This window comes from Microcystis wesenbergii NRERC-220 (assembly GCF_032027425.1).
GTDB classification, from domain to species: domain Bacteria; phylum Cyanobacteriota; class Cyanobacteriia; order Cyanobacteriales; family Microcystaceae; genus Microcystis; species Microcystis wesenbergii_A.
This window is the reverse complement of the sequence record NZ_JAVSJA010000001.1, coordinates 1-57,189: the sequence shown is the minus strand read 5'-3', so window position 1 is coordinate 57,189 and position 57,189 is coordinate 1. Positions and strand designations below refer to the sequence as shown.

Annotated in this window: 56 protein-coding genes and 2 pseudogenes (1 of these 58 only partly in view); 22 read left to right on the top strand and 36 right to left on the bottom strand. The window is 43.4% G+C overall.

The window, feature by feature from the left end:
- From cobI to cobJ, 3 genes are all read left to right on the top strand, one after another.
- A protein-coding gene (cobI, locus tag RAM70_RS00295; protein WP_045360348.1) for a precorrin-2 C(20)-methyltransferase crosses the window boundary here: on the top strand, positions 1-370 show its 3' portion. 335 nt of this gene lie to the left of the window's left edge; only the last 370 of its 705 coding nucleotides appear in the window; its start codon lies off the left edge, out of view; its stop codon occupies positions 368-370.
- Positions 371-634: 264 nt separating this feature from the next.
- On the top strand, positions 635-820 hold the full coding sequence (locus tag RAM70_RS00290; protein WP_242017300.1) for a hypothetical protein: 186 nt from the start codon (positions 635-637) through the stop codon (positions 818-820).
- Positions 817-2,262, top strand: a complete 1,446-nt coding sequence (gene cobJ / locus RAM70_RS00285; RefSeq protein ID WP_312671937.1) for a precorrin-3B C(17)-methyltransferase — start codon at positions 817-819, stop codon at positions 2,260-2,262. The genes RAM70_RS00290 and cobJ overlap by 4 nt, the downstream gene beginning before the upstream one ends.
- Positions 2,263-2,418: 156 nt before the next feature.
- On the opposite strand, the gene RAM70_RS00280 is transcribed toward cobJ, so the two are convergent.
- Positions 2,419-3,090 (bottom strand): hypothetical protein, encoded by a 672-nt coding sequence (locus RAM70_RS00280; RefSeq protein WP_045360356.1) that lies wholly within the window; start codon positions 3,088-3,090, stop codon positions 2,419-2,421.
- Positions 3,091-3,375: 285 nt separating this feature from the next.
- On the opposite strand from RAM70_RS00280, the gene RAM70_RS00275 reads away from it, so the two are divergent.
- A complete protein-coding gene (locus RAM70_RS00275) occupies positions 3,376-4,122 on the top strand; it encodes a cobalt-precorrin-6A reductase (protein WP_312671936.1) in 747 nt (248 codons plus the stop codon).
- 500 nt (positions 4,123-4,622) lie between these two features.
- On the opposite strand, the gene RAM70_RS00270 is transcribed toward RAM70_RS00275, so the two are convergent.
- A complete protein-coding gene (locus tag RAM70_RS00270; RefSeq protein ID WP_002741890.1) occupies positions 4,623-5,810 on the bottom strand; it encodes a TRC40/GET3/ArsA family transport-energizing ATPase in 1,188 nt (395 codons plus the stop codon).
- A gap of 75 nt (positions 5,811-5,885) precedes the next feature.
- A complete protein-coding gene (gene panD / locus RAM70_RS00265; protein WP_312671935.1) occupies positions 5,886-6,305 on the bottom strand; it encodes an aspartate 1-decarboxylase in 420 nt (139 codons plus the stop codon).
- A 37-nt stretch (positions 6,306-6,342) separates the two neighbouring features.
- Between panD and RAM70_RS00260 the strand changes: the two genes are divergently transcribed.
- Complete coding sequence (locus RAM70_RS00260) at positions 6,343-7,170, top strand: DUF3598 family protein (protein ID WP_045360436.1); 828 nt, start codon at positions 6,343-6,345, stop codon at positions 7,168-7,170.
- A gap of 631 nt (positions 7,171-7,801) precedes the next feature.
- Here the strand turns inward: RAM70_RS00260 and RAM70_RS00255 are convergent.
- Entirely contained in the window at positions 7,802-8,377 is a 576-nt protein-coding gene (locus RAM70_RS00255) for a Uma2 family endonuclease (protein WP_190380599.1), read from the bottom strand.
- Positions 8,378-9,039: 662 nt separating this feature from the next.
- On the bottom strand, positions 9,040-9,822 hold the full coding sequence (locus RAM70_RS00245; protein WP_312671934.1) for an aldolase/citrate lyase family protein: 783 nt from the start codon (positions 9,820-9,822) through the stop codon (positions 9,040-9,042).
- Positions 9,823-10,179: 357 nt separating this feature from the next.
- On the opposite strand from RAM70_RS00245, the gene aspS reads away from it, so the two are divergent.
- A complete protein-coding gene (aspS, locus tag RAM70_RS00240; RefSeq protein ID WP_312671933.1) occupies positions 10,180-11,967 on the top strand; it encodes an aspartate--tRNA ligase in 1,788 nt (595 codons plus the stop codon).
- Between the two features lie 69 nt (positions 11,968-12,036).
- Here aspS and RAM70_RS00235 read toward each other — a convergent pair whose 3' ends face one another.
- The 6 genes from RAM70_RS00235 to rpsO form a co-directional block, all read right to left on the bottom strand.
- On the bottom strand, positions 12,037-13,395 hold the full coding sequence (locus RAM70_RS00235) for an SUMF1/EgtB/PvdO family nonheme iron enzyme (protein ID WP_312671932.1): 1,359 nt from the start codon (positions 13,393-13,395) through the stop codon (positions 12,037-12,039).
- Positions 13,396-13,557: 162 nt separating this feature from the next.
- A complete protein-coding gene (locus tag RAM70_RS00230; RefSeq protein ID WP_312671931.1) occupies positions 13,558-14,214 on the bottom strand; it encodes a Uma2 family endonuclease in 657 nt (218 codons plus the stop codon).
- Between the two features lie 7 nt (positions 14,215-14,221).
- Positions 14,222-14,875 (bottom strand): Uma2 family endonuclease, encoded by a 654-nt coding sequence (locus RAM70_RS00225; RefSeq protein WP_045360365.1) that lies wholly within the window; start codon positions 14,873-14,875, stop codon positions 14,222-14,224.
- A gap of 64 nt (positions 14,876-14,939) precedes the next feature.
- Entirely contained in the window at positions 14,940-15,995 is a 1,056-nt protein-coding gene (gene aroF / locus RAM70_RS00220) for a 3-deoxy-7-phosphoheptulonate synthase (protein ID WP_190380594.1), read from the bottom strand.
- Between the two features lie 58 nt (positions 15,996-16,053).
- Positions 16,054-16,518, bottom strand: a complete 465-nt coding sequence (locus tag RAM70_RS00215) for a PAM68 family protein (RefSeq protein ID WP_288000155.1) — start codon at positions 16,516-16,518, stop codon at positions 16,054-16,056.
- 24 nt (positions 16,519-16,542) lie between these two features.
- Entirely contained in the window at positions 16,543-16,812 is a 270-nt protein-coding gene (rpsO, locus tag RAM70_RS00210; RefSeq protein ID WP_002738807.1) for a 30S ribosomal protein S15, read from the bottom strand.
- 285 nt (positions 16,813-17,097) lie between these two features.
- Here rpsO and RAM70_RS00205 point away from each other — a divergent pair, with 285 nt between their 5' ends.
- Positions 17,098-17,427: an NAD(P)H-quinone oxidoreductase subunit M gene (locus tag RAM70_RS00205; protein ID WP_002738864.1), complete on the top strand. Its 330-nt coding sequence runs from the start codon at positions 17,098-17,100 to the stop codon at positions 17,425-17,427.
- 198 nt (positions 17,428-17,625) lie between these two features.
- Entirely contained in the window at positions 17,626-18,153 is a 528-nt protein-coding gene (locus RAM70_RS00200) for a hypothetical protein (RefSeq protein WP_045360367.1), read from the top strand.
- Between the two features lie 41 nt (positions 18,154-18,194).
- On the opposite strand, the gene RAM70_RS00195 is transcribed toward RAM70_RS00200, so the two are convergent.
- Entirely contained in the window at positions 18,195-18,974 is a 780-nt protein-coding gene (locus RAM70_RS00195; RefSeq protein WP_045360368.1) for a pentapeptide repeat-containing protein, read from the bottom strand.
- A gap of 624 nt (positions 18,975-19,598) precedes the next feature.
- On the bottom strand, positions 19,599-20,489 hold the full coding sequence (locus tag RAM70_RS00190; protein ID WP_045360370.1) for a helix-turn-helix domain-containing protein: 891 nt from the start codon (positions 20,487-20,489) through the stop codon (positions 19,599-19,601).
- A 197-nt stretch (positions 20,490-20,686) separates the two neighbouring features.
- On the opposite strand from RAM70_RS00190, the gene carA reads away from it, so the two are divergent.
- From carA to RAM70_RS00165, 5 genes are all read left to right on the top strand, one after another.
- Positions 20,687-21,835 carry a glutamine-hydrolyzing carbamoyl-phosphate synthase small subunit gene (gene carA / locus RAM70_RS00185; protein ID WP_045360373.1) on the top strand — a complete coding sequence of 383 codons (1,149 nt, stop codon included), beginning with the start codon at positions 20,687-20,689 and terminating at the stop codon, positions 21,833-21,835.
- 74 nt (positions 21,836-21,909) lie between these two features.
- Entirely contained in the window at positions 21,910-22,260 is a 351-nt protein-coding gene (locus RAM70_RS00180; RefSeq protein WP_045360375.1) for an STAS domain-containing protein, read from the top strand.
- Between the two features lie 3 nt (positions 22,261-22,263).
- Positions 22,264-22,680, top strand: coding sequence for a Mini-ribonuclease 3 (locus RAM70_RS00175; protein ID WP_190381598.1), 417 nt, complete (start codon positions 22,264-22,266; stop codon positions 22,678-22,680).
- Positions 22,681-22,726: 46 nt separating this feature from the next.
- The gene (rlmB, locus tag RAM70_RS00170) at positions 22,727-23,593 is read left to right on the top strand and encodes a 23S rRNA (guanosine(2251)-2'-O)-methyltransferase RlmB (protein WP_045360377.1); all 867 of its coding nucleotides are present in this window, start codon (positions 22,727-22,729) and stop codon (positions 23,591-23,593) included.
- Between the two features lie 112 nt (positions 23,594-23,705).
- Positions 23,706-24,002, top strand: a complete 297-nt coding sequence (locus RAM70_RS00165; RefSeq protein ID WP_045360379.1) for a DUF1816 domain-containing protein — start codon at positions 23,706-23,708, stop codon at positions 24,000-24,002.
- Between the two features lie 63 nt (positions 24,003-24,065).
- On the opposite strand, the gene RAM70_RS00160 is transcribed toward RAM70_RS00165, so the two are convergent.
- From RAM70_RS00160 to RAM70_RS00150, 3 genes are read right to left on the bottom strand one after another with little or no spacing between them, the layout of a single operon-like run.
- Positions 24,066-24,248, bottom strand: a complete 183-nt coding sequence (locus RAM70_RS00160) for a hypothetical protein (protein ID WP_170915505.1) — start codon at positions 24,246-24,248, stop codon at positions 24,066-24,068.
- A gap of 40 nt (positions 24,249-24,288) precedes the next feature.
- A complete protein-coding gene (locus RAM70_RS00155; protein ID WP_312671930.1) occupies positions 24,289-25,722 on the bottom strand; it encodes a bifunctional orotidine-5'-phosphate decarboxylase/orotate phosphoribosyltransferase in 1,434 nt (477 codons plus the stop codon).
- Positions 25,723-25,734: 12 nt separating this feature from the next.
- Positions 25,735-26,739, bottom strand: coding sequence for a CHAD domain-containing protein (locus tag RAM70_RS00150; RefSeq protein WP_312671929.1), 1,005 nt, complete (start codon positions 26,737-26,739; stop codon positions 25,735-25,737).
- A gap of 118 nt (positions 26,740-26,857) precedes the next feature.
- Here RAM70_RS00150 and RAM70_RS00145 point away from each other — a divergent pair, with 118 nt between their 5' ends.
- Positions 26,858-28,387: a glycine betaine ABC transporter substrate-binding protein gene (locus RAM70_RS00145; RefSeq protein ID WP_312671928.1), complete on the top strand. Its 1,530-nt coding sequence runs from the start codon at positions 26,858-26,860 to the stop codon at positions 28,385-28,387.
- On the opposite strand, the gene cysS is transcribed toward RAM70_RS00145, so the two are convergent.
- On the bottom strand, positions 28,370-29,812 hold the full coding sequence (gene cysS / locus RAM70_RS00140) for a cysteine--tRNA ligase (RefSeq protein WP_312671927.1): 1,443 nt from the start codon (positions 29,810-29,812) through the stop codon (positions 28,370-28,372). The genes RAM70_RS00145 and cysS overlap by 18 nt on opposite strands.
- Positions 29,813-30,247: 435 nt before the next feature.
- Here cysS and RAM70_RS00135 point away from each other — a divergent pair, with 435 nt between their 5' ends.
- A complete protein-coding gene (locus RAM70_RS00135; RefSeq protein ID WP_190381505.1) occupies positions 30,248-30,523 on the top strand; it encodes a hypothetical protein in 276 nt (91 codons plus the stop codon).
- Between the two features lie 2 nt (positions 30,524-30,525).
- On the opposite strand, the gene RAM70_RS00130 is transcribed toward RAM70_RS00135, so the two are convergent.
- On the bottom strand, positions 30,526-31,719 hold the full coding sequence (locus RAM70_RS00130) for an NAD(P)/FAD-dependent oxidoreductase (RefSeq protein ID WP_045360389.1): 1,194 nt from the start codon (positions 31,717-31,719) through the stop codon (positions 30,526-30,528).
- Positions 31,720-31,840: 121 nt separating this feature from the next.
- Here RAM70_RS00130 and RAM70_RS00125 point away from each other — a divergent pair.
- The 3 genes and pseudogenes from RAM70_RS00125 to RAM70_RS00115 form a co-directional block, all read left to right on the top strand.
- A pseudogene (locus RAM70_RS00125) lies at positions 31,841-32,383 on the top strand (Uma2 family endonuclease); the annotation flags it as partial.
- 92 nt (positions 32,384-32,475) lie between these two features.
- On the top strand, positions 32,476-33,492 hold the full coding sequence (locus tag RAM70_RS00120) for an IS4 family transposase (RefSeq protein WP_312675755.1): 1,017 nt from the start codon (positions 32,476-32,478) through the stop codon (positions 33,490-33,492).
- A 66-nt stretch (positions 33,493-33,558) separates the two neighbouring features.
- Positions 33,559-33,666 (top strand): annotated as a pseudogene (locus RAM70_RS00115) (Uma2 family endonuclease); the annotation flags it as partial.
- Here the strand turns inward: RAM70_RS00115 and recN are convergent.
- The 10 genes from recN to RAM70_RS00065 form a co-directional block, all read right to left on the bottom strand.
- Complete coding sequence (gene recN / locus RAM70_RS00110) at positions 33,643-35,397, bottom strand: DNA repair protein RecN (RefSeq protein ID WP_045360393.1); 1,755 nt, start codon at positions 35,395-35,397, stop codon at positions 33,643-33,645. The pseudogene RAM70_RS00115 and the gene recN overlap by 24 nt on opposite strands.
- A gap of 57 nt (positions 35,398-35,454) precedes the next feature.
- Positions 35,455-36,135 (bottom strand): two-component system response regulator RppA, encoded by a 681-nt coding sequence (gene rppA / locus RAM70_RS00105; RefSeq protein ID WP_045360394.1) that lies wholly within the window; start codon positions 36,133-36,135, stop codon positions 35,455-35,457.
- Positions 36,136-36,720: 585 nt separating this feature from the next.
- Positions 36,721-37,779, bottom strand: coding sequence for a DUF2157 domain-containing protein (locus tag RAM70_RS00100; protein ID WP_312671926.1), 1,059 nt, complete (start codon positions 37,777-37,779; stop codon positions 36,721-36,723).
- A gap of 487 nt (positions 37,780-38,266) precedes the next feature.
- Positions 38,267-40,621, bottom strand: coding sequence for a GH116 family glycosyl hydrolase (locus RAM70_RS00095; protein WP_312671925.1), 2,355 nt, complete (start codon positions 40,619-40,621; stop codon positions 38,267-38,269).
- Between the two features lie 136 nt (positions 40,622-40,757).
- Positions 40,758-41,201 (bottom strand): DUF3531 family protein, encoded by a 444-nt coding sequence (locus RAM70_RS00090; protein ID WP_012264377.1) that lies wholly within the window; start codon positions 41,199-41,201, stop codon positions 40,758-40,760.
- Between the two features lie 250 nt (positions 41,202-41,451).
- Entirely contained in the window at positions 41,452-42,033 is a 582-nt protein-coding gene (locus RAM70_RS00085; RefSeq protein WP_045360401.1) for a CPBP family intramembrane glutamic endopeptidase, read from the bottom strand.
- On the bottom strand, positions 42,030-43,088 hold the full coding sequence (locus RAM70_RS00080) for a DUF3326 domain-containing protein (protein ID WP_045360402.1): 1,059 nt from the start codon (positions 43,086-43,088) through the stop codon (positions 42,030-42,032). Before RAM70_RS00080 ends, RAM70_RS00085 begins: the two co-directional genes overlap by 4 nt.
- Positions 43,085-43,261 carry a DUF8621 family protein gene (locus tag RAM70_RS00075; protein WP_002734354.1) on the bottom strand — a complete coding sequence of 59 codons (177 nt, stop codon included), beginning with the start codon at positions 43,259-43,261 and terminating at the stop codon, positions 43,085-43,087. The genes RAM70_RS00080 and RAM70_RS00075 overlap by 4 nt, the downstream gene beginning before the upstream one ends.
- 294 nt (positions 43,262-43,555) lie before the next feature.
- On the bottom strand, positions 43,556-44,422 hold the full coding sequence (locus RAM70_RS00070; protein ID WP_312671924.1) for an Rpn family recombination-promoting nuclease/putative transposase: 867 nt from the start codon (positions 44,420-44,422) through the stop codon (positions 43,556-43,558).
- Between the two features lie 325 nt (positions 44,423-44,747).
- Positions 44,748-46,229 (bottom strand): DNA methyltransferase, encoded by a 1,482-nt coding sequence (locus RAM70_RS00065; RefSeq protein ID WP_312671923.1) that lies wholly within the window; start codon positions 46,227-46,229, stop codon positions 44,748-44,750.
- A 216-nt stretch (positions 46,230-46,445) separates the two neighbouring features.
- On the opposite strand from RAM70_RS00065, the gene RAM70_RS00060 reads away from it, so the two are divergent.
- Positions 46,446-47,000, top strand: coding sequence for a Uma2 family endonuclease (locus RAM70_RS00060; protein WP_045360404.1), 555 nt, complete (start codon positions 46,446-46,448; stop codon positions 46,998-47,000).
- Between the two features lie 78 nt (positions 47,001-47,078).
- Here the strand turns inward: RAM70_RS00060 and RAM70_RS00055 are convergent, their stop codons facing one another.
- Entirely contained in the window at positions 47,079-47,909 is an 831-nt protein-coding gene (locus RAM70_RS00055; protein WP_312671922.1) for a DUF4351 domain-containing protein, read from the bottom strand.
- Between the two features lie 325 nt (positions 47,910-48,234).
- Positions 48,235-49,890, bottom strand: a complete 1,656-nt coding sequence (locus RAM70_RS00050) for a DNA methyltransferase (protein ID WP_045360406.1) — start codon at positions 49,888-49,890, stop codon at positions 48,235-48,237.
- A 744-nt stretch (positions 49,891-50,634) separates the two neighbouring features.
- Here RAM70_RS00050 and pyrC point away from each other — a divergent pair.
- Positions 50,635-51,669, top strand: a complete 1,035-nt coding sequence (gene pyrC, locus RAM70_RS00045) for a dihydroorotase (RefSeq protein ID WP_045360448.1) — start codon at positions 50,635-50,637, stop codon at positions 51,667-51,669.
- 62 nt (positions 51,670-51,731) lie between these two features.
- Here the strand turns inward: pyrC and RAM70_RS00040 are convergent, their stop codons facing one another.
- Positions 51,732-52,226 (bottom strand): phosphoribosyltransferase, encoded by a 495-nt coding sequence (locus RAM70_RS00040; protein WP_045360449.1) that lies wholly within the window; start codon positions 52,224-52,226, stop codon positions 51,732-51,734.
- 25 nt (positions 52,227-52,251) lie between these two features.
- Positions 52,252-52,482 carry a hypothetical protein gene (locus tag RAM70_RS00035; RefSeq protein ID WP_190357933.1) on the bottom strand — a complete coding sequence of 77 codons (231 nt, stop codon included), beginning with the start codon at positions 52,480-52,482 and terminating at the stop codon, positions 52,252-52,254.
- Between the two features lie 338 nt (positions 52,483-52,820).
- Between RAM70_RS00035 and RAM70_RS00030 the strand changes: the two genes are divergently transcribed.
- Complete coding sequence (locus RAM70_RS00030) at positions 52,821-53,162, top strand: translation initiation factor (protein ID WP_045360452.1); 342 nt, start codon at positions 52,821-52,823, stop codon at positions 53,160-53,162.
- A gap of 9 nt (positions 53,163-53,171) precedes the next feature.
- Positions 53,172-53,639, top strand: coding sequence for a TspO/MBR family protein (locus RAM70_RS00025; protein ID WP_045360454.1), 468 nt, complete (start codon positions 53,172-53,174; stop codon positions 53,637-53,639).
- A 226-nt stretch (positions 53,640-53,865) separates the two neighbouring features.
- Here RAM70_RS00025 and RAM70_RS00020 read toward each other — a convergent pair whose 3' ends face one another.
- The 4 genes from RAM70_RS00020 to cpcF all read right to left on the bottom strand — a co-directional run bounded on the left by RAM70_RS00020 (position 53,866) and on the right by cpcF (position 56,983).
- The gene (locus RAM70_RS00020; protein ID WP_045360456.1) at positions 53,866-54,345 is read right to left on the bottom strand and encodes a hypothetical protein; all 480 of its coding nucleotides are present in this window, start codon (positions 54,343-54,345) and stop codon (positions 53,866-53,868) included.
- Between the two features lie 139 nt (positions 54,346-54,484).
- Positions 54,485-55,378 carry an ABC transporter ATP-binding protein gene (locus RAM70_RS00015; RefSeq protein ID WP_045360458.1) on the bottom strand — a complete coding sequence of 298 codons (894 nt, stop codon included), beginning with the start codon at positions 55,376-55,378 and terminating at the stop codon, positions 54,485-54,487.
- A 145-nt stretch (positions 55,379-55,523) separates the two neighbouring features.
- A complete protein-coding gene (locus RAM70_RS00010; RefSeq protein ID WP_002761938.1) occupies positions 55,524-56,297 on the bottom strand; it encodes an ABC transporter permease in 774 nt (257 codons plus the stop codon).
- A 62-nt stretch (positions 56,298-56,359) separates the two neighbouring features.
- Positions 56,360-56,983 carry a C-phycocyanin alpha-cysteine-84 phycocyanobilin lyase subunit CpcF gene (gene cpcF / locus RAM70_RS00005; protein WP_312671921.1) on the bottom strand — a complete coding sequence of 208 codons (624 nt, stop codon included), beginning with the start codon at positions 56,981-56,983 and terminating at the stop codon, positions 56,360-56,362.
- Between the last annotated feature and the right edge of the window lie 206 nt (positions 56,984-57,189).

Here is a 57,189-nt window from a genome sequence, read left to right as displayed (position 1 = left end):
TAATCGCTTGTGCGATCGCTTTTCCATTGAAGTCGTGCCGGGTATTTCTTCAGTGATGGCAAGTGCAGCAATGCTGGGTGTACCTATCACTTATCGAAATGACGTATTTAGTATCATGCCCGCTACTTTAGAGGCGGAAATATTGCGGGATCGCCTAGCATTTATTGATGCAGCAGCCATTATTAAATTAGGCAGACATTTCGCTAAAGTTCGCGATATTCTCGATGAATTAGGATTATTAGAACGCGCCCTCTACATCGAACGAGCAACCTTACCCAATCAGCAAATTATTCCGATTACCGAAATCGAGCCAGAGGCTGTCACCTACTGGTCATTAATTCTGATTCCTAGTAAAACTAAACCCCAATAACTCTATAGAGACAATTAAAAATTAAATCAATCTATAATGAAATCAATGCTGTTTTGTTCCCAAAGACTGCCACCATGACTTCTTCTCTGGCTAAATCCCTAAATTCTCAGGCTTTGACATACTCCCACCGTCAAGCTACGTTACCCAACCAAGAAGGGGTGATTTGCTCTCTAGTAAGTACCTAAGCAAAATTAATTACACATATCTAACCCCCTCTTGCCTTTTGCCTCTTGCCTTTTGCCTATCTTCACTAGGAAATTAATTTTGCACGACTACTTATTTCCGGGTTTGTGGTTAGATATTTCAGCTGGCAGTGAGCTTGTCGAATCTGCCATGCTCAACGGCAATATGTCACGGGTGTTGGACATCTTAAAGGCTGGAATTAACTCAGCAGAACATCAAGAATTTATCCAAAAGTTAACCGCAGCGCAGTCGGGAGAAGCTAAATGAAACCTCCAGCTATTCTAATTTTAGGAGAAACCAGTATCCCCGTGGCTCGTCAAGTGCAAATAGCCCTACCGGAAGCAGTGGTTTATGGGTTAATAAATCGTACCCATTCGGCGGATTTTACCTATAGTAATTTTGGCGAAACGGTGCGAGAATTTTTCCAGACGGGAACGCCAATTATTGGCATTTGTGCGGCGGGTATTTTAATTCGCACTGTAGCACCTTTATTAACTAATAAATGGCAAGAACCGCCTGTATTAGCGATCGCAGAAGATGGCAGCGCTGTAGTGCCTTTGTTGGGGGGTTTACAAGGGGTTAACGATCTCGCTCGTCAAATTGCCTCGGTTTTGCAAATTTCCCCCGCAATTACCACCACTGGTGATATTAGATTTAAAACTACTTTATTATCGCCACCACCCGGTTATCAGTTAGTTAATCCCGATGATGCTAAGAAGTTTCTGTCCGATTTATTGGCAGGTGAAAAAGTAAAATTAATCGGTGAAGCGGACTGGTTAAAAAATAGTAATTTACCGATTTCATCAGCAGCAAAACTGAGCATTGAGATTATTGATAAAAATAACTTAAACTTAGCAAAACCTAGCAATACCTGTTTAGTTTATCTGTGGGAGGAAAGCCAGCAAATTAAGGAAAAATATGGTTTACTACCGGGGGATTTGGCCCAGGAAAGTCAAGGTAAATTAGCCATAGTTGGAACCGGTCCTGGGTCCCTAAATTGGATGTCGCCGGAGGTTCGAGAAGTATTGGAAAAAGCCACGGATTGGGTGGGTTATAAAACTTATTTGGATTTGGTAGAATACCTGAGAAAACCAGAAATTGTCCGCCATGAATCGGATAATCGGGTGGAACTCGATCGCGCGGAAATGGCTCTAGATTTAGCGGCTAAGGGGCGATCGGTTGTCTTAGTTTCTTCCGGAGATCCGGGCATTTATGCCATGGCCGCGGCCGTGTTTGAGGTATTAGAAAAAAAAGCCAAACCGGCATGGCAGCAGATCGCCATTCAGGTCTGTCCGGGGATTTCGGCCATGCAGGCGGCGGCCGCCAGGGTTGGCGCACCTTTAGGCCATGATTTTTGTGCGATTTCCCTATCGGATATTCTCAAGTCTTGGCAGGTGATTTCTCAGCGCATTGAGTTAGCAGCCCGGGCAGATTTAGCGATCGCATTTTATAATCCTGTGTCTCAAGAGCGCACTTGGCAATTGGAGAAGGCAAAAGAGATTTTATTACAATGGCGCTCGCCGCAAACTCCTGTGGTATTAGCGCGTAATTTAGGGCGAAAAGGGGAAACAGTGACGGTGAAATTCCTAGAGGATATGACTATTAACGATGCGGATATGCGGACTATAATTTTGATCGGATCGAGTAAAACTCGCCTGATTGAGCAGGGTAAAACAAAACAGTGGGTTTATACTCCACGTCACTATTAGGTGATAGGACAAAATTAATTTCTTGGTTGGGATAGGCAAGAGGCAGTGTAACCCATCGGGGAAGGGAGGGAGACGCTCACTTGTCTCATTAAGATCGGCGATCGTCTCTAACTTAAATTTTTACCCGTTTTAAAGTGGCGTTGATTTCGTCAAGCATTAGCGGCTCTCGCTTTCAGTCGGAAGATAGTTTGGTTGGCTCTCTGGCTGTTTTGTGCAGTTCTGCATAATTGCGCTTGCTATAACAAAGAGAACAAATCCATAAATACAAAAACTTATTAAATCGAACTTAGGCGGTATTTTTAACCCGCCCGTATCGGTTTCTAGCAATACCCGTTCTTTTCTTTGTTCCCAGAAATATCGCTCAATTTCTAACTTAAATAATTTGTGCAGTGCCAGATAAAGGTGCATACCACCCCAAAGCTCTTTTAAGCTTTTGTTTTCGGGGTCAAAATTTAAAACTTCCCCAACTCTATCAGTTTTAACTATTTTCCCTCGCTCAAGAGTGTTAAAGTCGAGTCCAAAATCAACATAATCCTGTTCTGACTTGCAATGTTCTATTCTCCAAGTCCAGACAAAAAGCTCAAATTGTAGGTTTTTATCCTTGCAAGTGATGGTTTTCTCGCTGCCATCTTCAAAATAAACCGTACATTTAACGTTTTGTCCGTTTCCCTGCGTTAATCCCCCAATGACACCGCCTATTGGCCCAGCTAACAGGGATCCCATTGTATATCCTACCGTTGTCCAACCAATGCTTTTTCTAAATTCCGCCCCTGCTATTTCTATTTTAACAGGAATTCTCGTATCTCGTCTATTTTGTAGGCTAAACATAGTCTAAAACTTAATTGTTAGCTTTATCATCGCTATTTTCGTTTTTTCCGTCTACGATCAAGATCACTGTTTCCGCTTAACTAATTTCTAAGCGCAAGTAGAGAGTTGATAGACTGTATTTGGATTATACAGCGAAAGTCAATATGTTTAGATTACCTCGTTGCAAGGATCTCCCTTGTAACGCATTTCCAGAGGTTCTAGCTCTTGTGTAACCCCCAAAATCTCCTTCCTTTGCAAGGGAAGATAGGAAGATGGAAAATTAGTTAACCTTTTGACGATTGCTGGATGACTAAAAATAAAAGAGTGCTGATTTTAGGGGGAACGGGGGAAGCGGCGGCATTAGCGGCTAAAATTGCGACAATTCCGGGTATAGATGCCATCGCTTCCTTTGCCGGTCGCACGAGAGAACCGATTACTCTCACAACTCCTTCTCGCCGGGGGGGGTTTGGTGGTGCCACCGGGTTAGCCAATTATCTGCGCCAAGAAGGCATTGATTGTTTAATTGATGCCACCCATCCCTTTGCCGCACAAATTTCCTTTAATGCCGCTCAAGCCGCCTCGGATTGTGATATTCCTCGATTAATCTTAAGTCGTCCAGCTTGGGAAAAAGTATCTGGAGATAATTGGATTGAAGTAGAAAACAATCAAGCGGCAGCGAATATTTTATCGGGGTTAGCGCCGCGGATATTCCTCACTATTGGTCGGCAAGAACTGGCCAGTTATGCACATCTAAAAAATATCTGGTTTTTGATGCGGATGATCGACCCTCCGGAACCGGATGCCATCGTACCGATTGGAAAATTATTGTTGGAACGGGGGCCTTTTTCCTTACAGTCAGAGCGCTCTCTTTTACAAGAATATAAGATTGGGGCGATCGTGAGTAAAAATAGCGGCGGTGATGCCACTTACGCCAAAATTATCGCCGCCAGAGAGTTGGGAATAACTGTGGTCATGGTACAACGTCCACCTGTACCTGAAGGAGAAAAAGTGGCTGATGTTGAAAGTGTCCTGGCATGGTTAGAAAAAATATGACTCTCTTGATTTTTCTGGGAAAATCATCAGTAAACCCTATCTAAATTACTCGTTAAGACTGCATCGGAGCAGGGAGCAGGGAGAGGATTTTTGAGCATTTGTACTAAAATTTTCCCTACGCAGTTTAAATTCAGTACAGCTTAAGTAGCTGGTTATAATTAAATTAAAAATGGATTTTAGGTTCGATCCCCCCTGCCCTCCTTGATAAGGTAGGGTTGATTCATGAATCAACCCTACCCTTGATAAGGGGGGTGTCTGATAATTTTTAACGCCTACCTACTTATCAGTTATCAGATGTTATACCAAATCCGGTTATTAAAGACTGATTATTTATTCCTCCTGTTGCCTTTTGCCTCTTGCCTTTTGCCTGTCCTGATATGTAGCTTATACTCAACGGATTTAGTGTTATTTTCAGTTCACTGATTACTGATTACTGATTACTGGACGGCTACGCCGTGCCTTTGGCAACACTGAAAAGCTTCCCACCCAATCTAGGAAAATCACACTTTCACCACGTTGCTAAAAGAGATTTTCAGGTAATCATCTTCCATTTTTGCTCCGGAAGGTTTCAGGGCTGCCAAAGCTTGGGGTAAGACTAAATTGCGACGGTGATTACCGATGCGAATATTTAACTCGTCTCCAGTTTTATTTAGCTGTATTTGTTCCTTGGGTATGCCGGGTAAATATAATTCCAGACTGTAGTTATTTTCCTGTTGAACTACCCGAATTGTGTTTTCTTGGTAATAAACCTTAGTCGGATCTTCCCCAGCAAAAAGAGTTTCTTTCAGTCTTTCCAAAGCGGGTAAACCACACATTTCTTCGGAGTAGAGAGGAACTTCCTTCACCGGTAAGGGATGAAAATTATCGTAAATTTCCTGTTTATAACCCTGTTGATTTTCTTTCCAACGAGCAAAGAAAGGATCGGTTACTTTGTCGGGAATAATCCGATTAGCAATAATCAAATCGGTGGAAACATTATAGAGACTTAGGTAGGCATGGGCGCGTAAAGACTCCTTAATCACCATTTTTTCGGGGTTTGTCACCAAACGTACCGAGGTTTGAGTATTATCGGTCAAAACCTTTTCTAAAGCCTCGATCTGCTCATAAAACTCGTAGGGAGCATCCATAACCTCCTTGTCCGGTAGGGAAAAACCGGCGATCGGTCGAAAAAAAGGTTCCACCAGTGGTCGCAATGCCACCGACATTCCCTGTAAAGGTTTGTAAAATCTTCTCATGTACCAACCGCCCACCTCTGGCAAACTCAGCAATCGTAAAGCTGTCCCCGTAGGTGCGGAATCGATAATCAACACATCATAAGTACCCTCATCGTAATGGCGCTTCATGCGAACTAAGCCGAAAATCTCATCCATTCCGGGTAAAATCGCTAATTCTTCCGCTTGCACTCCATCCAAACCCCTAGCTTGCAATACCTGAGTAATGTAACGTTTTACTGCGCCCCAGTTGCCTTCCAATTCCATTAGTGCATCTAATTCTGCCCCCCAAAGATGGGGACGTACCAAACGAGGATCGTGACCTAATTCGAGATCGAAACTGTCAGCGAGAGAGTGAGCGGGATCGGTGCTGAGAACTAGGGTTTTATAGCCAAGTTCGGCGCAGCGGAGTCCTGTAGCGGCGGCGACGGAGGTTTTACCCACGCCTCCTTTACCGGTCATGAGAATTACACGCATGGGGGCTGATTCTAAGAAAATTTACATTACTTATTCTTATTATGACGGGAAAGTTAACAAATTTTAGGACAAGAATCAGCATTCTTGGCTATAGAATTCCACTCCCTGACCATCACCCCGGGGAATTAGGCTCTGTTCAAAAAATTGCTGACAGCGATTTTCGGCATCAGCGACGAGAACTTTGGCAAAATGACCCTTTTCGAGAACTTCTTGCCTTGTACGTTGTTCGTAGGCATAGATAATCAAAATATCTCCGGGTTGACAGAGCAGAGCCGCCCCACCGTTGGGGCAAATTTCCCCGGTTTGGCCGGGAAAAACGTAGGTAGAAAAGCGCTTACCATTGCTAAGATTGACCACATCCACCTCTTCAAGGGGCAAAATACCGACCCGCTCGATCAATTCTCGATCGATAGTGATACTGCCGACATAATCGACGTTAGCCTCGCTGACGCGCACTCGATGGAGTTTGGCGTGCATTAATCGAATTGTTCCCATGTATTTTGTCCTATTTCCCCCAATTACTTCAATTATTATGCTCTCCCAGTGGGAATGTTTACTAAAAAATCTCGGTCAATGGCAAGGTTCTTTTACCCGTCTGTCTCCCCAGGGCGATTTGATCGAAGATACCCCGACTTTGGTATCTTTGCAAGGCATTAATAATAATCGATCGATTCGTCAATTGGTCCGCCGTCTCTACAGCGATCGAGTGCCAGAAGATTTAATTTTAGAGTATAGTTCTCTCAATCAGGGTATTCTATTTAGCCAGACGGGGGCTTTTTGCCAAGGTTCTTTATATTTTAGTAGTTTTTCCTCACAATTCGGAGCAGAATTTGGGTTAATCTCCGGAGAAAGACGATTAAGAATGGTACAGTTATTTAATGAACGCTGTGAGTTCGATCGCTTGACTTTAATTCGGGAAAAGTTAGTGGATTCTCAGTCACCAGAAAGACCGATGTTAACGGTGGAGCAATTACTGGGTCAATGGCGAGGACAAGCGGTGACAACGGGACGGGATTTTTATAATTCTGCTGCCTATTCTACCCATGTCTCGATCGAGCGTCAGGGGGATAATTATCTCTCGCAAACTTTGACTTTTGGCGATAATCAAATTACTTCTAGCGCTCGGATTGAGGGACAAAGATTGTTGTTTGAAAATAGTCCGCTGCCAGTGCAAATTCTGCTACTACCCGATGGTTCTTCCTGTAATACACCTCTGAAAATTACTGCCGGTCATCCTTTTGTTTTAGAGGTGGGTTGGTTACTTTCTCCTACTCAAAGACAGCGCTTAATTCGTTCTTATAACGAGAAGGGAGAATGGACAGGTATTACTCTGGTGACGGAGGAAAAAGAAAACTATTAGCCGTCAGGACCTGGCTAGATTGATAATAAAAAGGAAATTGACTAATTACACTCAAAAATATCGGGTTTCTCCTAAAGATGAATTATAACTGGATTTGGCATCGTCTCCTTGCTCGGAGACTTGCCAAAACGACAACTTTGTACTTCACCAATAAGATAACTGCTCTCAGAAGCTGAATGCTAAGGGCTGCTTTATATAAGCAAAATTTATCAAAATCCCAATATACTTGAGAAGATTTAAATTTACATTCCTTAATCTTTACTTTTCTTAAAAAATAATTGAGAAAAATTCCTATTTGTCAACGAGATTGCAATAGTTACAGCCTGCTGCTAAAATCTAAGAATTGGGTTACTCTGTGCATTTTTAGAACTTGTACCTTGAAACCCTTACCACGTCTAGGATTACTAATTAGTCACCAGGAAAAACTTGCCAATTGCTCCTTTGACGAAAAAGATCTTTTGCCAAAAATATGTGTACTTATGTTAAAACGAAAAAGTTTTTTTGACAAAATGTACCAGATATGCTGCGAGAAAAGTCTGCGGGTAAGCTGTTAACTATCTAAATTACTGGTTAAGACTGTATGGGAGAGGGGAGAAGAACCTGATCAACCAAACGATGCTGATAGAACAAATTAAACCTTTAGCCAAGCAAAAATATCCACTGCTGATATTAGCCAACTTTCTAATCCTTTAATCACCGCTAAAGGCTGATTATTTCCTGCGGTTGCAATATGTACTTTCGGTAATCCTGTTTGAAAAACGGTGACTGACTTTGCTGAAGGATCAATCAACCAACCTAATTCTGTTCCTTGTTGTAAACAGAAAATAATCTTTTCCATCCCTAAGGTAACAGATTGTTCGGGAGACATAATTTCAATAATCCAATCGGGATAACGTAAAAATTGATCAGCCATTTCTCCATCTAGATCTCTTGGCAAATTCTGCCAACGAATCACCGCAATATCTGGCACAATTGAACGTTCTGCAAAAGTACAACGTAATTCAGGTAGAGCATAAGCTAATTTTTGAGGTTTAGTCTGTTGATTAATGGCAGAGGCTAACTCAAATTGTAAGATGCTGTGTTTTCCTTTGGGCATAGGTTTTTGAGTGACAATTCCCTGATAATATTCACTAGCAGGCTTAGTTTCTGGAAGGGCAAGAAATGCTTCGAGGGAAAGAGCTTGTTTATCTTCTATGGTGGCAAACATTGATTGATTTCTCCGCTATTGAGGTATTTTCTATTATCAAAGGAGTTTATGGTGACAGAAAGGCATTCATTCCATATATTCCTTTGAGTGGTTTTCTATGAGATACTTGGCATAGTGCAGAAGTTCGTGCTTTAGAGACTCTGGCCTTGTCGAAACTGTTGGTAAGATTTCTGTATCAATATTGATGATTTCTCTGATTAAACGCCAAGGGATTGGTGGATAATGCGATGGTTTTTAGGACAAAAGTAGGTGCTATCAATATTATAGCCTTGTAGGCACAAAACTCAAGCGCAAACTAAAAACCTGCAAATTCCACCGAAAAAGAAACCACAAAAGTGGGTTAAATTGCTTCCTAGTTAGGGTCTGCTGAAAAAGTTTTTCCTGGGGGCAGGGTGTGGCCCCCCCAACCCCCCCGACATCGGGGGGGCAGGTGGGGTGTAGGGTTTTACCCATTTTCAGGTGGTCAATTACCTAATTTTCAGGGAAAAAGTCCCGGAATTTTCCCCGCGCTCACTCCAATCCCTGGCACTTTTGGATTTCAGAAAAGCCTAAAAATCTGATCCAACAAGGTTTTTAGATTTATTCAGCCAGTCCTACCTTTTATTTGTCAGATTGATTGGATATGTCTAGGTTTTGCACGATCAATCAAGGGACCAGTATCTTTAACCAAAAAGTAAATTATGCAAGATTTCTAAACGCCGGTCATCTTCACGGACAATAGCACCATAATAATTTTTCTTATTCTCTAGCCAGAGTAATTCAAACTCGATCGCCTTGGGCAAAGCTAAACCAAAATTATCCAAAGCTTGGGGACAATCAAAGATAACTTTGCGCGTCTCGAAGCGGTCAAAATGTCCTTGGCAGAACATTTTGAAAAACGGGAAAGAATGCAGTGACACCCCACCCCCAATGGCAACAGTCAAACCGGCAGCCTTAGCTTTTTTTGCCAAAGGTAAAGCCAGATCCAAAACTTGCTTGCTATTCACATCCTGACGGGTTAATCCCAAAGAACAGGCTAAATCCATCCGTCCGATGACGATACCATGGAGAGATTTTATCTCTGGAATCGCCAACATTTCCTGAAAATTATCACAGGCAGTAATCGTTTCGATATTAACCAATAACTCCACATCTTCCACCCCTTGGTCAGCTAAAACCCTCCTAGCTGCCCGCAGATATTTTTGTAAAGCGTAGGCTGTTTCTACCATGGGAGCAATTAAGCGATCAACTCCTAAATTAACCGCATCAAAGATATCTCTGACCGCTTCGCAACCAGCAATTTTCAGATTAAAATCCACCCCCGCTTTCAGACTAATTTCTTTCAACCGCATCGCTTCCGTCAGTCGGGTTCCTTCCGTCTCGAATTCCGCTTTTACCCCTGAAACATGGTGATCTTCCCTGAGTTCTCTTAACAGTTGCACCATTTTTTTTTCTAAGGAATTCATGATTTTAATCGTTGAAAATCGGTAACTGCTAGATGAGCCTTGTTGATTATAGCCGATCTGCGAAAAGCCGATAGCTGAGGACTAAGTAGGTAGGTGTTAAAAATTGTCAGATGCCCTCTTATTCAGGAGGGATTAAGGGGGTGCCGATCCCCCCTTATCAAGGGGGGCAGGGGGGATCGAACCCAAAATCTATCTTCAATTTAATTAAAACCAGCTACTTAGGAGACCATAAAAATACTCTAAACAAAGGGACAAGAGCGACAAAATACCGGCATAATGAACAAGGCCGTCTGATTTTTTTCTGGCCACATCCTTTCTATACTACATTCGTAATATAAGTAATTCTCTAGTTAGACTATGCGAACTCACTACTGTGGCGACCTTAGCGCGATCGAAATTGAAAAAAGTGTCACCCTCTTCGGTTGGGTCGATCGCCGTCGCGATCACGGTGGCGTTATTTTTATTGATCTACGGGATCGCAGTGGTATTGTCCAGATCGTCAGTGATCCCCAACGAACTCCCGCTTCCTATCCCATCGCTGAAACCGTCAGAAACGAGTATGTCATCAAGGTGACGGGAACAGTCAGTCAACGGCCCCCCGAATCCCTTAACCCGCGCATTGCCACCGGAGAAATCGAAATTTACGCCACTAGCATCGAGATTCTCAACGGGGTTACTAAACAACTGCCTTTTGTCGTCTCCAGTTCCGAAAGTGAATCGGTCCGGGAAGATGTGCGCTTGCGATACCGCTATCTAGACCTACGCCGGGAGCGTATGAGTCAGAATTTACAACTACGTCACCAAGTTGTCAAAGAAATGCGCCGTTTTCTCGAAGATGAACAGCATTTTATCGAAGTGGAAACACCAATTTTAACTCGATCGACTCCCGAAGGGGCGCGGGATTATCTGGTTCCTTCCAGGGTCAACCCTGGCCAATGGTACGCTTTACCCCAATCACCGCAACTATTTAAGCAATTATTAATGGTGTCGGGAATGGATCGCTACTATCAAATCGCTCGCTGTTTCCGCGATGAAGATCTGCGCGCTGATCGTCAACCGGAATTTACTCAGTTGGATATGGAGATGAGTTTTCTCTCCTTAAGCGAGATTTTAGCCCTCAATGAGGCTTTAATCGCTCATATCTTCAAAAAAGTCAAAAATATCGCTATAAGCCTACCCCTGCCCCGTTTAACCTATGCTGAGGCTATGGATCGCTATGGGGTCGATCGCCCTGATACCCGTTTTGGCTTGGAATTGGTCAATGTGGCGGAGATTTTTGCCGATTCGGGATTTAAGGTGTTTTCAGGTGCGATCGCTAGTGGGGGAACGGTGAAAGTTTTACCGATTCCCAACGGTAACGAGGCGATTTCTAACGTCAGAATCAAACCGGGTGGGGATTTATTCAAAGAAGCCACCGATGCGGGTGCGAAGGGAATTGCCTATATCCGCGTGCGCGAAGACTACGATTTTGATACCATCGGTGCGATTAAAGATAACCTGACAGAGGCACAAAAACAGGCTTTAATCGAGAAGACTGGCGCAAAACCGGGGCATCTGCTGTTATTTGGGGCAGGAGATACCGATACAGTCAATAAATCCCTATCCCGCCTACGCTTAGTTTTAGGGGAACAATTGGGATTAATTGATCCTGATAAAATCAACCTCCTCTGGGTGACGGATTTCCCGATGTTTGAATACAACGCCGAGGAAAAACGCCTAGAAGCATTGCATCACCCCTTTACTGCCCCTAATCCCGAAGATTTAGACGATCTAGCCCAGGCTCGCGCCCTAGCCTACGATATGATTTTTAATGGTATTGAAATCGGTGGCGGCAGTTTGCGGATCTATCAACGGGAAGTACAGGAAAAAGTCTTCGCTACCATCGGTCTATCCCCAGAGGAAGCCTATAATAAATTCGGCTTTTTGTTAGAAGCTTTTGAATACGGAACCCCTCCCCACGGTGGCATCGCCTACGGTTTAGATCGCTTGGTGATGTTGTTAGCGGGGGAAGAATCGATTCGCGATGTGATTGCTTTCCCGAAAACCCAGCAAGCTAGTTGTTTACTCACTTCTGCACCTTCGACAGTGGCAGCGAAGCAATTAAAGGAATTATCCGTTGCTTCTACCTACAAACCGCCATCCTAAGATTAGGGTGGGCATTGCCCACCTAATTTTTAAAAGTCTGTTGACACCATGCTCTTAAATTCTTTTCTGCTACAAAGTCCTCCCAGCACCGCACACCACCCGAAAACCGTAATTGTTGATGCGGTTGACGCGGCGGAAGTAGTAGTCGTAGCGAATCGCGGAACGGCAGTAATTAGGATTGTAGCCCCAGGAACCGCCCCGCAGAGGAGAACGATTATCATTACCATTTTCTATCCAGACACTGCCATCCGTCGGCGCACCGTCATAGTTATCGTGCCAAGTATCGGCGCACCACTCCCGGACATTGCCGTGCATATCGTACAGTCCAAAGGCGTTTGGGGGAAATTGTCCCACGCGAGTTGTTTCGTTTCGATATTCTCCGTTCGGTTCATCGGCGTAGGTATTACTGGCATTGTAGTTAGCCAATTCCCCCGTAATGGTTTCCCCAAAGTAAAATGGGGTGGTGGTTCCAGCACGACAGGCGTACTCCCATTCCGCTTCACTGGGTAGTCGGTATTCCCGAACCGTTAGTTTTGATAATCTCGCGCAGAACTCGATCGCATCGTACCAGTTGACTTGTTCCACGGGACGGCGATCGCTATCGGGACGGTCTTTAAAATAGGCTGGCTTGAAATCAAGGTCTTGTTTAACTTTTAAATCCGTGCGAGAGGCGATCGCTTTCCACTGGGCCTGGGTGATGGGGTATTTACCCATAAAGAAGGGTGGGACAGTTACTTCATGTTGTGGTCTTTCCCTTCTAAATCCTTCCCAATTAAATTTTTTAACCAGTCTTTCGATTTCCTCATCTTCTGTTCCCATCAGGAAAGTTCCCCCCGGAATGGCGACCATTTCTAGGGTGATGCCTTTGCCCAGATCTTCCCTGAAATATTGGGACTGTTTCGACTCTTTTCTAATTTGCTCACCCTTCGCATTTACTCCCACCACCTCAAAGTTAAATACTGATAACAGTTGTTTTGGCTCTTCCGGTTCAGGATTGAACTGATGGGTAATTGCTCTTTCTAGTTGCTCAAATCCGTCTTCTTTCCAATAATCAAGCCGGTGAATATCTCGCAGCTTCAAGCTAACTTCTGCAAGTCGCAGATCAGGAATTTCGCATTCTTCTAACCTCATGGGAATAAAAAAAATTGTCCCCGGTAGCATCTCTCCCAAGGTATCAAGTGCAATCCTCAACTCCCGTTGGATGTATCCCTGCTTATTAGCTGATTTCGCTGACAGACAGGCGAGAAAAATCTGACTAGCTTTAATCGCTTTCGGAATTTCATCTCGCCAAATTTGACCCGGAATCAGGTCTTTTTTATCCAACCAAGGTTTATATCCCGCTTGCTTAAGGCGCTCATGCAGTGCCAAAACTGCTGGTTTGTCCTCACTAGCGTGAGCTAGGAAAATTTGGATATCTGACTTTTTCATAACTTTTTCTTATGACCACAAGTAGGGGAGAGCCAGATTAACTGGCAGAAAATCTCTAAATAAACCATTTAATTAATTATTACTCATTCTTAATTCTCCTGTCTCCTGACTCCTGACGACCGGCTCCTAACCCCACCAACAAACTTTTTCAGCAAACCCTAGTTAATTATTTTTAGCTAGTTGACTAACAACCCATGCTCTTAAATTCTTTTCTGCTTTAACTTCATCCTCTTTAGCAGTGGCTAAAAATTCATAGAGTTTAGTTTTGGGAACTAGGGGAAAAGTAGGACTAAATTCTTCTTCCTGATAAACCCCCTTTTCTAACCGATAAATGCGCCAGATTTGTCCATTAAAACGCCATAATTCCGGCACTCCCAAACGGGCATAAAGTGCTAATTTATTAATATCCGTGTGGGTTATATCCACTTCCACCACTAAATCTGGGGGCGGATCTTCAGTTAAATTAATCCTTTTTCCTAGCACTTTAGCTTGATTTTGAATGTAGTAAGCATTGTCGGGTTCTGCTCCTCGCTCTAAATCTTCCCTAGCTAGAGTTGTGGAACCCATACTTTTAATTTTTAAACCCAATTCTACCACCAAAATCCGAATAAATAATCCGATTAATTCTCGGTAAAACTCGTGTTCTTCTAGGGGCATAGTAATCTCTAAAGTACCACGATCATAAAATAAATGGGCGCGATTATTTTCCCCTATTGCCTGTAAAATTTGCTGATAGGATAACCAACTGAGATGATTAAAAACTACCCGTTTTTCGCCCCTAATTTGCTCAGTATTTAACTCTAGAGGAACTGTCACCATAATTACCTCAACTCTCAGCTAGTTGACTGACAACCCATGCTCTTAAATTCTTTTCTGCTTTAACTTCATCCTCTTGAGCAGTGGCTAAAAATTCATAGAGTTTAGTTTTGGGAACTAGGGGAAAAGTAGGACTAAATTCTTCTTCCTGATAAACCCCCTTTTCTAACCGATAAATGCGCCAGATTTGTCCATTAAAACGCCATAATTCTGGCACTCCCAAACGGGCATAAAGTGCTAATTTATTAATATCCGTGTGGGTTATATCCACTTCCACCACTAAATCTGGGGGCGGATCTTGAGTTAAATTAATCCTTTTTCCCAGCACTTTGGCTTGATTTTGAATATAGTAAGCATTATCCGGTTCTGCCCCTCGTTCTAAATCTTCCCTAGCTAGAGTTGTGGAACCCAGACTTTTAATTTTTAAACCCAATTCGGACACCAAAAAATAGATAAAACGTCCAATTAATTCTCGATAAAACTCGTGTTCTTCTAGGGGCATAGTAATCTCTAAAGTGCCACGATCATAAAATAAATGGGCGCGATTATTTTCCCCTAGGGCCTGTAAAATTTGCCGATAGGATAACCAACTGAGATGATTAAAAACTACCCGTTTTTCGCCCCTAATTTGCTCAGTATTTAACTCCAGAGGAACTGTCACCATAACTGCCCCGAAAAGCGAAATTTATGCCCAAAAAAGGGGGTTGATTCACCCCCTGATTATCTTATTAAACCAGTGCCGGAACCTGGGGCCAACGCCCGATCGCCTTACCAATGACCGCTAACTCCTGAGTTAATCGATCGAATCGGTCCGGAGTCAAGGATTGCGGCCCATCAGATAGGGCCTTCGCCGGGTTAGGATGTACCTCGATCATCAAGGAATCGGCCCCGGCTGCCAGGGAAGCCATGGCCATGGTCGGGACATATTCCCATTTACCCGTACCGTGGCTAGGATCGATCATGATCGGCAGGTGAGTTAAAGTTCTTAAAACGGGAATACAGGATAAATCTAGGGTATTGCGAGTATATTTACTGTCAAAGGTGCGGATACCGCGTTCGCAGAGAATGACATTGCTATTTCCTGCCGCGAGGATATATTCTGCCGCCATCAACCAATCTTCAATAGTGGCCGCCATGCCGCGCTTGAGTAGGACCGGTTTCGGTTGCGCCCCAACTTTTTTCAGGAGGGAAAAATTCTGCATATTGCGCGCCCCTACTTGCACCACGTCGGCTATTTCGACGATCTTATCGAGATCCGCCGCGTCCATTACTTCCGTGATAATACCCAAACCACTGGCATCTCTAGCCGCCGCTAGTAATTCCAAAGCGCTTTCCCCGTGACCTTGGAAAGCGTATGGAGAAGTGCGGGGTTTATAGGCGCCACCCCGGAGGAATTGCGCCCCGGCTGCCGCCACTCGTTTGGCAGTTTCCACGATCATGACCTCATTTTCCACCGAACAGGGGCCGGCGACAATGCTAACGGGATGATTTCTGCCGATGGGGATAACACCGTTAGGAGTGGGGACTAAAACCTCGCTGTATTCCCCGTGACGGTATTCTAAAGAGGCGCGTTTGAAGGGTTGTTCGACTCGCAGGACGGTTTCGATCCAAGGGCTTAATTCTTGGATTTGTAGGGGGTCTAATTCCCTGGTTTCTCCGACTAAACCGATGACAACTTTATGCTTACCGACGATTTTTTCAGGACTTAATCCCCATGCCTCGAATTCGGCACTGACGCGCTCGATTTCAATTTCCGGGGAACCAACTTTCATGACAATAATCATGGCATTAACCCTTTATTTTTTTCTTTAATCTCTATTGTTGACGATTTCTAGAGGTTATCTATTTTTCTTCCACTTCTTTTTTGCCGGACCGCCACGCGGCGATCGTTCTGCCAAAATTAGCTTGAAATTCTTGCCATCCTAGCCAATCCCCCACCCGATCCTCATCCCAAGAAGCGGAGAAGATGCCATAACTCAGACCGATAAAACCTAGACCAAATAGGCTTAAACTGACGAGCATGGCGACGTAGGAAGGGATTTCGAGAAGATCGTGGCTAATAATCCAGTAGAAGCCAAAAAAGGAAGTTATCCCCAGTGCCGTCGGCAGGCCACAAAATACCGCCATCCGTTTGGCCATCCGTTGACTGACCACTTGCGGAATCGCCTTTAAGCTGGTTTCCTCGGAGCGATTTTTTAGGGGCGGTGGCACGGGACTAGGGGCAATTTTCGGGGTTTTTCGCTTATTTTGGCGCGGCTCAAAGGGGAGACGTTCTTTTTTCTCCGTCGATTTCGATTCAGAGGCCATGGTAGGGATGCAAAGGGGGTATGCTTAACGGCGAATTCCGAGACGACCAATCAGGGTTTGATAACGTTGTTGATCTTTCTTCTGAATGTAGGTTAACAGTCCCCGACGACGACCAATCATCTGGAGTAATCCCCGGCGGGAAGCATGGTCTTTCGGGTTAGCTTTCAGGTGTTCGGTCAGTTGGTTGATTCTCTCGGTTAAGAAAGCTACCTGTAACTCCGATGATCCTGTATCGGTTTCGTGGGCCTGATATTGGCTGATTAGTTCTTGTTTTTTGGTCTGGGTTAAGGCCATAGTACTCGTGATATCTGCTTAAACACTGCAACCTATCATAGTATCACGTTTCTGGTCGATCCGTAAACAGTGTTCGGGAGACAGCCATCTCAGTGATCAGTGATCAGTTACCAGTTATCAGTGGGGGTGTTAAGGGAGCAGTATATGGGTGACAGTAACAGTGTTGTCTTTTCACTGATTACTGTTTACTGTTTACTGATCACTGAAAAAAAACTTCCCAATTCCCCAATTCCGCAAATCATGGCAAAATCTTAGACATAGCGTCTAACTTACCTTGAAGATTCCATGCTGTTAAAATCCACGACCCGTCATATTCGCATTTATACGGCTGAAGTAAAAAATAATCAATTAATCGAGAGCAACAATGTCTTGACTCTTGATGTGGATCCCGATAATGAATTTAATTGGGAAGAAGTGGCTCTCAATAAGGTTTATAGTAAGTTCGATGAATTGGTGGAATCCTACAATGGGGAAGAACTGAGCGAATATAATCTCCGTCGCATCGGTTCAGATCTAGAACATTTTATCCGTTCTCTCCTGCAAAAAGGCGAAATTAGCTATAATCTCAACGCCAGAGTACAGAACTATAGTATGGGTTTACCGAAATTAGGGTGAATAGTCGAGAAACCCCACGCTGTACTCTCAGGTTAGCGTGGGCGGAATTCTATTGCTAGGAGCCAAGGACGATTTGGCTACTGGAAAATTTTAATTGTTGCCAGAGATCGATCGTGGTAATTTAAGAAGGCGATCGGGGAACCCTAACAGGGAAGCTCCCGACCCTGGCCAAGGAGTGTCTGTTTAACCATCTGTCCTATGTACAAGTCTATTAGTGTTTTAACGCTGCTGACGGGAATTATCGCCGTTGATGTGGTTTTAGCTCAATCCACTGTTAATCTTCCCATCAGAGTTAAACAGGGAGAATCCTACGAAGGATTATTGACTAGAGCATCGCAATTAGCCGAGAAAACTATCATCAGTCGTTTTAATCAACAACAGGGTCTTAATAAAATTGATTTATTAATAACGGCCGAAAAATCAGGAGCGATCGCACCTCTCCTGGCGGTAAAGGTGTCCCGTCAAGATTGGTTTGGCAACCCTAATATTCAACGCTGGACGAATGTTTTTCCCTTTGGCAAAGATATCCTCGGTTTTAGCTCTCCCGCACCTGTCGTCACCCCGAAAAGTCCCCCCGCTGCCGTTAATCCCAGTCCATCTCCAGCACCATCTCCCACCGCTACCACTCCTCCTCCTCCCCCTCCTTTACCCTTCGAGGATGAGCCGAATAATGCTCCCCAAATTCCTATTCCTAACCAAAGATTAACCAGTCCAGCTAATCGTTAATTGATAGGAAAAGGAAGGGCTTTCGGCCGATATATTAACTTTTAAGTGGCAAAACGGGGCTGAAACCAGTCTAGGGGAAAAATATCATCTTCTTGGGCGGTTTCTGTCCAACCGGTGACACTCTCAAAACAAGTCCCCGTCAAGTTAGCACCTCTCAAGTCCGCTCCCTGTAGATTTACCTCTTGTAAACGCGCTCCCGCTAGATTAGCACCCGCTAGATTAGCCCCGCGTAAATCACCACCCGTCAGACGTGCCTCGCTAAAATTAGCCCTTTCTAAATTAGCCCCCTGAAAGTCCACCTCTTTAACAAAAGAGCCGCTAAAATTGGCTTCCCTTGCGGAAATCTGACGACATTTAGCCCCACTTAACCGCGCTTCCTGCAAATTAGCCCAATTGAGATTGACTTTATCTAGGTTTGCCTCCAAGAGATTAACTAAGTATAAATTCGCCCCGCATAAATTCGCCCCGCATAAATTCGCCCCCCGGAGATTAGCATGGGAAAGATCCGCCCCACTTAATCGCGAGTTACGCAGGTTTGCCTGTACCATAAAGGCCCCGGTCAGATTGGCTTTGGTTAAGTCCGCTTCCACTAATTGCGCTTGACTTAATTTGGCATAGGTTAAATTCGCCCAATTCAAACTCGCTCCCCGCAGATTTGATTTAGTCAGAAAAGAGCGACTCAAATTAGTTCCGCGCAAATTGGCCGCCGCAAAATTGACAGCAATCAGAGTTACTTGTTGTAGATCTAGACTCATCAAGTCAATGGCTAAAAAATCCCGCTCTCCTTGTTCGTAGAGTCTTAGTAACTGATTAACTTTCATCTCCCTTCTTCTACTTTAAGATGGTGGTTAAGAAGTAATCAACAAAAGCACCTAAAAACTCTGTCCGATAACTAACTCAGCTTTTAGATGAGAAATTTACGAGCCTCTATTTTGAGTTTATGTAAAGTTTTTTATCGATTTTTTAAGAGAAGATAACCCGAACAGCAAGTTAATTTTAATCATAGTTAAATAGCTTGGCTAAAACAGTTTGACTGGTTTTCCCAATTCTACCCCAGTCCATCGGCTAATTAGTATCTGAAACTACTCTTGTTAAAAAACTTATCTATTGTTCAAACTCGATTATATTTAGGGTTTGCGGCAAAAAGTTTGTTGGTGGGGTTAGGAGTCAGTATTCAGGAGTCAGGAGTCAGGAGTCAGGAGATTATTTTTATTTGTTCTTCCCACACCCTACACCCTACACCCCACACCCCACACCCTACACCCTCTTTCCAGTCAGGAGGATTATTTTTATTTATTCTCCCTGCTCCCCATCTCCCTGCTCCCCATCTCCCCACACCCCACACCCCACACCCCACACCCCACTTCCCTACTTCCCCAATTCATAATTCATAATTCATAATTCCCATTTCCCCACTTCCCAACCCCTGCTAATCCCCTAATTCCCTACTCTAAAGCGTAGATACGACCATCCATGAGCAGACGGGTGATCCCTTTAGCTTCCAGTTGAGCGTGAGCTTTTTCGATCAGGCGACCGTCGGGAACTTTAATCACTTTTTCCTTGCGCTTGGAGAAACGACGAGCGATGCGATGACTTTCAAAGATGGGGAGAGTGCGCTGCTGGATTTCCTGAGGGGGAACCTTACCCAATTCGGCAAAATCCTTGAGGGGACGGGTGATTAATTCGGCAGCGCGATCAATCACCAAGTAACAGGTTTTGGGAAAAGCCGCCGCCGATAGGGGTAATATCTGTAATTGGGCTGTTTTAACGATAGTCGGGCCTAAATAGCTCCCCGCTAGTTCCTCCTCCTCCTCCTCATCCTCCTCTTCATCTTTATCCTCCTCTTCATCCCAATCCTCGTCCAGATCATCTTCCTCCTCCTCTTCCTCGATAGCTTCGACGAAAAACTCGGTTAAATTAGCGTCTTCTAGTGGTTTATCGCCATTAATTTCTATATATTCCGAATTATCTCCTTCCGGCGGGTAAGAGGTATCCATTAACAGGCTTAATTGTTCCACAGAAGCGATCGGTTGCTCAAAATCCTGCTCATCCTTAGCTGCGATGCGCGCTGCCCGAAAACTAATCACCTCGATCGCTTTTTCTGGTAAATCCGCTGCTGCTTCCTCCTCCTCGAGGCCACGAGGACTACGGGCCAAGCGTTTTTTCTGGATTAATTGCTCGTATTCCTCGCCAGAAAAAGAATTTTTGAGAAAACGACTGACCGTAGAACTACTCACGCCATAACGCTCGGCTAACGTGGAAGTGGTGGCCTCCGTTTCCCGATAAAGCTTAAGAATTTCTTTTTTCGTGGCATCAGTCAGTTTTCTTGGACTCATATTACTTATATAGTTATTTTTTAAGCGATAGGATTTTGCCGATGGCTAGTCAGGGGAAGCTGTTGTCTTTGAGCGGACGTACTCTTAATCATAAAACGCTCTAGCCAATTAAAACTAAGCAATTCGTTTTCTAGTCCCTGTTCTAGTCTATCCTTGACTTCTGTTTCTCACCACTACTCAAGATTAAAAAATTGACAATGATATCCAGTGCTGCTAGTCAAAAAGCCTTATTAGTTCTAGCCGATGGTACGGTTTACGAGGGTTATTCCTTCGGGTCCAAGGGAACCACCGTCGGCGAAGTTGTCTTTAACACGGGGATGACCGGTTATCAGGAAGTCCTCACCGATCCCAGTTATGCCGGTCAAATCGTCACTTTTACCTATCCGGAATTGGGAAATACGGGGGTTAACCCCGAGGATGAGGAGTCAATTCGTCCCCAGGTGAAAGGAGCGATCGCCAAAAATATCTGCCACCGGCCCAGTAATTGGCGTTCTAGCCAATCCCTACCGGATTATCTGGCCGCTCATCATGTTATTGGCATCTATGGCATCGATACCCGGTCTCTGACCCGCAAAATTCGCTCGGTTGGGGCGATGAATGGGGCAATTTCTACGGAAATACTCGATTATCATGATTTACTGCGGCTGGTGCAGGCGGCCCCCAGTATGGCGGGGTTAAATCTCGTTAAAGAAGTTACCACCAAGGAAGTGTACGAATGGACGACTCCCACCCCGTCCGCCTGGGAATTTGCGCCAATTGATAGTGATCAAGAACCGTTAACGGTGGTGGCGATCGATTTTGGCATCAAACGCAATATTCTCCGACGTTTAGCCAGCTACGGTTGTCGGGTGATTGTGGTTCCCGCTGACACTCCCCCGGAAAAAATCGCCGAATATAATCCCGATGGTATTTTCTTTTCTAACGGACCGGGAGATCCGGCGGCTGTCACCGAAGGTATTGCCCTAGCCAAGGAACTTTTACAAGGGGAAAAACCCACTTTTGGCATCTGTATGGGTCATCAAATTTTAGGGCTATCCCTAGGAGCAGAAACCTTTAAACTGAAATTTGGTCATCGCGGGTTAAATCAACCCTGTGGACTCCAGCAACAGGTGGAAATTACCAGTCAGAATCACGGTTTTGCCGTGCAGGAAGCCTCTTTAAACCCGGAAGTGGAGATTACCCATCTCAACCTCAATGATCGCACCGTAGCGGGTTTAAAACACAAGTCTCTGCCCTTTTTCTCGGTACAATACCACCCCGAAGCCAGTCCTGGCCCCCACGATGCCGATTATCTGTTTGGCAAATTTGTTGATTTAATGCGGGAAGCAAAAAAGGATCGGTCGTAAATTTTTAGGATATACTAGGGTTTTGATTTTTACGGCTCTAGAGCTAGGAGGGGATTATTCCAGAAGCAATTAACTTGACCGTCAGCTTGCGAGGCACGCGTGAGGTCAGAGATAAGTACCAAATTTTCCGTTTGACGGGTCTTTTAGATGCCTTTTCCGAACCGACTTTTTGTAAGGTGATCGAAGGCTATGTGGAGGAAGGTCCTAAGGATGTGATTATTAGCCTGGCTCAGATTGATTTTATCGATAGCTCCGGTTTAGGGGCTTTGGTAAAATTGGTGAAAAAGGCCAAAACCGAAGGAGGCAGTTTACAAATTGTTACCAATCCCCGGGTAACTCAAACCGTAAAACTGGTGCGATTGGAGAAGTTTTTTTCCCTGCAACCCACCCTAGAAGCGGCGATCGAATATCTAGAAAAAGCGTAAATCGTGGAATCTCCTCTCGAAAAAATTCGCTTACAGGTCAATGGCGAGGGTTCACCAATCCTAGAGAGTCTTGACCGATTATCGCCCGCTTCCCTGGCCTATCTGGGGGATGCTGTTTATGAATTATACATCCGCACCTATTATTTACTGCCGCCCCAGCGTCTCGGGGACTATCACGCTCAGGTGGTGGGCAAAGTCAGGGCCGAACAACAGGCTTTAGATTTAGCACAACTGCAGCCCTATCTGACAGACCAAGAAAAAGAAATTCTGCGCCGGGGACGCAACGCGGTCACGGGAAAACGCCGTCGTCTGACAGCCCAAGTCTATCAGCAGGCCAGCAGTTTAGAAACCCTGTTCGGCTATCTTTATCTACAAGACCCCTCAAGATTACATCAACTATTAGAAAAACTAGAATTATAGCCCTCAGGTATTATTCCCGACCCCCCTTTTATTAATCCATCCAATCATGAGCGATCGACCATTTCGTAGCAAGTCCGATAATAGTAATTTTCGCCGGCCCTCGCGGCCCAAAACCGGGCCAATTCTGGCTAAATCCCCGGCAGTAACTCCAGAAAACCAAGAAGCTGATGATCTGCTCTACGGTCGCCGGGTGGTTTTAACGGCCATGGAGGAGGAGCGCCAACTTAATCGGATTTGGGTAGTCAATCGACTCCGTTACGATCCCCGTTATCATACCCTCTTAGAAAAAGCCAAAGCCAACGGCACGGTAATTGATGAGGTGGATGATCTGCGTCTCGATCAGATTACCAGTAAGGCCAATCATCAGGGGATTGCCGCCCAGATGTCCCCCTATGATTATATCGAATTAGCCGATCTGATCGAAAAAGCTAAGGGCAGAAGTCGCCACCCCGTCATCGTCATCGCTGAAGGTATTACGGATCCCCATAACCTTGGGGCAATCATTCGCACTGCCGAAGCTATGGGTTGTCAGGGGGTAGTTATTCCCCAACGTCGCGCCGCCGGGGTGACATCGACGGTGATGAAAGTGGCGGCGGGGGCCCTGGAATATTTACCTGTGGCCAGGGTGGTCAATCTCAATCGTGCTTTAGAGGAATTAAAAGCGGCCGGTTTTTGGCTCTACGGCACGGCGGCAAAAACTGGTAAATCCTTACACACAATTAATTTAACGGGTGCGATAGGATTGGTGGTAGGTTCGGAGGGAGAGGGTTTGAGTCTGCTAACCCAAAAGTCCTGCGATGAGTTGGTATCTATCCCCTTGGCAGGCAAAACCCCCAGTCTCAATGCTTCGGTGGCGGCGGCTATGGCTCTTTATGAAGTTTACCGTCAACGCTGGCAAAATTCCCCCGACTGAAAATCTGTATTTTTCGACACTCCCAATAGCCAAAAGGAGAAAGTATAAATAAAATAGGAGGGAAGTTTGCGAAATGTAAACAAACGTAACAAAACCACCAGAGTAGATTTAGATGGGGAACGAGATGAAAGAATTTTTGATTAGCTTACTGGAAATGTTCGGATTAGCCTACTGGGTCGAGATTAAAACCGACTATCCCAGATGTACTTATTATTTCGGTCCTTTTCTCGCTAAAGACGAGGCTGAAGTCGCTCAAGCCGGTTACGAAGAAGATTTGAAAACAGAAGGAGCGCAGGGAATTAAATTGCATATAAAACGTTGTAAACCGAAAGATTTAACTATTTTTGAGGAAAAAGAAGAAAGCAAGCTCCTGAATCCCCTAAAGGTGTTACGCAGTCAAGCTTCTTAACAATTTTCAGGGATCAGTAATCAGTAATCAGTAAACAGTGAAAAGACAGCATAAGGCTGCTACTTAGGGTCTGCTGAATAAATCTAAAAACCTTGTTGGATAAGACTTTTGGACTTTTTTCCCCTCAAAAAGTGCCAGCCATTGCGGGGATCGGGGGGAAAATTCAGGTACTTTTTCCCTGAAAATTAGGTAGTTGACCAGCTGAAAATCGATAAAACCCCACACCCCACACCCCACACCCCACACCCTGCCCCCAAGAAAAACTTTTTGCCGCAAACCCTAAATATCAATGGGATCGATTTAAAAAACAGCTATATTGTGCTTCTGTCAGCCTTCCCGCTTCGTAGAGAGTATCGGTAATTTCTGCCAGGGTTAAAACCGAATAAGGTTGATAACCATGGCTACGAAGTTTATCTTTAACAGGGCCACCATGGTCGATAAAAACCACGATATCATTAACTAATAATCCCGCCGATTTAATCTTGGCTGCCCCCTCGATCGCACTTTTGCCTGAAATTAAAATATCGTCCACCACTACCACAGTTTCCCCCACTTGAAAATTACCTTCAATTACTCTTCTTGTGCCGTGGGCTTTTACTTCTTTGCGGGGGAAAATCATCGGATGATTTAATAATAAAGATAAACCCGTAGCTGTGGGTAAAGAACCGTAGGGGATACCGGCAATGCGGTCAAATGTCAAGGTTTTTAATATTTCTCCATAGGCTTCAATTACCTGCTGAAAAATATTAGGATTAGAGATAATTTTTCTCAGATCAATATAATAGGAAAAAGTTTCTCCGGATGCTTGCACATAATCGCCAAACAGCAAGCAACCAATATCAAATAATTGTAGAATTAAATCCTGATGAGGATGTTGTTTTAAAAGACAAACGTTAGCAGTCCAAGTATCATCTTGGCTCGATTCTTGCCTTTGATTTTGTTTAATTTTGTTGACTTCCTCGCGTAAATCCTTGACTTTTGCCCCCAAATCGGGTTGAGATAAAAAGTCTTGGGGTACAGGAATTAATAAACCCTCGCCATGACTATTTAAACCCACAGTAATTAACTCGGAGAATTTACTTTTGTCTTCCCAAATACTGCGTAATAAAATCAATCTTTCGGGGGCAAAATTGCGAATCTTTTTCAAAATCTCCGGTTGAGTGGTTCCCACTTCTAAAAACACCTGTTCGGGAGTTCCCCAGGTGCAAGCTTCTTTGACAACTTGCAGATAAAAAGGATTGTCGCGACTGGGGAATTCTTGCAGATTAATCGCGCCTTGATTGGAAGTATGACAAAGGATAAAAGCGCCATGCTCGGGGTAAACTAAAAAAGGAGCAACGTGATCCTGTCCGGAGTAGGGATTGAGAGTAACCGCGTCCACCTGCCAAGTTTTAAAGATAGTCTCAGCTAAAATACTGCTAGTATTAATATCGCCGTGTTTAGCATCCAAAATTACCGGGATATGAGGGGGAATTGCCGTTAAAATTCGCTGTAATAATTCTAACCCTGCCGCTCCCAAAGCTTGATAAAAGCCTAAAGTTGGTTTGTAGGCACAGACAAAAGGGGCAGTTTCATCGATAATAAACTTGAGCCACTGTTCTAAATTAACGATTAATTCTCCCGGGGTGGGGGGCATCATTTCGGGGTTAGCATCTAAACCGAGGACAAGTAGAGTCTGGTTTTGACTAATGGCGTGGTTTAACTTTTGAAAAAAATTCATCGGTTCCTAATCTCAGAATTCTGGATTAGTTTCCAATTTTACACTATTTGGTCGAAAAATAGGCTGTAAAATTGTCTCGTGCAGACTTTTTCTGGTGTCAGCGTCAAGGAATTTCTTTTGTAGTGGTTGCCATTCTTGCCATTTTTGGTGACGGATATTTTGGAAAATTTCGAGTAATGTGGGCATTTCCTTGGCGAGACAATTGGGGAAAATTTGGCTAAGAAAATCCGAGAGAACACAACAATCCTGCATTTCTCCGAGAATACCTTGAAGGTTTTTAATATCTTCTAGGTACTCTTGATATTTGTCGCCATAAAACTGAGTAAATAACTCCATATTATAGCGAGAACGCTTGGCTTCTTTACGGAGATCGTGCAGTAATAATCCTTCCTTTTCCAATAAGTCATCAATTTCTTGACTAGAAAACTCTCTTACTTTTTGATCTTCCTCTAAATTTACCCCAACTAACCAACCTTCATGCAGTAAAAAGCGACTCGCTTGCGGTAATAATAAGTCTGGTAAAACCGTGGCAATATCTAATTTTCCTATCGGTTGATAGGTGGGATTATCCAACCAACTGGCAAAATCTGCCTTAAAATTGAGAAATTTATCGGACTTTAAGAGTTTTTCTACCTTAGTAAAAGCCTTCTCCCTTCGGTGTTCGAGAACTTGTAAAACTTTCTTCAGTAAATCCTGTTCTTTCGGTGGTAAAATTGGCTGATAATGACCGATAAAAGCCTCTTTTAACACATCTAAATCCCGCAATTCTCCTAAAATTCTGCCCAGATTACCCACCCGTTTTTGATCGGCATATTTCGGCATGGTTAAAGCGGGGGCAAAACCGGTTAAGGTACTGCGAAGACGACGCATTCCCACACGAATTTGATGTAATTCTTCCGTATCCTGATCGAGTAAAACCCCAGCTTCATGTTTAAGAACTTTATGAAAATGTTTATCAATACCGATATAGGCCCAATCGGCCACAGTTTTAGCCCGAGGATTAAATTTGTTAGTCATTTGTCTTTAGGGAGGAAATAATGTCAAGATGATGATAGAATCTTTAAATCAAGACTGGAACTAATAGATCCCATTTATTCTACACAATAGGATGAAGCAGCAGCTTTAAGAGAAGTTTATGGATAGTTTTTGGCTAGATTATGCGGGGGAAATCGCTTTTCGCACTGGAGAGCATCTTTTCTTGACGGGAATAGCCATGGCTATGGGTAGCTTAATCGGGATTCCTCTAGGTATTTTGATTAGTCGTCAAGCTATTCTCGCTCAACCAATTATAGCGATCGTTAACACCCTACAGACTATCCCCAGTTTAGCCCTATTTGGTTTTTTAATTTCCGTGCCTTTTTTGGGAGGAATCGGCAAAATTCCCGCTATTGTTGCCCTAACTCTCTATACTTTACTGCCAATTGTTTTAAATACCTATCTGGGCATCAAAAAAGTTGATCCCGAATTAAAATTAGCCGGGTTATCCCTAGGCATGACCGACGGTCAAATCCTGCGCTATATCGAATTACCCCTGGCTAGGGCGACAATTTTGGCAGGAGTGAGAATTGCGACGGTGATTGCTATCGGTGTGGCCACGATCGCAGCCGCTATCGGTGGCGGTGGTTTGGGAGTGTTTATTTTTCGCGGTATTGCCACGGTCAACAATCAGTTAATTTTGGCGGGGGCAATTCCTGCCGCTTTTTTAGCCCTTGTTGCCGATTGGAGTCTCGGTCGGCTAGAAAAGACCTTTTCCCCTTCGCAACGTCCGAAAAAGCCCTCTAAATGGCAATGGGGCTTAGGTTTAATCGGGTTGGCCCTGCTATCTTTCCTCTTGACTCAAATTTTCCATTCATCCCCCGGCACAGTGGTGATCGGTTCCAAAAATTTTACTGAACAGGTGATTTTAGGGGAAATTTTGGCACAGGAGATCGAAAAAGAGACGAATTTACGGGTTGATCGTCAATTTAATCTCGGTGGTACTCTGATCTGTCATGAAGCGGTGAAAGCGGGTAAAATCGACGGTTATGTGGAGTATTCTGGCACGGCTTTCACGGGAATTTTGCAAGAAAAACCCCTTAACGATGCCCGATTAGTCTTTGAAAAGCTGCAAGAGATTTATCCAGAAAAATTTAATCTAGAAGTCTTTCCCAGTTTAGGATTCGAGAATACTTTCGCCATTGTTATCCGGGTAGAAACCGCCAGTCAATACAATCTTAAAACTCTCTCGCAAGCGGCTAAATATACTCCCAATTGGCAAGCGGGTTTTGGTTATGAATTCTTGGAAAGGGAAGACGGTTATAAGGGATTAGCCAAGACCTACGGCCTAACTTTTGCCCGACCCCCGAAAGTGATGGATTTAGGGTTAATGTACCGCGCTTTAGCCGAAAAACAGGTGGATTTAGTGGCGGGAAATTCCACCGATGGCTTAATTCCCGTGCTAGATTTAGTCATCCTAGAAGATGATCAACGCTATTTTCCTCCCTACGAAGCGGTACCGATTTTTAACCGGGATAGTTTGCGAAAATATCCGCAATTGCGACAGGTTTTAGACAAACTCACCGGCAAAATTACCTCCACAGCTATGCAGAAATTAAACTATCAGGTGGATGGACGCGATCGCAAAGTGGAGGAAGTGGTCAAAGAATTTCTAGTCTCCCTCTCTTAACCATTTAGTCACTCCCCCGGGTTGGTCGATTAAAGTAATGCCTTGGGCTTTTAATTCTGCGCGAATGCGATCGCTTTCGGCGTAATTTTTCGCTTTTTTCGCCTCTGTCCGTTGTTGGATCAGATTTTCGATTTCCGCTGCACTAATTCCCTCAGAAACAGGGGTTTCTCCCTGGTCAGCGGCCATTTCTAAGCCCAAAACCCTAGACAATTTCACCAAAGTATGCCATTTTACCGCTAATTGGGCGAGATTGCTGTCTGTCTTACCCGCATGGGTTAAATTATTACCCTCCTTGCGTAATTCCTTAGCGATTTCAAATAACACCGCTAAACCACCGGCAAAGTTAAAATCGTGATTTACCGCCTCTTGAAAGCGATTTTCTAGCTCTTGGTCAGTAATTCCGGGATTATCGGGCGGAAGATGCTTATAACCAAAGGATAAACCCTCTTGTAAAGTATGCCAGCCATTAGTGGCCGCCTGCAATCCCTCATCGGAAAAATCAATCGGTTTGCGGTATTGGGCGCCTAAAATTAATAATCTCACGGCTAAGGGGTCATATTTTGCCAATAACTCGCGAATAGTGATGAAATTACCGAGGGATTTCGACATTTTTTCCCCAGCCACCTTAACCATGCCATTATGTAACCAATAGTGGGCCAGAGGTTTACCCGTAGCGGCTTCACTTTGGGCAATTTCGTTTTCGTGGTGGGGAAAAATCAGATCACTTCCCCCCACATGAATATCGATAGTTTCTCCCAATTGTTCTTTAACCATGGCCGAACATTCAATATGCCACCCCGGACGACCTTGGCCCCAGGGAGAATCCCAACTAGGTTCCCCCGATTTTGCCCCCTTCCAGAGGGCAAAATCAAAGGGGTCTTGTTTTTTAATTGCTTCCGGGTCGTCGGTTTCTACCCGGCCGCTGGCCCCGGCTTGCAAATCATCGAGTTTTCGCCCCGATAGTTTGCCATAATCAGAAAAACGACGGACGGAGTAGTAAACATCGCCATCGCTGGGGTAAGCATAGCCTTTTTGTTCTAATTCATAGACTAGGCGCTTGATACCGTCGAGGGTATGAGTGGCCCGGGGATAAGCGTCCGCCGGTCTGACTCCTAATTTTGCCATATCCTCAAAGTAGGCCTGGATAAATCTCTCGGCCACGGCTGCCATGGTGGTATGTTCATTTTTAGCCCGATTGAGAATTTTATCGTCAATATCGGTAAAATTCTGAATATAGCGCACTTTATAGCCGAGATACTCCAAATAACGCCGCACCACATCCCAAACCACACAGGTACGCGCATGACCCAAATGGCAATAATCATAGACGGTAATGCCGCAGCAATACATGGAGACAATGCCGGGGATGAGGGGGGTAAAGGGTTCTTCGCGACGACTGAGGGTGTTGTAGAGGATTAAGGTCATGGATGGGGAATTTTTTTCTGGGGAAAAAGGCTAGTCCAATTTTATAGCAGTTATTTTCAGTTATCAGTTATCAGTGATCAGTTATCAGTAACCGCTAACCACTTTCCCTGATTTACATACTATATTCTGTGTTTTTTGTCAAGGGGTTTTTGGGGTTTTAGTAAAGATGTGACGGTAAGATTCGAGAAGATAAGCTAAGACGCATTTAAACCGCTTACTCTTAGATTAGCCGAACCGCCCCCAATCCCTTTACTGTTGCCTTTTGCCTCTTGCCTCTTGCCTCGTCTCAACAAGCAATTTAAATTACGAACAGCTTAGGACTGTTTTGATGAGGACTATTATTGATGAAATCGATAGAATAACGATAGGGGAAGCTTGCTTGTTTGCCTTAACCGACAATTTTTATTGTTAATCAACTTTGACCAGACCATCACCATGAATGAACCACCTAATAGCGCTGGCGATGAAATCCAATTACCCCAGGGAGAAAGAGTTGACCAGCTAAGACATCTGATCGAAACCCTACGCATTGCCGATGAAGTGGCCAATCGCGGTTATTTGATTACCAGCGCCGAAGTGGCGGATTTAATGGATATTAATCCAGGGGCCGTTACCAGTCGAGGCGACCATTGGCCGTGGCGAAATTGGGTAATCTCCCGGGTCAGACGGGAGGGAAACCAAATTCTTTGGCAGTTGGAAAAAGTCGATTAGGATTAATTGCAACCATCAGTTAATTTCTCTCTTGACTTTTGTAAATTAGTAATTATTTCGTCATTTTCCCCCAGCAGATGACGCGCAAAACGTCGGGCCAGGGGCGGAGCCGATACAAGCGTACTGGTAAAGCCAGAAAATACCTGCAATCCCAGTTTATCGGCGATCGCTCCCACTAGGGGCCGTCCCGAGGGGGCAAAGGCCACTAGGCAATGATGACAGCTGCCGGGGAGAGAGGCCAAGGCGGGCAGTAATGTCCCTACGGCGGCGCGTATTGCTTTTTCTCCCGCCACAGGGTTTAAAATCGCACCTGGATCGGTGATAATGGCGCTAATTTGCCCTAGATAAAGGCTTTGATCCCGGAATTGTACCGCCCCCGTTTCTAAAACACTGGCAATTATTTCTGGGGTTTCTCTCTGCCAAATGCCTTGATTTTCTAGTTGGGTGATTTTTTGCTCTAATAGCAATCTGGCAGGAATTGCAGGCATAACTAGGGTGTTTAATTTTATCTCGCTGGGGGGAATTTTGATCACCTGGGCATGGGTAAAATAGACGGAAGCAGTAATACCAGATTTTTGCAGTAAAGACCGAGTTAATCCCCCCGCACAGACGATAGTTTCCCCGGCAGAATAATTATTTTTAGGAGTTTTTACGCCGGTAATTCTCGATGCAGTTTCAATTAATTCGATGACGGCTTCCCGAATAATCGTGCCTCCCAGACGTAGAAAAGCTTGTTGATAGGCAAGATTAGTTTTTTCGGCGTTAATGTGACCGTGGGGTAGTCGTAAAACTCCGGAGATAGCAGCGGGATTTAATAGAGGTTCTAAAGCGATCGCTTCTTGCGGATCGAGAATTTCGGGAGTAATAGCAAAGATAGCAAATTTTTCGGCCACAGTGGCTGGATCATCTTCGGGGTTCACGGTGAGAATTAGCTCTAGGTCCCGGTATTCGTTATCTATGCCCAATTCCTGGGATAAATTGCGCTGAATTTCTCGACCTTCTTGATATAATTTTCTCTCGATTTCTGTGGTGGCCGACCAATAGGCTAAACCCCCGTAACTGTAGAAAGTGGCGTTGAGGGGATGGGTTTCTTTTTCTAATAAGAGGACTCGACTGCCTAGATTGGCTAGTTCATAACTTAAGGCGGAACCGGTGATACCACCACCGATAATTATATAATCATAAGTTGTGGTCATAATTGGGCTAATTTTTCCTCGATTAATCTATTCTATCATTATACTGGCTCAGTTCCCTGGTTCTGATTTGATCAATAATTGCTATAATTACAGAAAAAGTTCAAAGGGGGATCGGATAACTATGCAACAGTTAGAAACTAGGGGGATAACTGATTCATGGATTAAAGGCACTTGGGAAGAATACTTAGCAGCAATTAACAACTTCCCAGAAAATCAAGGAAAAAGTTATTATTACAATGGCTATTATCGATTAGAAATGACTCCTATTGGTAACGATCATGCCAGCGATCATGCTATTTTGATCTTCGCTGTTAGTCTCTATGCCACCCTAAAAAATCTGGCCTTTAATGCCAAAGATAATTGCAGTTTTCGCCGGTCTGGTTATCGAGAAGTCCAACCGGATATATCTTATTATTTTGCAGACGAAGCTAATCTGATTCCCTACGGTACTTCGATTATTGATTTAAATCAGTATCCCCCACCAGATTTAGTCATTGAAATCTCAAAATCTACCCTCAATGATGACCTAGGCAATAAACGCTTACTTTATGAAGAATTAGGAGTTAGTGAATATTGGAGTGTTAAGGTAGATGATCCTCAAATATTCGCCTTTGAAATAATCGATCGAGGTAGCAAAAGGATTGATATATCAAAGGTTTTACCTCAGAAGTGTTGAACGTTGAGAAAAGTCAGAAAAAAAATGCTATTATAGATAGAATCTAGACAACTTATTCCCCTCACAATAGGGAGTTTGCCCTGATGACGAATTTTTCAAAACTCATAAAAGAGCTTCTCAAACCACTGCCTAAAAATGACTACCCCGCTTTAGATACTTTTACATTTTTGTCCTGTTGGATTGGTTTTGCTTTAGATAAAAGCATCGTCAGTATGAGGGACTTATGCAGTAGAATGGTACTTCAAGGAATTAATGTAAATTTATCCACATTTTCTAAGGCAAGCAAAATTAGAGAAACAAGTCCATTTGAGAAAGTCATTGTCGAATTAAATAAGCGTTTAGTTGCCAAAAAAGGAATAGAGAATGCGCGAGCTTTATTTCCTATTGACTCAACAATAATTAGCTTAACCAGTAAATTACTATGGTCCCAGGGATGGCATCAAGTAAAACTATTCTCTGGTCTTAATAGTATCACAACAGAGGTGGTCGGAATACTCATCCATTTTGGTCAAGGTCATGACTCAAAAGAAGGAGGAAAAACGATAGAAGCAATTCCTGTAAATGGAGTTGGAGCAATGGATAGAGGATTTGCGTCTAATCAAAGAATCACCGAATTATTAGAGAGTAGTGACAAGCATTTTGTCTTGAGAGTGAAAAATAATATTAGCCTAGAGATGCTCGAAAATGGCAAGTGTAAACTCGGAAAAGATAAAAGACAAATAGAAGTAAGAGTAGTCGCTTTTTGCGACCTAGAAAGTCAAACAGAATTTCGGCTGGCGACAGATTTACCTCTAGAAGGAGAAGGAGCAGTTAGTAATGAAGAAGTTGCCGAAATTTACATCCAAAGATGGCAAATAGAACTGCTGTGGAAATTTTTAAAAATGCATCTAAAGTTGGATAATCTAATCACTAAAAACGAGAACGGAATCCGCCTACATATCTATAGTTGCATTATCGCTTATCTGATTCTACAGCTAATAGATATTGAAGAAGGATTTGGGAAAAGCTTATTAGACAAACTGCGCTATTTACAGAGTTTCATGTGTCAACATATTAGCTATGTACACTGGTTCCGGAGGATTGTCTATTCAATTTAAAATTTGATGTTATAGGGGTATTATGCTTGTCAATGTAAAGTTTTATTACAGGATTCAACGTTTCTGGTTTTACCTAATTTAAAACTCTCGGTTTTAGAGTCAGCTTTACAACAGGCGCGCACCAGAGATCAAAGTCAGGTGGGACGTTGGTTAATCAGCCAATTTCAAGGTTAAATCCTGCTGTTTTTTGGCAGCCGCTTTCTCCAATAAAGACTCGGCAAAAGCGAGGGCATCCGCTGCCGAATTTCCTCCCGTTAATTGTGCCAATTCTTCCCTTCTCGTCTGACGATTATCGAGAGAAGTAACCCGGACAACCGTGCGAATTTCCGAGAGATTAGTGGGATTATCTTCGGCAATCATTTGTTTATAAACTCGAAAATGGTGATCAGCTAAAGCAGCCACTAAGGGTTGATGAGTAACGCACAAAACTTGATATTGTTGACCTAATTGATCTAATTTATCGGCAATTGCTTGGGCAACTTTTCCCGATACCCCCGCGTCAATTTCGTCAAAAATTAGGGTTGCCGCTGCCGATTGGGATTGGGAAAAACAGGACTTTAACGCTAGGAGAAAACGACTCATTTCTCCTCCGGAAGCGGTACTGGATAAAGGTTGGATTTTTTCCCCGGGATTGGGACTAAAATAAAATACCACTTGATCGACTCCCAGACTGCTAGGATTACCCGGGTCAATCCGACAGACAAAAATCACCTTTTCCATGGCTAAAGGTTTTAATTCCTGTACCAATTGTTTTTCTAGTTGACTAGCGGTTTGTTGTCGCAAAAAGGTCAACTGGGTGCTAGTTTCTCGATAGATTTTTTCCTGTTGCTGACAAATTTTTTCTAATTCCTCAATCGATTGTCCTTCTCCCGTCAACTCCGCTAATTCCTGCTGTAATTTCTGATAATAATCGAGTGCTTCGGCTAAACTTGGGCCATACTTGCGACAAATGCGCTTAAGTTGGATAATTCTCTCTTCTATCTCGTTCAATCTCTCGGGATCTGCCTCTAGACTATCCCCATAAACGTTGATTTCCTGTCCCGCTTCTACCACCTGATTTAATGCCGATCGCACCATCTCTAAAATTGGCTCTAAACTCGTATCATAAACCATCATATTTGTCAAGATATTTTCAGCTTTTCCTAACAAATCGGCGACGGCCGGTTGATCGCGATCGTTTTGGTAGAGGAGTTGATAGACTTGATAGCTGCAATTTTGCAAATCGACAGCGTGGGAGAGTCGGTTTCTTTCCTGTTCCAACTGTTCCAACTCGTCAGCGGCGGTTAAATTAGCTGATTCTAGTTCTTTTAGTTGATATTCTAGTAAATCTAATCTTTGTAGGCGATTTTGTTCCGATTGCAACCTATTATTTAAATTATTCTTGCTTTCTTGCCAGTTAGCGTAGGCTGTGGCTACTTTTTCCCGCTGCCGCAGCAGCGATTCACCCCCGTAGAGATCTAATAATTCCCTCTGTCGATTAGCGTCCATTAACTGAACTGTTTGACCTTGGGCGGTGATTTCTACCAAAAAATCTCTTATTTGCGCCATTTGTTGGCGATTAGCGACGACTCCGTTAATCCGAGAACGAGAACGCAAGGAATTATTAGTAATCACTAATTCCCGGCTGATTGTTAGACTATTATCTTCTAATGGGTCAATTTCCTGACTTTCTAGCCAAGCAATTAATTCTGGAGTCAGAGAAAAAGTCGCTTCTAGGGTTGATTGTTGGCTTCCCTGACGGATGACGCGATGATTGACTTTACCACCGAGAACAATATCGATCGCATCTAATATAATCGATTTTCCTGCCCCCGTCTCACCGGTCAGTACATTTAATCCGCTGCCGAAAGTTAATTCTAAGCGATCGATGAGGGTAAAATTTTCAATTTGTAGGCAGGATAACATATATCAGTAATCAGTAATCGGTAATCAGTTGGTATTCTCATTATCCTTCAGCATTCCCTAATTTTCCCCGAAACGGTAGCCCTTCCCATAGACAGTATTAATTAGAGGTGTTTCTCCAGGTGCTTCGATTTTACGACGCAGCAAGCGCATCAGGGCAGGAACTACATTACTATTAGGTTGCTCTCCTTCTGACCAGAGATGCTGATAAATTTGTTCATGGGTGAGAAGTTGCCCCGGATGGGTCATAAATAAAGTTAATAATTGTATTTCTTTTGCTGATAAACTGATCGTGCGACCGTGACGATAGGCCACTTGATTTTCGCTATCGAGTTCTAAATCAGCAGATTTTAGTTTACTGCTATTACTAGCTTCAAAATTGGGAGAACGACGCAATAAAGCACGGACTCTCGCTAATAATTCTCGCAGTTGAAAGGGTTTGACTAAATAATCATCAGCACCGGCATCTAATCCCGCCACTCGATCGTCTATGGTATCCTTAGCGGTTAGAAATAAAACGGGAGTGGTGTCCCCTTGATTGCGTAAATGTTGACAGATTTGTAATCCAGATTGCTGGGGTAACATCCAATCGAGAATTAAGAGGTCATAATTATTCTCTCGTGCCAATTCTAACCCCGTCCGACCATTATCAGCAATATCAACTTCATAGCCTTCTTGAGCAAGAATTTGTTCTAAGGGTTCGGTTAATTCTTTTTCATCATCCACCAAAAGTATTCGCATAGAAGGAAGATTATCAGTTATCAGTGATCAGTGATCAGATGTGAGTTTTCAGTTCACAAGGGACGAATCTAAAACCTAATTGGTTAAGCTAAAAGCTTTGATGTACTTAGTTGCTAACCTTCTTTTTAGGTAGGAGAATTGCCAGATTCTTTCTTTTGCCTGGGTGCATCTCATTTTTGTAAATCTGCTGAGTTGGGATTTTTAAAGGTAAACTATCTTCTAAAATTGGTAATTACTTCCGATTTTATCACTCAATCCAAGCCTTTGGGGGGTAGAACCCCCCAAACCCCCCGTTGGGGGCGTGGCGCGGTCACTGAGCCTTTACATTGAGCCTTTACATTGAGCTTGTCGAAATGTGTCGAAATGTGTCGAAGTGCCGCCCCCAAACCCCCCGCGCATTAGCTTAACTGTGAGATGCTTACACGCGATTGTTCATATTTTTGTACTAATTTAAGAGTCACTGATAATTGCTGATTGTCGATATTTCTGCAAATGTAAGATGCACCCTTTTGCCTCTTGCCTCTTGTCTTCAGAAGCTGATTAGTGATTACTGTTTGCTGATCACTGAAAAACCATTTACCCTAATTATCGATCTTTGGGTAATAAATTGCGCCATTCGAGAGGAATATAACTTTCAATAAATCTAGCGAGGGGTGGGTAATGACGCTGATATAAAACTCCCATATAGATAATACCAAGTCCTAGGACGGTTAGGGCAAAGGGAAAGAAAATTGAATCGGCAAAGAGACGATAGGAGAGATAGGAAAGATAGCCAAATACTCCGATCCCTCCGAAAACCACAAATAATCTTCTTTTTAGCAGGACGGATAATAACATCAATCCCAAGTTAATTAGACAGTACAAAAATCGTTGCGCTTCATTATCATCGATTAGGAGAGATAGACTAAACCAAAACATAATTAATCCGAATAGGTATAGCCAAAAAGCAAAATCTCCCCGACTGCGACGCTGACGTACATCAATTAAATAGGCAGTTATTAAACAGGCAATTCCAAACCAAAAGGATACCCACAGTCGTACTTTCCATGTATATTCGTTCTCTCCAAATAGTAAAGGGGTTAAGTCCATTGACATATACCATAAACTAAAGGCGATCGGTGCAGTTAAAAAAGGAAATTTAACAAATCTCAAAGTTATTAATCCTGCGATAATCGTGCCTAATTCCATTAAAAACCAACTGCCTTTAATCCATGTATGGAAATCTCGATAGATGCCCGGATCGACCGCTTGCCAGTATCCTGTCCAGCGTTGTAAACCGTAGATTGCTAAGGGAGTCATGGCTACTGCCATGGTAAATAAAAGGCCGCCTGGTATTTTGAGATTTTGCTGAAAATAGAGATTTTTCCCCGTAAAAATGAAACAAATTGCATAAAATAGGGCGATAAAAAATAGGCCTGCACCGCCGAAACTCTCCCAAGCTTTGTTCATAAACCATCCCAGGGCGGAGATAACAATTAATGCCCCAAAATAATAGGCCACATTAGCGAAATTAAAGCGAGGGCGATTAACTTCATCTTCTTGGGGATAACGGGATAAAAAAGCTGTCCATAAATTTTCAGCTTGGCTGGCAGTAATTAGGTTTTGTTGTACCGCCCAATCAAAATCTTCTCTTTCTAGTCTCATAATTTCTATAGTCGTTATCCTAATGATACTAAATCCTGTTTAAAAGGTATGGAAGAGTGGAGAGTGGCAAGTGGAGAGAAGGGATAAAAATAAGTAAAAATTATAATTTGAGAATAAAAAATTAAAAGATTTAAATATTTTAGCTAATTAGTTAAATGTAACAAGGAAGTTACAAGATTTTAATTTTCCCAGAATTTGCCAAAATTTGGCTGTAAATCGGGATTGCCTATATTTCTTAATCTGGTATAATCGTGGTATTCTGTGGGCTTAGTTTAACCCTTAAGTCTCAAATCAACGCAAAACCAAGACAATCAGGGGACTGTATTAATACCATTCCCCAAAAAAAGCCCCTAGGGATGACTTTTTTTTGTGAAGCAATTTTTGAAGTTTTGTAAAGGCTATTGACTTAAAGCCAGAATTGTGTATATTGAAAATTTAGTACATTAGCACTGACAAAAGGCGACCTAGTGTTAGTCCAAAAGAAAACTTAGCCCTGAAATTCCGTCAAAACCCCATAGATGGCCCAGATAGCCATGGCGCGCAAATAATGACAGGCGCGAAAAGTTCCCACCGATGTTATTGCTTCCGGGGTGCGAAATTGTAAGCCATTTTCATAAATTTGTCGCACCACCGCCTCCGTAATTTGCCATCCTTGCTTTTCCATTCCCATTTGCAGTAAAAAAGCCACCAACCCAAAATTAATTCCTACCCAAACTTCCAAGGGATGAGTTGCTTCGGGATTTTCGGGAGTACCATCGGGTTTTAACCCATTTGCCGCCCCAAATTTTCCCCCATGAAACTTGAGAAAACAAGCCTGATAAATCTTACTTAAAGCTGATTGCGTGTATTGATTTTCTACCACATCCGGTAAAGCCAATAAACGAGCATAAAATTGACCGCATAATTGGTCAGTCATCACCACATCGGAACCACTGCCACTATCTAAATTATAATATTCTCCATTCCAGAGAGTCTGATGATAAATAGCGCGAGATTGCTGTAACCAACAGGCAAAAATTGCCGTATCTTCCCCAAGAATTGCCCCAATTTTAATCGTTGCTTCTAGCGCCGCTATCCACAAACCACCGCAATAGGCACTAATTCCCTGTAAACGCCAATCATCAAAGGTTTGGTCTGGCGCGCCGGAATTTTCGGGAATCCCATCCTTATCAAGGTCAAAAGTTTTTAAATATTGCAAAGTCAGGACAATTGATGGCCAACATTCCCGCAGAAAATCCTCATCTTTAGCCCCCGTTAATAAATAATCCCGATAGACTAATAAAACAAAATCACTGCCTAAATCTTTCCAGAGATTACAATCTTGATAACTGGTGTAATTGCTCTTTTGCCAAGGGTGTTCATTGGGCGCGCCTAAATCGTGGGGAGTGGCATTTTTAGCCTTACGAATGGCACTAGCTTGGTTATATCCAATAATCCGAGGAGTATCGTCACTGCTGGGAATTGCCCTCGCAAAAGCTTCCATCACGGCCTTTTCTAAGCGCGGCCATAACATCAATAACCCAAAGGAACCATAGAGACGCACATCAAGACTTTCATACCAACGATAATCAATACATTCTAAGACCCCAAATTGACCGATGGGATCCCGTTCCGTGGCGGCCGTCCAGAGAGTACCGCCGTCAGTTAGGAGGTATAATTCGTTAAATAAAGCCATTTTAAACCAATCGGCCAGATCGCTGCGTTCTAGGATCGGTTTTTGCCAGTTAATAATATTTTCTCGCCATGTATCGCCGTGTTTTAAAGCCGTGCGTACCATCGCCCAAGCATTTTGACCATTGCGACCGAAAAAGTCCGTATAACGACGATAATAGTTAATTCCTTGGGCAAATTCCGTGACGGGTAAATCCCAAGCTAAAATAAAAGGAATTTTGCGAGTTTTCCCCGGACGAATAGTAAAACGAATCGCCATGGCCGTGGCCGTTTGTTCCCCTTTTTCGGCGGGGGTTTCGTCCTCAATATCCGGTAAAGAGCCATTCATGGCGAAATAGTCCCAAACTTCGCCCCCATCGCCCGCAGGGTTCCATTTACCCAGATAGAATACCTCTAGACTCGGATTAGTAATACTGGCAATCGCCATCTGTCCATCCCCTTCCCCAGGGTTTTCGTAATCCCGACGCATTAGACAGCCAACGCGGAAATTATCGACAATCCATTGATTATAATTACCCTGACTTTCCCCCCATTTTGATTGATATTCATAGACGGGACTACCATCATCTCTCACCTTAACCACTGGGGATTTAATCGCGTTAGTAAACCAACCGATTGTATTTTGCCAAGTCAGCATAATACTAATAGTAATCGGTTTATCGGTGGGATTATGAGCCGTCCATTCAAATAGGGCTATAGGATAACTACTTTCTTGATAATTATGCGCCCAAACCGGTGAGAATTGTTCGCAAATTAATTGAGTCTGAAAAACATCTTTGTACTCGTACCAACTGCGGGGATAAAGGGCAGAATATGTTCCCTTTTCGGCTGGATACCACGACCAGCGCGATAAAGTTCCATCCGTCGGGCTTTCCGTCGCCATAGCGTAGGCTTGGGCGCTTCCGTCTTCTGTTTGTTCAAAAATGCTAAATTGACAGGCAGGAAGGCTATTAAAACTGTGTTCACCGCCGTCCAGATGCCAGAGATTAAAGTCACCTTTGGGGGAACGTCCGATGCAACCGGCCCCAAATCCCCCCAGAGGCATCCCATGCCAAGGACCATCATCTAAATTGCTGGCGTAACGGACGCTGTAGGGTTTTTCCCAACCTTTGCCCAGAGGACGTTTCCAAGCAGCGGCGGGAATTTCTGGAAGGGAGACGAGATTAAGCATAGATGTTTTTAAGTGGGGTGTGGGGAAGTGGGGAAGTGGGGAAGTGGGGAAGTGGGGAAGTGGGGAAGTGGGAAACTCCTGACTCCTGACTCGGAGAATACTGACTCCACCAAGAAACTTTTTCAGTAAACCCTAATTATTCGCTAAAGAGATAATTACTGCGATCGCTGACAGTCCAATCTTGATTTTCTCCACCGATAATTAAACGTTTAATATCGACAAAATCCTTACTTAATTGGGTCAAGGCATTGATTAAAATATCTAAAGCAATAAGATCGCTAGTACCAAGGTCAAACCAACAACGTCCCCAAGTACCTAAGTATTCAAAATCGGTCATATTGTGCATCGGTGACATAAAGGCATTTTCGGCCATATCTGGATCGTATTCCATATAACTAATATCGACTCCCACCTCCTGTACCTGTAGGTTTTCGGCATTGAAAGCCCCTAATTTACCCAAATAAAACCAAGAGGCAAAAACTTCTTCTACATATTGCTGTTCCATATTCGAGGGAACCGTCGAAAATTCCAGCCAAAACCAGACATCAAAAGGATTAAATTCGCGAAATTGTACTTCCATATTTTTTATAGGAGACAGGAGACAGGAGACGGGAGATAGGAGACAGGAGATAGGAGATGGGAAAGTGGGAATTATGAATTATGAATTATGAATTATGAATTGGGGAGAAGGGAGTATTTTCAGTGAACAGTGAACAGTAAACAGTAATCAGTGAAAAGACAGTAGGAAACTTCTATTTAATACTGCTCACTTAAAACTCAAATCTGATTACTGATAACTTCCCCACTGATGACTGATAACTGATAACTGATTACTGATTACTATGCTGTAATTTCCAGAGAAAACTAGCGAGGAGATTGGTGATAATATGAGCGAGGATCGGGATTAATAAATTACCGGTGATGATGATGGTATAACCGAGGGCAAAACCGACAACAGTTGCCCAGATAACATAGGGCCATTGTTGGGAACCGCTAAAATGGAGGATGCCAAAAATCAGACTAGAAACGGTTAAACCAAAGATATTTAAGCCCAAAGCTGGCAAAATCACCCCGCGAAATAATAATTCTTCACTTAACCCCGGCAGCAATCCAATCCAAATTAAATCGGGCCATGCTAAAGGTTTAATGACTAATTCTAAGTAAGCGTTAGCACTATGGCGATAACTAGACCAAAAACGATATAGAAGCCCACTAATTCCACTAATTGCCCCCGCTAAGGCTAATCCGAACAGGAAATCCGGGAGAGTCCAGCGAATGGCGGGAATAGCGATCGCACCGAAATATTGCCAAACTTTGGCGACTACCAGCAAGATAATCGCCGTTACCGCCATAATGGTGAGGACTTGTGTGCGTGTCAGGGGATCAAATTCGGAATTAGGGGAATTAGTCACGGATTCTCGGATAAACAGCGTAAAGAGTTTAAATTAGGGCGAAGAGATGCTAGGTTAACCCCTGCCCGTTGACAAACGATCGCACCGATCGCCTCTGTATATGAGTGTACCCTAATTGCTTTCACCCCTAGGGGTTCCGGGGCCACCTTCATTCTTGTACTGTTTTCCTGCACTGCAATCAGTACAGTTTTCTCTTGACAAAAACTTAAAACTGTGCTAGAGCCGCAGGCACTGGCGGGAACGATCAGCGCGTCCACCTCCCGGCTCCAAATAGCATCGGGACCGGGCTGCTTGACCAATTGGGGGGCGCGACTTAAACCCACCAAAACGCAGGGTAAAAAAGTATAACCGATTTCTTCGGCCGCGGCCTTGGGGGAAAGTTGCGGATCGAGGGGCAGCGGACTTAAAGCGGGGGCGTGGGCTGCCGGTATTTGGAATTGTCGCACCACCAGATGGGAAATTACCGCTTCGGCCCCGGCAAGGGGATCCACCCCCTGACCATGGCGATAATTAGCCAGGGCAATGCTATCGGGATCGTCGGGAAAACGGGCAACAATGGCGATCGCTTCTGCCTGTCCCTGGTTAATCAGTTTTTCTGCTCCCCGCAGCAAGCTGTCGGGATTGCCAATTGTTCCCCAACTGGCCCCAGAGGCTGCCTCTCGCAACTGCACATTTAGGGGGGCATCGGTGATAACGTAATCGGTCAGATCTAAGCCTAGGGTAGCCCGGACAGCATCGGCAGCCTGAAGGTGTCTTTGCAAGAGGTCAAATTCAATGGCGCGATCGAATAGTAACCCGATGCGATTTTGATGGACGGGACTTAATCCCCAATCCCCCCGGGCAAAACGATCTAAAGCGTAACCCTCCACATAGTAGGTGTTGGCTAGGGGCCAGTACAGTTGTGCGCCGTTGAGGACATTGGGATGGGTAATTAGGCGATCGCAAACTTGGGCGATCGCTCTGGCCACGGGAATGCCATCCCCAGCATAACCGCCAATCGCAGCCCCGATGCCGGTGGGAATAATTAGTACGGCGGTATAGGGACGGGAATTCACGAGGCAGTGGTGACAATCGCTTCGACTTTGACTTGATTATTCTCGGTATCCACTTCTGTGATTGCCCAACGCAAGGGTTCACCGCGTTTGGCTAATTCTTTTTCGATTTCTTGCTGCAGTTGTTGCGGGGTTTCCTGTAGGTCGATTTCGGCACTAATAAAGTGAGTGGTCATGGGGATTGTCTGGGATAGTTATCCCCTCAGTTTATCAAGATTTTGCCCTCTTGCGCTGGTTTATACAATCCTTATACTAAATCTGGTTATTAAAGACTGATTATTTATTCCCCTTTTTGCATGAGTGCATGAGCAGAAAACGGGTTTCTCGGAGAAACCCGTTTTCTGTGCGTTACTCAACGGATTTAGTATTGTAGAACCCCCTTGAGCTATCCTGCACACTTTTCTCTTTTCGTCAAATTTTATGTTAGGAAAGATGTGACCAATAGAGGGACTGTATTTAGTTGATTTGTACTAACTGGCTCGGCAATTTTCCAGCCATTGTTCTAAATCCTGTAGTGACTGAAAATCTAACAAAGCTTCTCCCAAGTTTTCTAACTGTTCTAGGTCAAGACTGCGAATATTGGGCAATAATTCGGGGTAAATGTCCCCTATACGCCGATTTAATTGACGTAAAACTAGGTTAGCTTCTCCCTCTTGTCGTCCCTCTTGTCGTCCCTCTTGTCGTCCCTCTTGTCGTCCCTCTTGTAAACCTTCCGACCAGATTTCTTGATAGATAACTGATTCTTTCATGATGTCCTTCCTTAATAATCGTTGGATGATGTCTTTCTTTAATACTAACCCGGCTAGAATTGCGGTAGATGCAGCCAGATTACTTTGTTCTCGACTATCGCTGATTTGCTCGATTTCTTGGGCAATTTGCCGCAGTAAGTTTTCTTGTTTCTCAGCTTGAGCAAGTATGGCAAAGGGAAACAGTCCGGGGGCCTTTAATAGGGGTTCTGAGGGTTGTTCCCAGAGTCTAATCACTTCAAATTGATGAGAGCTTTTCCCTTGTTTATAATCATTCTGTCGGACTGTGGGGGAGTCACTTTTCCTTAGATAAATAACCACTTGATGGATAGGTTTATGGGGATAGCGTCGATAGAGTCTGGTGGCATAATCTAGCATTCTATAGGGAATATCTTCTTTAGGGTCGGTTTGGAACTCGATATGTAAGATTAATTCTTCCGACTCTAAAAAGATTAAAGTATCGGCTCTAATTGGTTCTAGGGATAATTCCGAGGGTTTAATTTCTGTTAATTCTAAGGGTTTACCCAGTAACCAAGTGGCCAAGTCTCTCGAATATTCAAGGGCGATAAATTTACAGGTAGAATCATACATTTTTAATTCAATTATAGGTTAAGGCTGACCTATATTTTAACAAAATTAAGTAGTCGTGCAAAATTAATTTCCTAGTGAAGATAGGCAAGAGGCAAGAGGCAAGAGGCAAGAGGTGGTTAGATATGTGTAATTAATTTTGCTTAGGTACTTATCACCCTATCTCCCCTTATTAAGGGGAGCATCTGACAATTTTTAAGTAGTTAGGTGTTCAAAACCGTGAAATCACCCCCCTTATCAAGGAGGGTAGGGGGGATCGAACCCAAAATCTATCTTCAATTTAATTATAACCAGCTACTTAATACCTAGCTACTTAAACAAAGGATTTTTATTCGGGGAAGGGTATATCTAAACTCATTTGTTGTCCTTGGGTTTCCCTTTGTTTTTCGGCAGCTTTCAGGACTTCAAAGGTGAGGATAACATCGAGACGTTTTTTCTGTTCAAGGATTTCTTGTACTGTCACAATCTCAATTTTATCGACACTTTGACTCCTATAACGACTGCGATAAATTCCCGCAGATTTGGCTGTTTGGATCATATCTTTGCTGGGGGGTTTCAAGGTGATAAATATACCCAGGGCTGCCCCTTGTAGTGTCATGGTTCCCTGTAGATCTCTGATGTCTCCCGATTTGACATTACCGGATTTTACTTGAAAAATAATTTTCTCCCGATTGTCTTTATCTCCCTGAAAATAGGCAATGGCATCGACTCCTTTATCTGCCCCTTTTTTGTCATTAATCACGGCCCGGTTATTACTATAGGTTAAAACCGCCCATTTCTCAAATTCTTTGCGGGTACGATCATCGGGTTTAGTGGCTAATGCTTTGGCTGATTCTAGATCTTTGGGAATACCATTCAGTTCAATTTTATCTAAAACATTTTTACCAAAGGAGTCCTCTAGTCGCTTTAACATTAAGCTAATACTTTGATAGTTTATATCAATTCCAATCCAGTTTCTCTCTAATCTCTCTGCTACAGCGATAGTCGTTCCACACCCACAATAGGCATCTAAAATTACATCTCCTTTATTACTACTTGCTTTGATTATTCTTTCTAACAATGCCTCTGGTTTTTGTGTGGGATATCCTAACCGTTCTTTTGCTGTATTAGTTAAGATAGGTATTGTCCACCAATCAAAAGGAATCCGTCCCAATTCATGTTTTCTTTGATATGCTTTACCTTTAATAATTTTATGTTCAACTTTTTCAGGAGAAGAATAAGGTTCTCTTACTAAATCAACATTAAAAATAAAATTATTACTTGATTTAGAATAGTATAAAATTACGTCATGTTTTTTAGAAAAATGATTTTTACTAGCACCTCCTGAACCATAACACCAAATAATCTCATTTTTAAAATCACCACCCTGAGAGCAAAAAACAGTATCTAAAACTATTTTTAAATAATGACTAGCAGTAGGATCGCAGTGGAGATAAAAGCTACCAGTAGATTTTAAAACTCGATGGATTTCCACAATCCTCAGAGTCATACTCACCAGATAAGCGAGAAGACTGCCTTTACCTAAAACTTTAGTTAAACCGTCAATTAAATCAATAGTATGACTGGTAAATTTACCCTGATAATTGCTTTGAATTTCTTCTAAAGCTTCGTTAGCGTGATTATCCCATGTCCAGGTATCTACAAACGCTTGTGCTTGTGCTTGATCTTCCTTACCTAAGTTGTTATAAATTTGGTTGTAATTGCGTTTAGAATTAAAGGGTGGATCGATATAACAAAGATCGATCGATTCATCTTTGATATACTTCCGCAGCACTTCTAGGTTATCACCGTAGTATAGTTTATTGACCATAGAGATTGGGGGGATTGACTGCATTCTCAATTGTATTATTATTCCCCCTTAAAGAGGACGAATGCAATCGCTCCCGACAATAATATTATTGTGGGGGCGCATCGTGGTCAGTAGGTTTATCGAACTGTGTGCGCCCAAAATTTAACTTAGTGTCAGCAGAAGTCCCTCTCGTAAACCTTCCGACTATAATTAAGATTAGGCTTCCCCCTAAAGATTATGATTGCGGTTCCCAACTACATCAGTCCCCAAGAATATCTCGCTATCGAGCGCCAGAGCCAGATCCGCCATGAATACCGACGTGGTTTGGTTTATGCGATGGCTGGCGGTACGGATAATCACGAGCGCATTGCCTTCAATTTTCTCAAAGTCATTGACGAACATTTCGGCGACTCTACAGACTGTCGGTTTCACTCGGGTAATGTCAAGGTTAACTATCAAGATCAGTTTTATTACTATCCCGATGCTTTTGTTACCTGCGATCCTCGCGATCGCCAAGATCGTTATCTGAAACGCTATCCGAAACTAATTGCGGAAGTGCTTTCCCCCAACACGAAGGCTTTTGACAAGGGCGAAAAATTCCAAGATTATCAACAGATAGAAACTTTAGAAGAATATGTATTAATTTCCCAAGAAATCCAGCGCGTGGAATGCCGTCGCCGTAATTCTCTGGGGATATGGGAAACGACTATTTACGAGACAGGCGATCGCGTGATCCTGTCAAGTATTAACCTAGATTTAGCGATCGCCGATCTCTACCGGGGAATAGATTAAAATGTGAACTACTCTCAAGGGAGTTGAGAGCTTGCTGCTTCAAATGGGAATGGATCGACCTCATTTAGTTGATTTGTACTAACTGGCTCGGCAATTTTCCAGCCATTGTTCTAAATCTTGTGGTGATTGAAAATCTAACAAAGCTTCTCCCAAGTTTTCTAACTGTTCTAGGTCAAGACTGCGGATATTGGGCAATAATTCGGGGGAAATGTCCCCTATCCGCCGATTTAATTGACGTAAAACTAGGTTAGCTTCTCCTTCTTGTCGTCCCTCTTGTAAACCCTCCGACCAGATTTCTTGATAGATAACTGATTCTTTCATGATGTCCTTCCTTAATAATCGTTGGATGATGTCTTTCTTTAATACTAACCCGGCTAGAATTGCGGTAGATGCAGCCAGATTACTTTGTTCTCGACTATCGCTGATTTGCTCGATTTCTTGGGCAATTTGCCGCAGTAAGTTTTCTTGTTTCTCCGCTTGAGCGAGTATGGCAAAGGGAAACAGTCCGGGGGCCTTTAATAGGGGTTCTGAGGGTTGTTCCCAGAGTCTAATCACTTCAAATTGATGAGAGGTTTTCCCTTGTTTATAATCATTCTGTCGGACTGTGGGGGAGTCACTTTTCCTTAGATAAATAACCACTTGATGGATAGGTTTATGGGGATAGCGTCGATAGAGTCTGGTGGCATAATCTAGCATTCTATAGGGAATATCTTCTTTAGGGTCGGTTTGGAACTCGATATGTAAGATTAATTCTTCCGACTCTAAAAAGATTAAAGTATCGGCTCTAATTGGTTCTAGGGATAATTCCGAGGGTTTAATTTCTGTTAATTCTAAGGGTTTACCCAGTAACCAAGTGGCCAAGTCTCTCGAATATTCAAGGGCGATAAATTTACAGGTAGAATCATACATTTTTAATTCAATTATAGGTTAAGGCTGACCTATATTTTAACAAAATTAAGTAGTCGTGCAAAATTAATTTCCTAGTGAAGATAGGCAAGAGGCAAGAGGCAAGAGGCAAGAGGTGGTTAGATATGTGTAATTAATTTTGCTTAGGTACTTATCACCCTATCTCCCCTTATTAAGGGGAGCATCTGACAATTTTTAAGTAGTTAGGTGTTCAAAACCGTGAAATCACCCCCCTTATCAAGGAGGGTAGGGGGGATCGAACCCAAAATCTATCTTCAATTTAATTATAACCAGCTACTTAATACCTAGCTACTTAAACAAAGGATTTTTATTCGGGGAAGGGTATATCTAAACTCATTTGTTGTCCTTGGGTTTCCCTTTGTTTTTCGGCAGCTTTCAGGACTTCAAAGGTGAGGATAACATCGAGACGTTTTTTCTGTTCAAGGATTTCTTGTACTGTCACAATCTCAATTTTATCGACACTTTGACTCCTATAACGACTGCGATAAATTCCCGCAGATTTGGCTGTTTGGATCATATCTTTGCTGGGGGGTTTCAAGGTGATAAATATACCCAGGGCTGCCCCTTGTAGTGTCATGGTTCCCTGTAGATCTCTGATGTCTCCCGATTTGACATTACCGGATTTTACTTGAAAAATAATTTTCTCCCGATTGTCTTTATCTCCCTGAAAATAGGCAATGGCATCGACTCCTTTATCTGCCCCTTTTTTGTCATTAATCACGGCCCGGTTATTACTATAGGTTAAAACCGCCCATTTCTCAAATTCTTTACGGGTACGATCATCGGGTTTAGTGGCTAATGCTTTGGCTGATTCTAGATCTTTGGGAATACCATTCAGTTCAATTTTATCTAAAACATTTTTACCAAAGGAGTCCTCTAGTCGCTTTAACATTAAGCTAATACTCTGATAGGTTATATCAATTCCAATCCAGTTTCTCTCTAATCTCTCTGCTACAGCGATAGTCGTTCCACACCCACAATAGGCATCTAAAATTACATCTCCTTTATTACTACTTGCTTTGATTATTCTTTCTAACAATGCCTCCGGTTTTTGCGTGGGATAACCTAGACGTTCTTTTGTAGTTGGAGCAAAGATAATATCTGTCCATATATCTTGAATTACAGGGCTTTTAGTTTCTGATAAATATTGCTTAAGACCATCTTTTCGAGGCCGGCCATCCTTCTGTAACAAAATATAACCCTGACTATATAGTTCTTCTAGTTTTTCTATAGAAAACCGCCATTGTCTATTATTACCTGGATGGACTCCACGCCATTCTATAGTTCGTGATTCGGAAAAATGAGGAGCCGTTAAGTTTTCTGCTCTGTATAAACCTTTAGAGTCTGAGTATTTATATCTTGCTAATTGTTCTTGGGAATGATAGGCATCTATATGATTAAATGTCTTAGCCTGTGTTTTGCTGTAAAAAAACAGACGATCCTGAATTCTTCCATATCTTTGAGGATCATTGTGTGCCGTAGTTCTTTTCCAAACAATCTCATTGAAAAAATCACCCCCTTGAGAACAAAAAATAGCATCTAAAACTATTTTTAAATAATGACTAGCAGTAGGATCGCAGTGGAGATAAAAGCTACCGGTAGATTTTAAAACTCGATGGATTTCCACAATCCTCAGAGTCATACTCACCAGATAAGCGAGAAGACTGCCTTTACCTAAAACTTTGGTTAAACCGTCAATTAAATCGATAGTCTGACTGGTAAATTTACCCTGATAGTTGCTTTGAATTTCTTCTAAAGCTTCGTTAGCGTGATTATCCCATGTCCAGGTATCCACAAACGCTTGTGCTTGTGCTTGATCTTCCTTACCTAAGTTGTTATAAATTTGGTTGTAATTACGTTTAGAATTAAAGGGTGGATCGATATAACAAAGATCGATCGATTCATCTTTGATATATTTCCGCAGCACTTCTAGGTTATCACCGTAGTATAGTTTATTGACCATAGAGATTGGGGGGATTGACTGCATTCTCAATTGTATTATTATTCCCCCTTAAAGAGGACGAATACAATCGCTCCCGACAATAATATTATTGTACCAATAGTAGAAGCGCATCGTGGTCAGTGAGTTGCTCGAACTGCCTGCGCTCAAAATTTAATTTTCCTAAGTCTATCTTGCCTGAAAATGAGGGGGTCGCAGGCAGGCACGGATTCCCATTCTATAAGTAAGTATATGTCAAGTGATGGGATTTTGTCAAGAGGAATTATAAATCCGTTGAGTAACGCACAGAAAACGGGTTTCTCCGAGAAACCCGTTTTCTACTCATGCAAAAAGAAGCGCACCGTGGTCAGTGAGTTGCTCGAACTGCCTGCGCTCAAAATTTAATTTTCCTAAGTCTATCTAGCCTGAAAATGAGGGGGTCGCAGGCAGGCACGGATTCCCATTATATAAATAAGTATATGTCAAGTGCTGGGATTTTGTCAAGAGGAATTATCGTCACCGTCAAATTAATTTCGCCGCTAAAATCAAAGGTTCTTTCCAATCAACTAAAACTAAGCTAAGACGCATTTTAACTGCCTATCCTTAGATTAGCTGAATTTCCCCCCCCAACCCCCCCGACATCGGGGGGGTTGGGGGGGGTGTTGCCTCTTGCCTGTTGCCTCTTGCCTCATCTCAACAAGCAATTTAAATACGCGGGCAGCTTATTGTGTTTGGTGATGGCATCCCTAACCGTAGTATGATTGAACAATGCGAAGACTCACAATAACTCGACCCGACGACTGGCACCTTCATCTCCGCGATGGTGCGGCAATGAAAGCGGTTCTCCCCCATACGGTGCGTCAGTTTGCCCGTGCCATTATCATGCCGAATTTAAAGCCCCCAGTGCGCTCGGTGGCTGATGCTGCCTCCTATCGCGATCGCATTCTGGCAGCAGTTCCAGAGGGTCAAAAGTTCGAGCCACTGATGACCCTCTATCTCACCGATAATACCCGTCCCGAAGAAATCGTGGCAGCGAAAGCCTCCCAGTTTGTCAAAGCGGTGAAATACTACCCGGCCGGTGCAACAACTAATTCCGACTTGGGGGTGACGGACCTTCGTCGGTGCGATGGCGTTTTGGCAGCGATGGAGCAGGTAGATATGCCGCTACTACTGCACGGAGAAGTTACCGATGGTGATATTGATGTGTTCGATCGAGAGAAAGTGTTCATTGAGAAGCACTTAATCCCACTGATAACAAGATTTCCGAAACTGCGTGTCGTCTTTGAACACATTACCACTGCCGATGCGGTCAAGTTTGTTCTATCTGCTAACAACAATGTCGCCGCCACAATTACGCCCCAACATTTATTATTTAGCCGAAACATTCTCTTTACCGGTGGCATTCGTCCTCATTTTTATTGCCTGCCGATTTTGAAACGAGAGGATCATCGTTTGGCACTTTTGCAAGCGGCCACATCGGGCAATGCCAAGTTTTTTCTAGGGACCGATAGCGCGCCCCATTCTCGCCACAGCAAAGAAAGTTCCTGTGGCTGTGCGGGTTGTTATTCAGCCCTGCACGCCCTAGAGTTGTACGCAGAAGCCTTTGAGAGTGTTGATGCGATCGAGCAACTGGAAGGGTTCGCCAGCTGCCACGGGCCGGATTTTTATCAACTCCCCCGGAATACCGAACAAATCACATTAACCAAAACCCCTTGGCGCATTCCCGATGAATTGCCATTTCCCGAATCCGGACTGGTTCCGTTACGAGCGGGTGAAGAGATAACCTGGCAGTTGGGGGAATAAAAACCGCCAGTTTTTATAGTTGCGGTCAAGAATTCACGATTAGTTAGGGCTTGCTCAATAAACTATACGAGGAGGTCTTTGGGTGTAATTAGCTGGTAACGCTCGAAGGGTTGATGAATCCAAGGATTATCCGGGTAATATTCCACATAATAGTCAGGTTTGATTATTGATGCTGCTTTGTACCAGATCACCGCAGTTTTGATATTGGTAATCCCGTATTTTTCCTGTAACAAAATCGAGGTTTTTTGGAGAGTGATGCCCGAATCGACCAAATCATCCACTAATAACAAGGGACTGTCCAATTTGGTCTCGATCATGGCTAAATTCGAGGAAATAGTTAATTCTCCCTGAATTTGCTGATTTTGCCCCCCGTAGGAAGCGGCGTAGAGAATGGCTAGGGGTTGACGAAAAAGACGACAGAGAATGTCACCGACGCGCAATCCTCCCTTGGCTAAACAGACAATCTGATGAAATTGCCAACCAGAACGATCGATTTTTACCGCTAATTTTTCGATCAGACGATGGTATTCATCCCAAGAAACATAGACATCGGCCATATTTGCGATTCTCGATTCCGAATTTTTATTTTTCGGCGGGTCGATCACTACTCCAAGCCCACCAAACTCGATCGCATTGACAATGATAGAATTCCTGCCATTTACGACGGGAATCTTCTCCTAAAACGGGAGCGCGGCGATTGATCCAAACGGACTGAGCTTCTTTAGCCTTTGCCCCGCAGTAAGGACAACAAAAATTGTAGGCGTGAACGGCCTTCTCTGTCCAGTCAGGGGGAAAGGGACTAAAAGCATCCATAATGTCTCAGATAAGGGGGTTAACAGTCAAAAAGGGGCTAGCGGTGTGTTTACGGTATAGGGCTGAATTTCTGCTTCGATAACTTTTACAGCTTGCAGTGAGCTTGTCGAATCTGCCTTTCTCCCCAAGATGAAGTGTAACCTAATTTGGCATCGTCAATCGACGGCCAACTGGCCAAAACCAGAATAGCCATCGGTTGTAACGGGTGTTAAGTAGCTACTGTTCTGGCGTTGCCTAAAACCAGAGACTTCCTACCTGACCAGGAAGATAACTGTTATAGTTGAGGTCAAACCACCTTGACAGGGCTGGAGTGTGAATTTAATTTTGTCCAACTACTTATGAGTAAATCTCAGGAAAAAAACCGGATTGCCTACCAGGAATGGGGAGATCAAAGTAATTCTCAAGCTTTTGAACGTTCCATTCCTGAATTACCCCCGAATCAGCAGAATTTACGAGTACAAACCTCCCGCTCTGGTCGGGCGGGAAAGACCGTTACCATAGTTACAGGTTTTCAATGTCAAACCGAAACTCTGACTAAATTATTAAAACAGTTAAAAACCGCTTGCGGAACGGGTGGTACAGTTAAAGAAAATACCATTGAGATCCAAGGAGATCATCGCCAAAAAATCCTACAAATTCTCATTGAATCGGGTTACAAAGCCAAAATTAGCGGAGGATAGTTAAAAATCATGATTCCTTCTTGGTTGCTTATCGGTGTCGTCGGATTTTTGGTCGCGTTAGCTGGGGGATTACTCAATTCTCGCGATGTACGTTGGTTTGCGCGCTTGCGTCGTCCCGATTGGTTAACCTTTGAAAGATTAATCCCTCTTATCTGGACAATTATCTATATTTGTGGGGCAATTTCTGCTTATTTAGTCTGGGAAGCTCAACCGGCTAATAAGTGGTTTTTGATGGCTTTTTATCTGTTGGTGGAATTGACTATTACTGCCTATACTCCTGTCACCTGTAAACTACGCAGTCTCAAAGCGGGAACGATTATCGGTGGTACGGGTTTTTTCTTGGGTTGTCTTCTGGCGCTATTGGTTTTCCCTGTTTCTTCTTGGGCAGGCATCCTACTTTTACCCTACCTGATCTGGAGTCCGATCGGTACCTATGTGACTTGGGAAATGATCCATCTCAATCCTCGGGATGTCTAGATAAGTACCTAAGCAAAATTAATTACACAAATCTAACCCCCCCTTGCCTCTTGCCTCTTGCCTCTTGCCTTTCTTCACTAGGAAATTTATTTTGCACGACTACTTAGGTAAAGTGGGATGGGTTAAAAATTAAGTTTGTTACTTATAGGGAGCATCTCTTAGCTTAAAACCCCACACCCGACACCCTGCCCCCACCGAAAAACTTTTTCAGCACACCCTATATATTTTATCGTTCACAACCGACAACAGAAGCGGTGTAGGTATTACCGATGTGCTGAATACCATTGACAAAAAGATTGACTAGAAAAGGTTGATCATTTGCCCGGACTGTGGCAGTAATTGTTAAGGGTTTATCGGGTTCGATTCGTACTCCATTAGTATTAAAAAATTCCTCGTTAGTTTGATCGCTATACTTGAGAAACAGCCGGATATCAAAGGAGGCAGCCCGGGGGACAGAAACCGTAACGATAAACCTCTGAAAACTTCTACCCCCTGGAACTGCCCAATCGGTATTCCAATTATTACGAGTTATCGTGACACCGAAAGGCCCCGGAACAGTGGGTTGTGAGACGGTTTTGGTAATTTCACTACCTTCACCCCCTAATAAAGAAAGTGGCCGACAATTTTGCGCCGCTGCGGGTAGATGTGAGCTTAATAATACCGCCGATAGACTCAATAAGCCAGGGATAGAGGTTAATTTCATCATTGATTTTGTCTCCAATTAATAGATAGAACCTATCTAAAAATTATAGATGATCATGACGGTAAAAAAACGGCGATTTAGCTTAATTGAGGTCAATTACCGCAAAAATGCCGATCATCAAGCTGAATTTTCAAAAAAGGGGTTAAAATTGATTCATAATTTCCATATAAATATGTTCTAACTGTATTGTCTGACGGGCGAGAGAATCAATATTAATGCCATCGAATGCCCGAATAATCTCGCTTAATTCTAGATGTTCATCTAACCAAAAAGCTAAATCTTTACCGTAAAATTTGGGAGTAAATCCTAATTGTTTACCTCGATTTATGGCCGCTTCTTGATCCCGGGTATCCATGATAATAATTTCTTTCGCAGGAATGTGCTGACGCAGCTGATTTAAATTACCTTCGGCAATAATACGACCTTGTTTTAAAATCCCGATACGTTGACAGAGACGCTGTGCTTCATCGAGGAGATGGGTAGTTAATAAAATTGTCATTCCCTGGCGCCGTAATTCTCCGATTAAATCCCAAATTTCATAGCGAGATTCGATGTCTAAACCGGTAGTTGGTTCATCGAGAATTAATAATTTTGGCTGATGAACAATAGCCACGGCAATATTCATCCGGCGCTGCATTCCACCGCTTAAAGTTTCCACCGGACTACGGGCGCGATCAAGCAAATTTACTGCCGATAAACTGGCTTTAATCCGATGACGACGCTGGAGACGATCAAGTCCATAAATCTGAGCAAAAAAGTTGAGATTTTCCTCACAAGTAAGGGATTTGTACAATAAATTTTCTTGCGGGGCAACCCCAATTAATTCTTTAGTAACTCTGGAAATTGGCAAATAATTAAAGGTAATTTCTCCCGATGAGGGTTTTAATAAATTACAAATTAAGTTAATAGTGGTGGTTTTTCCCGCACCATTGGGACCGAGTAAACCGTAAATTTCCCCCGCTTCAATATGAAAGTTTAATTGATCTAATACTAAGCGTCTTCCGTAATTCTTTTTGACATTATTGATAGTCAGCATTTTTAATAAAGTAACAAGGATAGTCAGGAGTCAGGAGACAGGGGACAGGATTAGGGAGTGGAAGATATGGGAAGACAAATTAATGAATACTCTTGCCTTTTCTAACTGATAACTGATAACTGATAACTGATAACTGATAACTGATTTACAGTCGCCGTTCAAGGTTCAACATTTGTCGATAGGTAAGCCAACCACCTGCTACCATAGCTAGAGCAAAAAGACAGAGAAAGCGAAAATGAGAGCTAATATCTTGCAGATTTTCGCCCTTTGCCCAAACAGCAATTAAAGCTTCATTCATGTGGTAGATCGGGTTATATTTAGCCAGAGATAGAATATTGTCGGGGAATAAAGCAGTCGGAAGAAAAACGCCGCCTAAAATTAATAAAGGAACCCCAAAAGTTCCCACCAAAGCATTAACATCTTCTGTTCTTTTCGCCAGTTGAGTACCGAGGATAAATCCTAAACCCACATAGGCGGTGATACTAAGAAAAATAATTAATAATTCTAGAGGAATTGAGCCTTTAAAAGTGGCTCCATACTGTTTAGCAATAGAATAAACTAAAACTGTCTGACAGGCGGCAATCGCACAATGGGCGAGAAAAATGCCGATAAAATAGGAAACACCGCTTAAAGGCGATAAAAATAACCGTTTAATCGTTTGTTGTTCCCTTTCTGCCACTACCGTCGCCACGGTTCCCCCCAAACAACTAAAGAAAAGTGCCGCCCCGACGAGGGTGGGAGGAGTAGCCAGAGCCATCGCCTCGGCAAGCTCAATTTTGCCTTTTTCTGCCATAATATAGCCATTTAAGAGCAGGACAAGGATCGGGAAAATACCCCAGAGGATTAAGCTACGCCCGCGCCGGATTAATTCTACTAAAATTCGTTGAGCGATCGCTAAAATTTCCTGCCAATATTTCATAGAATGTTAGTGTAATTGTTTCTCCCTGTAGAGAAATAAGTTTTTCTACTTTCGACTTAGGCTTATTGTAAGTGTTCCAGAGCTTGATCGGCGCGCAATCTTACCACTATTTCCGCTTCCGTCTCCCGAATCTGTCCTAAAAGTTCCCGAATCGCCCCGCGAAATGCCGCCGCCGCAGTTCCTAACCCCTCCAATCCGACAATCGCCGCATATCTAACCACCCACTCTGGATCCCCTTGCGAAAGTTTCTCCAGTGCCGCAAAAACAGCCTTCTGAGCCTCAGAAACCCGACTTTCCTCCAAATCAGACCAAATTATATTTCCTAAGCCTCTAGCCGCCCCTCGCCGCACGCTAAAGGAAAAATCACTCACCGCCGCCTCAAGTAATAAGTCCAATCCTCGCACATCGCCAATTCCTGCTAGGGCGCGGGTTGCCCAAGCTCTCGCCCCATAATTATAACCGTCTAGGTTGGCTAGTAAATAGGGAACCGCCGCTTTGCCGATGGCGATTAAACCGTCCACGGCTGCCACGGAGGCACCGGGGTTATTATATCTCAGGACATCGGTAAGGGTGGGTATTGCCGCTTCACTTTTGGCGGCGGCTAAGTTTTCCACGGCGGTTAGTAACTCATTAGCTGAGTCGGCTTTTTCGACGGCAATAATTAAAGTCTCAACGGTGGGAAGCATTGGTTATCAGTAGAAGGGATGAGGGGTTAGGGGTTGGGGTGTGGGGAAGTGGGGAAGTGGGGAAGTGGGGAAGTGGAGTGTGGGGTGTGGGGTGTGGGGTGTGGGGTGTGGGGAGAATAAATAAAATAATCTCCTGTCTCCTGACGACCGGCTCCTGACTGCTAACTCCTATCTCCTAACCCCACCAACAAACTTTTAAAGATAAT

What these genes read in the sequence shown, in the direction of transcription:
- cobJ (WP_312671937.1), top strand. Translation starts at nt 817, where the DNA reads ATGAAACCTCCAGCTATTCTAATTTTAGGAGAAACCAGTATCCCCGTG.
- RAM70_RS00280 (WP_045360356.1), bottom strand. Translation starts at nt 3,090, where the DNA reads ATGTTTAGCCTACAAAATAGACGAGATACGAGAATTCCTGTTAAAATA.
- RAM70_RS00275 (WP_312671936.1), top strand. Translation starts at nt 3,376, where the DNA reads ATGACTAAAAATAAAAGAGTGCTGATTTTAGGGGGAACGGGGGAAGCG.
- RAM70_RS00270 (WP_002741890.1), bottom strand. Translation starts at nt 5,810, where the DNA reads ATGCGTGTAATTCTCATGACCGGTAAAGGAGGCGTGGGTAAAACCTCC.
- panD (WP_312671935.1), bottom strand. Translation starts at nt 6,305, where the DNA reads ATGGGAACAATTCGATTAATGCACGCCAAACTCCATCGAGTGCGCGTC.
- RAM70_RS00260 (WP_045360436.1), top strand. Translation starts at nt 6,343, where the DNA reads ATGCTCTCCCAGTGGGAATGTTTACTAAAAAATCTCGGTCAATGGCAA.
- RAM70_RS00255 (WP_190380599.1), bottom strand. Translation starts at nt 8,377, where the DNA reads ATGTTTGCCACCATAGAAGATAAACAAGCTCTTTCCCTCGAAGCATTT.
- RAM70_RS00245 (WP_312671934.1), bottom strand. Translation starts at nt 9,822, where the DNA reads ATGAATTCCTTAGAAAAAAAAATGGTGCAACTGTTAAGAGAACTCAGG.
- aspS (WP_312671933.1), top strand. Translation starts at nt 10,180, where the DNA reads ATGCGAACTCACTACTGTGGCGACCTTAGCGCGATCGAAATTGAAAAA.
- RAM70_RS00235 (WP_312671932.1), bottom strand. Translation starts at nt 13,395, where the DNA reads ATGAAAAAGTCAGATATCCAAATTTTCCTAGCTCACGCTAGTGAGGAC.
- RAM70_RS00230 (WP_312671931.1), bottom strand. Translation starts at nt 14,214, where the DNA reads ATGGTGACAGTTCCTCTAGAGTTAAATACTGAGCAAATTAGGGGCGAA.
- RAM70_RS00225 (WP_045360365.1), bottom strand. Translation starts at nt 14,875, where the DNA reads ATGGTGACAGTTCCTCTGGAGTTAAATACTGAGCAAATTAGGGGCGAA.
- aroF (WP_190380594.1), bottom strand. Translation starts at nt 15,995, where the DNA reads ATGATTATTGTCATGAAAGTTGGTTCCCCGGAAATTGAAATCGAGCGC.
- RAM70_RS00215 (WP_288000155.1), bottom strand. Translation starts at nt 16,518, where the DNA reads ATGGCCTCTGAATCGAAATCGACGGAGAAAAAAGAACGTCTCCCCTTT.
- rpsO (WP_002738807.1), bottom strand. Translation starts at nt 16,812, where the DNA reads ATGGCCTTAACCCAGACCAAAAAACAAGAACTAATCAGCCAATATCAG.
- RAM70_RS00205 (WP_002738864.1), top strand. Translation starts at nt 17,098, where the DNA reads ATGCTGTTAAAATCCACGACCCGTCATATTCGCATTTATACGGCTGAA.
- RAM70_RS00200 (WP_045360367.1), top strand. Translation starts at nt 17,626, where the DNA reads ATGTACAAGTCTATTAGTGTTTTAACGCTGCTGACGGGAATTATCGCC.
- RAM70_RS00195 (WP_045360368.1), bottom strand. Translation starts at nt 18,974, where the DNA reads ATGAAAGTTAATCAGTTACTAAGACTCTACGAACAAGGAGAGCGGGAT.
- RAM70_RS00190 (WP_045360370.1), bottom strand. Translation starts at nt 20,489, where the DNA reads ATGAGTCCAAGAAAACTGACTGATGCCACGAAAAAAGAAATTCTTAAG.
- carA (WP_045360373.1), top strand. Translation starts at nt 20,687, where the DNA reads ATGATATCCAGTGCTGCTAGTCAAAAAGCCTTATTAGTTCTAGCCGAT.
- rlmB (WP_045360377.1), top strand. Translation starts at nt 22,727, where the DNA reads ATGAGCGATCGACCATTTCGTAGCAAGTCCGATAATAGTAATTTTCGC.
- RAM70_RS00165 (WP_045360379.1), top strand. Translation starts at nt 23,706, where the DNA reads ATGGGGAACGAGATGAAAGAATTTTTGATTAGCTTACTGGAAATGTTC.
- RAM70_RS00155 (WP_312671930.1), bottom strand. Translation starts at nt 25,722, where the DNA reads ATGAATTTTTTTCAAAAGTTAAACCACGCCATTAGTCAAAACCAGACT.
- RAM70_RS00150 (WP_312671929.1), bottom strand. Translation starts at nt 26,739, where the DNA reads ATGACTAACAAATTTAATCCTCGGGCTAAAACTGTGGCCGATTGGGCC.
- RAM70_RS00145 (WP_312671928.1), top strand. Translation starts at nt 26,858, where the DNA reads ATGGATAGTTTTTGGCTAGATTATGCGGGGGAAATCGCTTTTCGCACT.
- cysS (WP_312671927.1), bottom strand. Translation starts at nt 29,812, where the DNA reads ATGACCTTAATCCTCTACAACACCCTCAGTCGTCGCGAAGAACCCTTT.
- RAM70_RS00135 (WP_190381505.1), top strand. Translation starts at nt 30,248, where the DNA reads ATGAATGAACCACCTAATAGCGCTGGCGATGAAATCCAATTACCCCAG.
- RAM70_RS00130 (WP_045360389.1), bottom strand. Translation starts at nt 31,719, where the DNA reads ATGACCACAACTTATGATTATATAATTATCGGTGGTGGTATCACCGGT.
- recN (WP_045360393.1), bottom strand. Translation starts at nt 35,397, where the DNA reads ATGTTATCCTGCCTACAAATTGAAAATTTTACCCTCATCGATCGCTTA.
- rppA (WP_045360394.1), bottom strand. Translation starts at nt 36,135, where the DNA reads ATGCGAATACTTTTGGTGGATGATGAAAAAGAATTAACCGAACCCTTA.
- RAM70_RS00100 (WP_312671926.1), bottom strand. Translation starts at nt 37,779, where the DNA reads ATGAGACTAGAAAGAGAAGATTTTGATTGGGCGGTACAACAAAACCTA.
- RAM70_RS00095 (WP_312671925.1), bottom strand. Translation starts at nt 40,621, where the DNA reads ATGCTTAATCTCGTCTCCCTTCCAGAAATTCCCGCCGCTGCTTGGAAA.
- RAM70_RS00090 (WP_012264377.1), bottom strand. Translation starts at nt 41,201, where the DNA reads ATGGAAGTACAATTTCGCGAATTTAATCCTTTTGATGTCTGGTTTTGG.
- RAM70_RS00075 (WP_002734354.1), bottom strand. Translation starts at nt 43,261, where the DNA reads ATGACCACTCACTTTATTAGTGCCGAAATCGACCTACAGGAAACCCCG.
- RAM70_RS00070 (WP_312671924.1), bottom strand. Translation starts at nt 44,422, where the DNA reads ATGTATGATTCTACCTGTAAATTTATCGCCCTTGAATATTCGAGAGAC.
- RAM70_RS00065 (WP_312671923.1), bottom strand. Translation starts at nt 46,229, where the DNA reads ATGGTCAATAAACTATACTACGGTGATAACCTAGAAGTGCTGCGGAAG.
- RAM70_RS00060 (WP_045360404.1), top strand. Translation starts at nt 46,446, where the DNA reads ATGATTGCGGTTCCCAACTACATCAGTCCCCAAGAATATCTCGCTATC.
- RAM70_RS00055 (WP_312671922.1), bottom strand. Translation starts at nt 47,909, where the DNA reads ATGTATGATTCTACCTGTAAATTTATCGCCCTTGAATATTCGAGAGAC.
- RAM70_RS00050 (WP_045360406.1), bottom strand. Translation starts at nt 49,890, where the DNA reads ATGGTCAATAAACTATACTACGGTGATAACCTAGAAGTGCTGCGGAAA.
- pyrC (WP_045360448.1), top strand. Translation starts at nt 50,635, where the DNA reads ATGCGAAGACTCACAATAACTCGACCCGACGACTGGCACCTTCATCTC.
- RAM70_RS00040 (WP_045360449.1), bottom strand. Translation starts at nt 52,226, where the DNA reads ATGGCCGATGTCTATGTTTCTTGGGATGAATACCATCGTCTGATCGAA.
- RAM70_RS00035 (WP_190357933.1), bottom strand. Translation starts at nt 52,482, where the DNA reads ATGGATGCTTTTAGTCCCTTTCCCCCTGACTGGACAGAGAAGGCCGTT.
- RAM70_RS00030 (WP_045360452.1), top strand. Translation starts at nt 52,821, where the DNA reads ATGAGTAAATCTCAGGAAAAAAACCGGATTGCCTACCAGGAATGGGGA.
- RAM70_RS00025 (WP_045360454.1), top strand. Translation starts at nt 53,172, where the DNA reads ATGATTCCTTCTTGGTTGCTTATCGGTGTCGTCGGATTTTTGGTCGCG.
- RAM70_RS00020 (WP_045360456.1), bottom strand. Translation starts at nt 54,345, where the DNA reads ATGATGAAATTAACCTCTATCCCTGGCTTATTGAGTCTATCGGCGGTA.
- RAM70_RS00015 (WP_045360458.1), bottom strand. Translation starts at nt 55,378, where the DNA reads ATGCTGACTATCAATAATGTCAAAAAGAATTACGGAAGACGCTTAGTA.
- RAM70_RS00010 (WP_002761938.1), bottom strand. Translation starts at nt 56,297, where the DNA reads ATGAAATATTGGCAGGAAATTTTAGCGATCGCTCAACGAATTTTAGTA.
- cpcF (WP_312671921.1), bottom strand. Translation starts at nt 56,983, where the DNA reads ATGCTTCCCACCGTTGAGACTTTAATTATTGCCGTCGAAAAAGCCGAC.